This is a genomic window from Flavobacterium xueshanense, from assembly GCF_900112975.1.
GTDB classification, from domain to species: domain Bacteria; phylum Bacteroidota; class Bacteroidia; order Flavobacteriales; family Flavobacteriaceae; genus Flavobacterium; species Flavobacterium xueshanense.
Genome location: NZ_FONQ01000010.1, coordinates 1 through 57,671, shown reverse-complemented (window position 1 = coordinate 57,671; position 57,671 = coordinate 1). Strand labels below are relative to the sequence as shown.

Sequence of the window (57,671 nt, the reverse complement as noted above, 5' to 3'; positions counted from 1 at the left end):
ACTTTGACCAATTTTCGAATTAGACTTTGTAAATTTGCACTCTAAAACAGGTAAACAATTAAAACGTTAACCAATTAATCTTAGAAAAAAATGTCTAGAAAAATAAAACTGATTTGGGATTTTCGCGGTCCGGCTTCCGCAAAAACAGCGGAACACCACGAAATTCATTTAAAAGAATACATCGCTATTGAAAAATTACCGCTAAATATCACAGGATTCGAGATTCAAAACGAGATGCAAGCCATTGCTTTTATGGTAGTAACGGATGAAAACATGATTCAGGTTCGAGATGTTTTGAAACCGCATCGAGGAGAATTGTTTGAATAGAGTTCACAGTTTTCATTCGCAGCTGACAGTACGAAACCTAAAAACTGCGAATGAAAACTGAAAACTTTAATTTGCCACTTCGCTGATAAATTTGATACGCATCAAACGCAATTCATCAATATCATAATCCCCTTCAAATTCCTTGAGTGCATTTTCTATATTATCGGATTCAGATTCCATAAAATAATCATGGATTTCTTCTTGCTGATCATCGTCAAGCATATCATCAATCCAATATTTGATATTCAGTTTGGTTCCGGAATAAACAATCTGTTCCATTTCTTTAATTAGAGCATCCATGTTAATCCCTTTGGCGGAAGCAATGTCATCGAGCGATAATTTTCTGTCAATATTTTGAATAATATAAAGTTTATTCACTGAATTGACACCGGTAGATTTTACCACCAAATCATCCGGACGAATGATGTCATTTTCGGCAACATAGCGGCTGATTAATTCTAAAAATTCCTTGCCGTATTTTTTAGCTTTTCCTTCACCAACCCCATGAATATTGATTAATTCTTGTTGAGAAACAGGATATTTCAAAGCCATATCTTCCAGCGATGGATCTTGAAAAACCACAAACGGAGGAACGCCCACTTTTTTGGCTACTTTTTTACGTAAATCCCGCAGCATGTCCATCAGCACTTCGTCTGCAACTCCTGTAGATTTAGAAGCAGTTACAATAGCTTCATCTACCGCTTCGTTGTATTCATGATCCTCTGACATCATAAAAGATTCAGGTTTCTTTATAAAATCTAATCCTTTATCGGTAATTTTTACGATGCCATACGTCTCAATATCTTTCGATAAATATCCCGCCACCAGCACTTGTCGCAATAAAGCCATCCAGTATTTTTCATCATGAGCTGATCCACATCCAAAGAAAGACTGCGTATCCGTTCGATGTGCTTTGATAACCGCATTGACACGACCAATTAATGTAAAAACAACCTCTTTTGATTTGTATAAATGTTTGGTATCTCGTACTACTTGCAACAATTGCACTACTTGATCTTTAGCCTCAATTTTTGTTTTCGGATTTCTGACGTTATCGTCCATATCAGCTCCTTCGCCGGTAACATCGTCAAATTCTTCTCCAAAATAATGCAATAGAAATTTTCTTCTGGACATCGAAGTCTCGGCATAAGCCACTACTTCCTGCAACAAAGCAAATCCAATTTCCTGCTCGGCAACGGGTTTTCCCGACATGAATTTTTCTAATTTTTCGACATCTTTATAAGAGTAATAAGCTAAACAGTGTCCTTCGCCGCCATCACGACCGGCACGACCCGTTTCCTGATAGTAACTTTCCAGTGATTTAGGAATATCATGATGAATTACAAAACGTACATCCGGCTTGTCAATTCCCATCCCAAAGGCGATCGTTGCCACCACTACATCTACATCTTCCATTAGGAACATGTCCTGATGTCTGGCACGGGTTTTAGCGTCCAATCCCGCATGATACGGCACTGCACTTATTCCGTTTACTTGCAAAACTTCGGCAATAGCCTCCACTTTTTTACGGCTCAAGCAATAAATTATGCCTGATTTTCCTTTATGTTGTTTTATAAACCGAATAATATCCGATTCTATGTTCTTCGTTTTAGTACGTACTTCGTAATATAAATTGGGTCTGTTGAATGATGCTTTAAAAGTTTTAGCATCGGTCATATCTAGGTTCTTCAGAATATCTTCCTGTACTTTTGGTGTCGCCGTAGCAGTCAAACCGATAATAGGTACATCGCCCAATTGCTTGATGATGTGCTTTAAGTTTCTGTATTCAGGTCTGAAATCATGTCCCCATTCTGAAATACAATGAGCTTCATCAATAGCCACAAAAGATATGGTAACGTTTTTCAGAAAATTTACATACTCCTCTTTGGTCAAAGACTCAGGCGCTACATAAAGCAACTTGGTGAGTCCGGAAGTAATGTCTTTTTTTACTTGGGCAATTTCAGTTTTAGTCAATGAGGAATTTAAAACATGAGCCACACCATTTTCAGAAGACAAACTTCTGATGGCATCCACCTGATTTTTCATTAAAGCAATAAGGGGCGAAACTACGATGGCGGTTCCTTCCTGAATTAGAGCAGGCAGCTGATAACAAAGTGATTTCCCTCCGCCTGTGGGCATGATCACAAATGTATTTTCTTGATTTAGGACACATTTTATGACTTGTTCCTGTAACCCTTTGAATTGGCTAAAGCCAAAATATTTCTTTAATTCTTTGTGTATGTCAATTTCGTTTGGATTCATTCTTTATTATGTGGTATTTTGTATAAATTTGCAACACCTAAAGGTACAAATTTCTTTTACACATACAAATTTTAATCATTCTGTTTTGATCACTAAAGAAAATATATTGGCCAGTGCCAAAAAAACCATCTTATCGGAAAGTCAATCGATAGCTAAACTCATTGATTTTCTGGATGAAAACTTTATTGAAGCGACACAAAAAATTTATAATTCTACCGGAAGATTAGTCGTAACCGGGATAGGAAAAAGTGCTATTATCGCTCAAAAAATGGTAGCTTCTTTTAATTCTACCGGAACGCCTTCGCTTTTTTTACATGCCTCTGAAGCCATTCACGGTGATTTAGGCATGATTCAAAACGAGGATGTGATTATTTGCATTTCAAAAAGTGGCAACAGTCCGGAAATAAAAGTCCTAGTCCCGCTCTTAAAACGTTTTGGAAACACTTTGATTGCAATAACCGGAAACATGAGCTCCTTTTTGGCAAAAGGCTCTGATTTTGTTCTCAACACCGCAGTCGATGCTGAAGCTTGTCCTAATAATTTGGCTCCAACAAACAGCACCACCGCACAACTAGTAATGGGTGATGCTCTTGCCGTTTGCCTGATGGAAATGCGCGATTTCAAACCCGAAGATTTTGCTGTTTACCACCCCGGAGGCGCATTGGGGAAAAAATTATTGTTGCGTGTCAAAGACATGTTGGAACACAGCCTAAAACCTATGGTTACTCCAGATGCATCCATCAAGCAAGTTATTTTTGAAATTTCCGAAAAACGTCTTGGTGTAACTGCAGTAGTTGAAAATGACCAAGTGATTGGAATTATTACTGATGGTGACATTCGAAGAATGTTGAGCGATAAAGACACTTTTGCCGATTTGACCGCAAAGGACATTATGACAAAAAACCCAAAAATGACGACTTCCAGCGCTATGGTTGTGGAAGCATTGAACATAATGGAAGATTTTTCCATCACACAATTAGTTGTTGTAGACGACAGCGAATACAAAGGCGTATTGCATTTACATGATATTTTAAAAGAAGGAATAATATAATGACAAAAAAAAACTTAAACGAAATGTCGTTTTTAGATCATCTTGAAGAATTAAGATGGTTATTGGTTCGAAGCACGATGGCAATATTAATCTTGGCCACCATCACTTTTTTCGTAAGTGATTATATTTTTGACGTGATTATTTTTGGTCCGACAAATGCTAATTTCATCACCTATCGCTTCTTTTGTGATTTATCTAATCAATTGGGCTTTGCCGAAAGCATTTGTGTAACCGAAATGCCTTTTATTATCCAAAACACGAATATGGAAGGCCAGATTAATGTTTTGATTTGGACTTGTATAACCGCCGGATTTATTCTTGGATTCCCATTCATACTGTGGGAAGTTTGGAAATTCATCAGTCCTGCTTTGTACGAAACGGAAAAAAAACATGCAAAACTTTTTATCTTTTCGTCATCATTACTGTTCTTTATGGGCGTATTGTTTGGCTATTATGTAATTGTACCTATGTCTGTTAACTTTTTCGCTACATTCACCATCAGTGCTGTTGTAAAAAATCAGTTTAGCATTGATTCCTATATTGGCCTGGTAAAAACAAGTGTAATTGCTTGCGGATTGTTTTTTGAATTACCAATAATTATCTATTTCCTAACAAAATTAGGATTAGTAACTCCGGATTTCTTAAGGAAATACTGGAAATATGCCGTAATTATCATCTTGATTGTGGCAGCAATTGTAACACCTCCTGATGTGGTAAGTCAAATCATTGTAACGATTCCGATGTTGTTAATCTATGAAGCGAGTATCTTAATTTCAAAAATAGTAGTAAAAAATCAAAAAAAAGTAAATGGCTGATATAATAGAAGAATTCAACGAGTACCGTTCTAAAATGAACGAAAAATTATTGGCAGACAATAATAAAATTGTAAAACGTATTTTTAATTTAGACACCAATGCATACGCAGCTGGAGCTTTGGACGTAAAAACCAAAGAATTACTGGGATTAGTCGCTTCAGCAGTTTTACGTTGTGATGACTGTGTAAAATACCATTTGGAAACCAGCCACAAAGAAGGTGTTACCAAAGAGGAAATGATGGAAGCTATGGGAATCGCAACACTTGTTGGCGGAACTATTGTTGTACCTCATTTACGCAGAGCTTATGAATTCTGGGAAGCTTTGGAAGAAGCCGCGACTAAATAATTTGTTAAGAAGTTTAATTGTTTATTCGTTTATTTGACACGAATAAACAGTGAAACGAATAAACAATCAACCCGTTTAAACGATTAAACCAAAGAATATGAAATTAAGAGCCGAAAATCTAATCAAAACCTATAAAGGACGCAGTGTTGTAAAAGGCATTTCGGTAGAAGTGAATCAAGGTGAAATCGTGGGACTTTTAGGTCCAAACGGTGCCGGAAAAACAACTTCTTTTTATATGATTGTGGGATTGGTAAAACCCAATTCAGGCAATATATTTTTGGACGATTTAAACATCACTGATTACCCGATGTACAGAAGAGCACAGCAGGGAATTGGGTATTTGGCACAAGAAGCTTCAGTTTTTAGAAAATTAAGCATTGAAGACAATATATTAAGCGTTTTACAATTGACTAAACTATCCAAAGCGGAACAAGAAGCGAAAATGGAAAGCTTAATTACCGAATTTAGCTTAGAACACATTCGTACCAACAGAGGCGATTTACTTTCCGGTGGAGAACGTCGTCGTACTGAAATTGCACGTTGTTTGGCCACCGACCCAAAATTTATCTTGTTAGACGAACCTTTCGCAGGTGTCGACCCTGTTGCCGTAGAAGACATTCAGAGAATTGTAGCACAGCTAAAAAATAAAAACATCGGTATTCTGATTACGGATCACAACGTACAGGAAACGCTCGCTATTACGGACAAAACCTACCTGATGTTTGAAGGTGGAATCCTGAAAGCAGGTATTCCGGAAGAATTAGTCGAAGATGAAATGGTGCGTCGCGTCTATCTTGGACAAAATTTCGAATTGAGAAAGAAGAAATTGGAGTTTTAGAAAAAGTGGTCAGTTTTTAAAAAAGTGGTCAGTGGTCAGTCTTAAATACATTGGTCAGTAATCAGCGTTTATTTTTAAAAACAGTAACTATAAAATTCCAAAACTTATTAGCGCACCAGAAATCATTTTCATTAGCCATGAAAATCTTTAATATAACAAAATCTTTCCCAAAAGAAGAAATGTATTCTTTAACCGACCAAATCAGACGTTCCTCTAGAATTGTCCCCGTTAATATTGCAGAAGCATATAGAAAAAGAGATTATCCTAAACATTTTTATAGCAAATTAACTGATTCCGATGCAGAAAACTCAGAAACACAAGTATGGCTGGAATTTGCACTGAAGTGTAATTATATAAATGAAAACACTCATAATGAGTTATTAAATGAAAGCAACGAAGTTGGTAAACTAATCAATTACATGATTTTAAATGCTCAAAAATTCGGCGTAAGTATTTAGAAGTCTAGCCTTACTGCTAAATCACCATTCACTTTATTCTGGCAACTGAATACTGAGCACTGAATACTGAACACTAAAGAATTACTCCACCGTAATATACTGCAATTGCTGCAAATCGCCATTGTAAATATTGACATCTACTTTCCCTTTAATTCCGGGAACCGATGCTTTTTCTGTAAATTGCCAAAACAACCAATCCTCGGCTATTTCCTCCCGGTAAAAATTATAATTAGCAATCCAAAAAAGATAATCGCTGAACTCTTCTTTCAAAAAATCATCATAATACCGCTCACCGGTATATATAATTGGCTTAACACCATAATGGGATTCTACAGCATGCAACCAGCGCTTCAAGCCTAATTTAAGATTGACAATCGACTGATTTTTAGGCAATTTTTCAATGTCTAAAACAGGAGGTAAATCTCCTTTGTGAAGGATAACCGTTTTTATAAAAAGCGCAGCTTGCTCCAGTGAATTTTCATTTGGGCGATAGTAATGATAGGCGCCGCGAATCATTTTATTTTCTTTGGCGCCAAGCCAATTCCTATTAAACTGACGGTCTTTTCTGTCTTTCCCAACCGTGGCTCGGATGAAAACATAATGCAATGGATATTTCTTTTCTAAAGTATCAACGTAAGACCATCGGATTTTCCCTTGATATTCTGAAACATCGATACCAATACTTTTCCCTTCGTGTTTTTCTAAAACCTGAAAATTTCGAACATCCGAAATGCGTTGGGCTTCTCTCTCAGCCCTTATAATTTTATCTGATTTAAAACTAAAATAATAGGCTAAACCATTTCGATAATGAAAACCAACTCCAGCGAGTAATACCACAAAAAAAGTAACAATAGCATAGCGTAGCAACTTTCTCGAGAAAACAGCTGCTTTCTTTTTTGGTTTACGAACTACATTAGTTTTTCTTCGTACGGTTTGTTTTCTCATTCAAAAACTATTTTTTGAGCACTTTGTTATTCACAACCGATAACAATACATAAAATAGTATTAACAATGGAATTCCTAAATAGCGAAAGAAAACTAACAATAAAAGAGAACAAGTTAAAAAGACGATTTGAAGTGCGTTTTCTTTGAAACTGAACTTCTTGATTTTCAAAGAGAATAACGGAATTTCTGCATTCAGCATGTAAGCACTTAATAGCGTTACCACCAATAGAAACCATGGATTGGTCAATAGCTCAACGATGAATATAGAATCCGTATATTGTAAAACCAAAGGAAGACTTAGAATAAACAGTGCATTGGCAGGTGTTGGCAAACCAATAAAAGAATCCGTTTGACGGGTATCAATATTAAAATTAGCCAAACGATAGCAAGATCCCAAGGCAATGATAAAACCTAAATACGGGAAAAACTGCAAATGACCAGTCGCTGCGGTAGACGAATGACTAATCATCATTTGAAACATTACCAAACCCGGAACCACACCGCTGGTTACCATATCAGCCAAAGAATCCAATTGCAATCCCAACGGACTGGAAACGTTAAACAATCGCGCAAAAAAACCATCAAAAAAATCCAAAAATATACCCAGACACACAAAATAAAAAGCCATTTCAAAATCTTGGTTGAAAGCGAATACCAATGCGATACAACCGCAAAAAAGATTCAGAAGCGTAATTAAATTCGGGATATGTTTTTTAATAGTCATCATAATAAAGTTTAAGGAATCAAAGTCGCAAATTTAGCATAATAAGTCAATGAAAAGTACGTTTTTTAGTAGAGATTTTTTAACAGCAAAAGACAACATCAGCCGTTTTGATGGTAATTATTCTGTTCTCAAATTTATTATGTTGAATAAGCAACCACAGGAAAAAATTCTATTTTAAAAAAATCAGCGAAAACCAGCTTCATCTCTGTCATCCGAGTACCATTTTAATCTGTAGCAACACTACTTTAAAACTAAACCGTGCGGCCAACACAGTAAATTAAACAGCAAAATGAAATAACCTCAGTAAAAAATTATATTTTTGATAAAAATTAAACAGACATTTCGTTTGTAAAAATGACACCCTTGAAAAAAAGCTTTTTAGCAGCAACCCTTCTGATAAGTACGCTGATGCACAGTCAGGTCGTTAGGAAATACTCGAATGAGTTCATGAATATCGGCGTGGATGCGGCAGCATTAGGTATGTCAAATACTGTCGTGGCTTCAACCAATGATGTTAATTCAGGATATTGGAATCCTGCCGGTCTCATCCGTCTGGAAGACCATCAGGTATCGTTAATGCACGCAAATTATTTTGCGAATATTGCCCAATACGATTACTTGGCCTATGCCAGTCCTATAGATGATCGCAGCGCTTGGGGAATTTCATTAATCCGTTTTGGGGTAGATGACATTTTGAATACTACAGAACTAATCGACAGCCAAGGCAATATTGACTACAACCGAATCAGTTTGTTTTCAACTGCTGATTACGGCTTCACTTTTTCTTATGCGCGAAAATTACCGGTTCCCGGATTTCAATATGGCGTGAATGCGAAAATCATCCGACGCATTATCGGGAAATTTGCCAGTTCTTGGGGATTTGGTTTTGACGTTGGATTACAATTCGAAAAAAACGACTGGCAATTTGGACTGATGCTTCGCGATATTACTACTACTTATAATGTTTGGAATATTGACGAGGACGAGTATCAGAAAATTGCAAATGCGATTCCCGGAGAAAATCAGGAATTACCGGAAAGTACCGAGATTACGGCTCCAAAAGCACAACTGGGAATTGCTAAAAAATTTATTATCCGGTATGATTACAGCATTCAGGCTGCAGCCAATGTGAACATGCGTTTTGCCAGAACCAATGATGTAATTGCAACTGATTTTGTGAGTATCGACCCGGCTGTGGGGTTGGAATTTGGATATACTGATTTAGTTTTTGTTCGTGCCGGAGTAGGGAATTTTCAGAATGTACAGCAATTGGACAGTACAGAAAAAGTAGGTTTCCAACCCAATATCGGTTTGGGATTTAAATACAAAGGCATCCAGATAGATTATGCGCTGACTGATTTAGGCAATCAAAGTGCCACCTTATATTCAAATATTTTTTCGGTAAAAGTAGATTTGGGACTGTTTAGAAATTAATTTAGAAGAACACTTAAAATTAGATAGCAACGTTGAATCTGAAATAGTTTTTTCGAAGTTGATACCAAGTTGCAATAACCCGTTTCAATTACAACAGTTTCTGGTTTGACAAAAAACCTTACACGTGTTTTTTCTTCCTGTAAACCCGTTGGGTGTAATTCAAGTTTTTTTTAACGCATAGAAACATAGTTTTTACGTATTTCTATTAAGACGTTTCACTCTTTTATCTTAAAACATAGCTTTGTTAGCCTAAAATTGGGCTATCCTGCTCTTTTTTTCTATGAATCTATGTGTTTATTTTTAAATTCTTTTCGGGGTTCTTAATTTTAAATAATTGCACCCAACGGGTTTTCTTTAAGTATCTTTGAAAGACAAATTAATTCAATGGAATAGGAAATCACTTCAATCTGTGCCACCCGTAATCCATATTTTAACATTTCCTTAAATGCATACATCTTCTTTCAAAAAAATAGTATTACTTCTATTCTTATTTCTAACGGTACATTTTAGTTTCGGACAAAACATTCAATTATCAAAAAACACCCACGTCAGCGTAATCACTTGTGGAACAGGTAATGAATCCTATTCGCTTTTTGGACACACGGCAATTCGAGTACAGGATACAACCAACGCCATTGATATAGTGTATAATTATGGCGCTTTTGACTTCAACACGCCAAATTTCGTGATGAAATTCATAAAAGGAAACTTGCAATATTTTGCTGTAGCACACTCCTATCCTAATTTTATCAATCAATATCAGTATGAAAAAAGATCCGTTTATGAGCAAGAACTGAATATCCCTCTCAATTTAAAACAAAAACTATTTGACAACCTGAATACCTCTTTGGCTTCCGGTGAAAGTCATTATACCTATAAATTTATCGACAAAAATTGCACCTCGATGGTGGTTGACATCATCAATAAAACATTGGATACTGTTGCCATTGTAAAAAATACCGATACTGATATCACCTACAGAACTATATTATACCCGTATTTTGACGGTCATTTTTATGAAAAATTAGGAACCAGTATTATTTTTGGTAAAAAAGTAGATCAATTAGGAAGCAAAATATTTCTCCCGTTTGAATTGCAGAAAAGCCTGAAAAAAGTTTCTTTTCAAAACCAACCATTGGCAAAGCAAAACAAAACCATAATCGAATTCAAAAATGATGTTCCTATGTCTAGTTGGAATAATCCCTACACGTATTTTATACTGCTTAGTTTTATCGTTTTTATAAACAAGAAAAGCATCGATTTGTTCTACCTCAGCATCATGGCTATACTTGGAATATTCTTTGCGTTTGTTGGGTTTTATTCGTTACATCCGGAATTAGGATACAACTACAATATTCTACTTTTCAACCCATCATTATTAGGATTACTTTATTTTTATTGGACAAAAAACAAAAAGGTAATTTATAATTTGGCGCTGTTCAATATACTATTATTAGTAGTTTATTTCTTTTTTATAATCAACAAAGCACATTTGGTGCTAGTATTGCCATTGGTAGTTTGCAGCGGAGTTGTTTTAGTGAGAATGGCTATTCAAAATAAGAAACGCATTCCTATCATTATCTAAGCAACCGTTCTAATACTTTTAGTAGAATTCCTTTTAAAAATCAGTATTCAACCGCTAATTCGCTAATTTTTTTTAATGTATGAATTCGTGTATTTCGTGTAATTTATGGCTTAAATAATTATTTTGTAGTCGGTACAGTTAGTCCTAAAATAAATCACCATTTTGAATTTAATTAGTTTAAATCCGTGGTAAAAAACCAACAACACTGAACTCCAAAATAAATAATAATAATAATAATAATAATAATAGCTACTGGCCCCTATAAAACAATACGGTAGTTATCGTTTTAAAAGCAATGTTTAAATCCAGATAAATACTGCGGTGCTTGATGTAATACAAGTCATATTGCAGTTTAATTAAACTATCATCAATCGTTTCCCCGTACGAATAATTGACTTGCGCCCAACCGGTAAGACCCGGTTTAATGATATGTCTGGTCTCATAAAAAGGCATTATTTCAGCAATTTCTTTTACAAAAACAGGACGTTCCGGACGCGGACCAATAACAGCCATATCACCTTTTAAAATATTAATAAACTGAGGAAATTCATCCATTCTGGTTTTGCGTAAAAATTTTCCAAACACAGTCACTCTTGAATCATTCGTAGCGGTAAAAACAGCACCATTCGATTCGGCATTTTTCACCATGGTACGGAATTTCAAAATTTTAAAAACAGCCCCGTCTTTGCCTACACGCTCTTGTGAATAAAATAAATGTCCCCTATTCCCAATAGCATTTCCCACCAGTATCAATGGAAACAAAAACGCACCTATAATAAGACCGGACAAAGAAACGGTAATCTCAAAAATACGCACGGCCAATCGGTATAATTTATTTTGATTGCTTCGACTAAAGGGGAAAAAGCGATAAAAATCGCGAGACATATACTGCACTGGAATACGTTGCGTTTTACTTTCGTATACCTGCGTATATTCTCGGATAATATTTCCAGACTCTAATAAATGCAGCAATTGTTGGTACAACTCAACAGTAATTCCTTCCGTTTTTTGGGAAGCAATGACAATTTCAGAAATCCCATTTTCTTTAACAAAAGAAAACAAATGATCTCTTTTGATGTGTTGTACATAATGGTATTCCTCCATTTCCTCCTCATTGGCATCCGTATTAACAAAACCAATTATTTTATAATGCGGATCAATATTTTCTAGCCCTAAAATGAGTTCTTGAACCTGTTCCTGATCACAAATTAAAATGGCTTTTTGAAAAAATCGATTGGAGGCTAAAAAAGCAACATATATCATGCGCCAAGTAAACAATGCCAGAAAAATGACCATAAAAAACAATAGAATTTGGAGTCGGTTGGAAGGCAGTTGCGGGGAAAAAAATGGGGTCAGCAAATAGACTAATACAGTTGTAGAAACGGTAATGAGGGTACTTTTCAACACTTGATATTGGTTGCTGGCCACCTGAAGATTGTACATTTCGAAAATAGTACCAAATACATTGATGTAAATTGCCAAAACGATAACCCAATAATAATTTGTGGCAGATACCGTAAAATAATCAAAAGCAAATACGTTTCCGGTAACGTACAAAGCCGCCAAAACGAACACAACATCAAAAAGCCGAAGAATCATCTTTCGCTCTGATATTTCAAAATGCATTTTATCAAATGAAAACATTTGTGTATTGGGGTTTTGACGCAATTTAGTGCTTTTGTATCAAATTAAAATTATGATATATTAATTTTTTTAACAAAACTTACTTTTTAACCTAATAAATTTTTTAATTGCAGAAAATTGACAATGAAATGCTACAAAAAATCAGTCAAAATGCATAAAAATAAGGTTTACAAACATTAACCGGTCTAATCTTTTATCCAAAAAAATAATTTAAAATTTATAACGTATCATTTAAAAAGTTAGTTATGAATTTTCGACGACCTTTAGGGATGGGGTAAAACGAAAATATCAGCAATCACACTAATTATAGGCTCCATTTAGGACTAGGATAAAATGAAAACATTTAGCAAGTATTTCTTAATTCTGTATTTACTTTTATCTATACTCTCTACTCTCCTTCTACAATACTCTTTTTCTTGGGAAATCCTAACTGCACATTCAACAGAGATAAAGAGTATACAAAAGCAGGTGCGGCGGTACGCATGGCAGCGTGATTAATCGTCAAAAACCAAAAAGCAATAAAACACAACAAAAACATATTGAACTTATTTTCTAAATACAAAAATAGCGGCGTAAAAAACAAAAGCAACAATGCTACAATACCCAAGGAACCATGTTCCGCTAACATCCGCGTAATTTCGTCATGCGATAACACTTTAACTCCAGTTTCCTGCTCACGAACTTCAGCCCCCTTTCCAACTCCTACCCCAAAAATAGGATTCTTTAAAAACGTATCAATCTCGTTTTGGGCAACTTCTTCTCTACCAGTAAATTGACTTTTTTTAACCCTTCCAGCAGCATCTTGATTAGCATACCGTTTGTCAATAAGACCGCCTGTTTGAAATGAAGTATAGGACCATGTTGCGATCATGGCTCCCATTAATAAAAAAATAATATAATTTAACTTAACCCTTCCGCCAAAATTAGATTTAAAATACAAGAATACCAGTAACAGAACGATCATTAGGAAACCCGTGATCATTCCTCCTCTGGAAAATGTCAGCATTCCACGGTAGGTAATATTTGAGGCAATAATCAAATTAAGTATCACTTGGAATTTTGTTTTAGAATCCAGTATTAATCTGGAAAAGAAAATAAACATACCCAAACCTAGAATGGTGGCCACCTGATTGGGACCATAACCTCCAGAAGTTTGAAAATTAGATTGCGTTCCGGTTACAACATCCTGAACATTGGGAGTATAAAAAGTGAGGTATACCATACAAGTGATAATAGGCAATCCCATACTCAACAAGACACTGTTGATTTCTGCTAAAGCAATTTTACGCCGGAACGTATACAAGGAAGCGAGCCCCAAACAAACGGGACCGGAAATATTAAACGCAATGGCCTTCCGAATATTAGTGTCAAAATTCAATGTGAAAGTCGAAATAATGACACTTGGAACCAACAACAACAGAAAAATCCAATAGGGCAATGCACCTTTAGAAAAACCACTGTAATACATCCCAATCAAAATAAAGACCATCACCCCATACTTAGAAATCTCATAAAGTGGATTACCACCGGTCATCCTCAAAAAAACTTCACTTCCTACAACATACGCCGCGGCAATCAACGCTTCGTTATTTCTATTCTGTTTTTTTATTATGTAATAAACCCCGTAAATAAAAATAGAATACCCATAAATCTTTGCTGTAAAAGGCAACAAAAAGCCCAATGCACCAACCACTACGTGGAATAGAACTAAATAGAGATAAGGTTGATCTTCTTTTTTCATTTGTAACTATTTTCAAAGCAATTATTATTTTTTTTAAATTAGTTTCTTAAGCTGCTTAAAGCCATTAATCTTGCTCGTTAAATCAAAATATCTTTCAATAAAAATACCCGAACCATAATTTTTAATTATATTTTTTTTCAATCCAATTGCCTTTTTATTAGCTAATTCTCTGTTAAAAAGAGCCTCTTTAATAGCAGATGCTAACGCTTCAGGTGATTTCGGAGGAACAATCCATCCATAACCTCCATTTCCTAAAACTTCCTTACATTGACCAACATCGGTACAAACAACAGGCAAACCAGCCAAACCATATTCCAAAAGTGCAACTGGCAATCCTTCACTAACAGAACTTAAAATGCCAACATCAGCTTTACTTAGAAGTTCAGAAATATTTATGACAGAACCCAAAAAAAACACCTCTTCACTAAGATTTGAAGAAGCGACCTTTTTTTTAACTTTTTCTACCCAATTTTTATCTTCTAAAGAGCCGGCTAAAAATAATTTAAAAGTAACTTTTTGACTTTTCAATAAAGCGCAAGCCTCAACTAAATTTAAATGATCTTTCTGGTTTCTAATATTTGCTAAGCATAACAATATTGGAATATCGTTTTGAATCCTTTGATTTACCTGAACCAATGGAAAATTAGGGATGTAAATAATCTGTGATTGGTTAACTTTTAAATTTCGGATATTCCATTCTCTTATTTTATCATTCACACAGACTACACCATCTATTAAAAAAGAAAAAAACTTAATTGTTTTTCGGTCAGAATCCTTTAATAAATCGCTAAATCCCCAATGATCATGCCAGATCAAAATAATTCTTGGAGATAGTAATTTTAAAATAAACGCCCAATAGATGGACGTTTGATGCACATGAATTATTGAAGGCTTGATTGCTCTAATTAATTTGAAGAGCCTGTAAAAGGCAAAAAAATCTATAGTGTTTTTTTTGTGCAAGAATAACACATTACTTTTTTCAGTGATAAAATTATAAATAGGGCCTACTTTTCTTGAAACGACCAAATAATTTTCAATCTCACTTGCAGTCAGTGTATTATAAATATTAGCACTCATGCGCTCGGTACCGCCAATCTCAAGTGAATCTACAATTTGAAGTATTATTAAATTATTTCTCATGGCCATAATCAATTCCTTCTGCTATAATTATTAAGCTGATTCCGAAAATTCTGGAATACAAATACGGATTAGCTTTTAATAAAAGGTATTTAAAAGGATATGCCACTTTTTGTAAGATTGTTAATTTATTAGACGGTGCATTAATTGATTCAATAGAATAATCATAATCCACAATTTTTAATCCAGAATAGGTGATTAAGTTTACAGCAGAATTAATATTTAAAAAAATTAAATGCCCTGGGTCTACAATTTTTCTTTTTTGCAAATTTCTAATATTGACGGACAAACAGTCTTCTAATGGAATATGCATAACGACATATTTTGCCCTCTTACCAACTTCTGTCAAAAAAGATATTGGATTAACAACATGTTCAAAGACATCATTTAAGGTAACTAGATCAAAATTTTCATTTGATTTAGTAAAGTCTTGCAATAAGAAATCTACATGATCGTCTTCTAATTTTTCGACATGGGGTGAAACATCAAATCCTTTTAAGACTTGGAGTGTATGAAAATTTAGTTTTAATTCTTTCCCTAATAATTTAATTATTTCTCCTGAACCACAGCCAACATCTGCATAAGAGGAAATCTGTATACTATTTTCTTTTAAATATCTAAATAATATTTTTTTGATAGCTTCGACCTTATAGGTAGCATCTTCACTGTGGCGATTTGGATCTTGAAAATAAACACCTTCTTTATACATTGAAATTAATTTTGTTAAACAAAAAAAGCAATATACACTAATTTGCCATTAAACGATTAATTTTTTGTTCAAACAAATTCAAAGTAAATTGTTGAGACCATTTTTCTGCTGCGATTGACATCGTCGAATAAATAGTTTCATCGAATATACAGTCCGAAATTTGTCTTATATCATTGCCTAAATCCAAAGTTACTAAAATTCCTCTTTTCCCATAATCCAACATAAAAGGCACACAGGAAACAGCCGTAGCTAATGGAACACAACCCCAAAACATGCCTTCTGCAATAGCTTTTGGCCAACCTTCACTGTCAGAGGGCAAAATCACAAAATGACTTTCTTGATAGGCCTTTTTAACGGTTTCTTGACTATGATTCCCTTCTAAAGAAATATTTTTTTCTAACTTATTTTTTAAAATATAAGATTCTAATAATTTGCGTTCAGCTCCTTCACCATATAAACTTAGATGAACATTATTTCCTTTTTTAGCTAGTGCCTCTATTAATTGAATAGCATACATCGGATTTTTCCCTTTTACTAAAGCACCCACAAAAATAAAATTAATTCGTTCTGGTATCACTTTTTTAGAAAAAGGTAATTTATCTGCTTCGGTATAAGTTGCCGTAAAAAAAGATTTAATATTTATGGAACTCCCTTTCCATTCTCCATACACCAAAACCTGCATCTTCCGCGTCAGAAAAGTATTACTCAAAATATACTGCTGTAATTTGTACGTCTTAGGTTGCTTTGATTTGGGATCCCAATTGCCGGCATATTTAGCTGTTTTTATTTTCTTAGGAAATGCTATTTGAATAATAGTACCTAAAAGACCCGCATTACCAGGACATCGCAAATGAATGTGATCTGCCTCTTGCATGGCCTTAAAAATAGACCAACTAACTTTAGGTATTTTAAAAATAGTTTTTACAGTAGATTTTAAATTTAGAATATCAAAATTTTCAATAGCTACAAATTTAATGGTATGATGGTCATACGCAACATCTATAACTGTTCTTTCTGTATATGTTTTAGGAGCTACAATAATTATACAATCGGCATATTTCGTCCAAATATTCATTTCTCTAACATAAGGACCATAAGCAAAATACTGATTTTGCGATAGGATATGGGGCACATGAGTAATTATAACGAAAGTCATTACTTATTGATTTTTGGCTTATTAAATAATAAACTCCACCATCCCACTGTTCTCCCTAGCGCTTCGCTAAAGGCTGCCGCCCTTCCCATCGTCGTGAAAGCATTGCTATAGCGTATTAGAGTTAAAAGGATAGTAATGGAATGCCATTTCAGTTTCGCGTCGAAAAGTGGTTTTGGATTCTTTGTTCGCCATACATACCATCCATTACGCACCACCATTTTACCGTATTGATATTGATTCGGTCTTCCCAAGTCATCATGAAAATGATTTAATTGGGCTGAAGTATTTAAATATAGCTTTCCTATCTTCGCTACGCGCAACGTAAAATCAGCATCTTCATACAATCCATAGCCCTCAAAATAGGTAGAAAATTGCAAAGTTTCAAATACTTTTTTTCTAAAGGAAGAAACACCTCCCATCAGCATTTCTACTTGATATATTTTACCACTGGGCGGCAAAAAGCCAACGCTCCGTCCATGCGAAAATAAGGTCGAAAAACCAGGTAGACAATCACTATCCAACCCTAGCTTCTTTCTAAGTACAAATCGACTGCCATCAACACGTTTCCAGCCGTCATAATAATATTCATCTATTTTTGGAGAATAATTCTCCCCTACAAACTCGCATTCTGACTCATTTATGATATAACCGCCAGCTCCTAAAGCTCCGGGATAAATTTGATAGGTTTGTAAGAGTTGCTCAAAATAATCATTTTTTAATACAGTATCATCATCGAGAAAACAAACTGTTTCCATCTCATTTCCTACTCGCTCTATTCCATAATTCCTTTGTTTGGTTAGCCCACGGTGTTCCAGTGGAACCAAAAAATACTTTAAATTTTCAAATTGATTTTTTTTTAAAACTATACCCGTTTCCTCGTTTGTTGAGCCATCTATGATTAAAATTTCATTTGGATATAGGGTTTGTTCCCGAACGGATTGCAACAATTTCAACAATGGTTGCGGACGCATGTAAGTACAGATTATTAAGGAAAATTTCATTTATACTTTTTCTTTAAAAACGGAATAGATGGTTGTGAAGTATGCTTCTCTATTTAAATGATTTAACCATAAATTTCGGTTATTAGTTTGCATTTCCTCAAAATCTTCATGGCTTATTTTTTGATGAAATTCAATCAATGCGTCCCTTACATTTTTACCTGAAACAATAATACAATGTTTTTTCCAATTAACAATTCCTTCCAAAGGTAACCTAAAATCAGTGTCAACTACGAAAGGAATCCTTCCCATAGCTAAAGTCTCATAAAACCGTACTGAATAATTTCCGGCACCTCTAAGGCAAAACGTGTAAGGATTTGCTTTTATATTTTCGAAAAAGGCAAGAGTTGTCTTGTTTTTATCTATTTCAGTTTTGACACCAGCTCTATATTGATTCCTGAAAATAAAATGAGTTCCTATTTGGTCACTTTTTTGCAATAAAGATAAGAATTGATACCTTTTTATACTTGAAGGATAAAACGGTTGATAATCCGTATAGCGCTGTTTTGTCACCCGTTTATAATTATGAAATAAATACAATAATGCTTCTTTTATCCATTTTGAAGCCGAAGGGCTTGCATGACCTACAAAACCAACTTTAGGCAATAACGTTTTGACAATAGGTCTGAATTCTTTTTGAACTAAAGTATAAGGATCAGAAATAAAAGAAGGGAGTATAAAAGTTCGCGCATTTAACTGAGAATTAAACCCACTCATTCTAAAAGTAAATACTGATTTATTGATACTATATCCAAAATCTCCTGCGGTATATACCCAAACTTTTTTTTGCAGTCCAAGAGCTGTGTCTATAAACGCATAAAGCCATTCTTTCTTGTTGCTTTCAATAAAATGTGTAACATCTACAGGAACAACTACTATATCGCAATCGTTAATATGAGATACCATTTGATACTTTTCTAAAAGTTTCAAATTATTGGTGTAACACAAATCAAAAAGTAGAGGAAAAACAATCCGCCGGTTCGCTGGAGTAATGTATTGACTATCTGTATATAATTTAAGCATGTAATACCATTTTATTTTTGTCTCAAATTTTTATAGGTAATTAAGCCTCTTTTAGCTTTGTTATATAAAAAACATTCTAAATACAATCGTAAAGCACGCCCTACTTTCAAATATGATTTATTTATTGTAAAAATTTTGTTATCCCGATCAGATTCATGTGCCAGTACCGATACACTTCCCTCAATTAATGATGCTAAGTTTTTTTTTGTTATAGCAATTTTAGCATCCGATTTTAAAATTCTTATAGCATATTCTGTTTCTCCATATCTACCTGAAGTATTTTCAAGATAAGTCCCATATCTAAGATAAAAACTCTTTTTAGTAATGAAAGGATGATCGCTGTATTGATAATAATTCAATAAAAAATTTCGGAACGAAAATTTTGGAATTAAAGAAACTGCAGCGGTTAAAGGAATTAATTTATTGAAAGGTGAATTAGATGTAAATCGAATCATATCCACTTTCCGTGAATCTAATAGCTCTAAAAATTCTTGCAAAAGATTACTAATCTGAACATTTAAAACAAAATCTTCCTGACAATAAATAATATACTCCCCTTGGCAAGCTTCAATGCCCTTGTTAATATTAGCAGCAAGTCCTTGATTCGTTTTAGCAACAATCAACTGATCAATTTCGTAGTCTTTTATTGTTTCTAAATGTTTGTCCTGACTTGCATCGTCACATACCACAATTTCAGAATCTGAAATATTAAGGCTTTTTATTGCTTTTAAACATTTCAATAAATCTAAGGGTCTGTTGTAATGTGTGATTAGAAAACTGATTTTCTTTTTACTTATTTTCATTAATTATAATTTACTGGCCCAATATTGACTCTTCTCCCATTTTTTTTGATATTCTTTTAGAAAGACGAAATAATTATAAATTGATTTTTTTTTTAATAATTTAAAAAATAAAACTAGTTTATAACCTAAAAGTTGTTGTTGTGTGTAATGTTTAAAAAAAACATACATGATGGTAGCAGATGGTTTAGGCTGAACAGTTTCAGCATCCCACAACTGTTTTACTTTAATTCTAAACCCTCCCATAGGCGCTTTAAGGTGCAAAATACGTATTTCTGGGAAATAAATAATATCAAACCCTTTGTTTCTCAATTGCATCCCAAAATCAATATCTTCACCATAACCAAACTCTAATGCCATATCAAAAGAGACAGTAGTCAGACAACAGGCTTTTACAAAACTATTACCGGAACCAAAAATCCCCGATTGATTGATAATGCCGTAGCGTTGGGGTTCATTTTTCTGTAGATAAGCAGTTGTAAGTACTGAAATCCCAAACTGCTGTATTTTACTCAAAACGGTTTCCAACAACCTTTCGCCGAAACGATTATCATCATCATTCAAGAATACCCATTCACTTTCTACCTGGCTTAAAGCCAAATTACGGGCATTACAAGCACCAGCCTGATGGGTAAAAGTATGTTTAATGATAAAAGGCCAAGTTTCATTTGTCAAAAAATCCAATTCTGAAATACTGCCAGGCTGTGGATTTTGCTCTATAATAATCACATGAACTGGCAAATGAGTTTGTTGCGCCAAATCCCGTAAAACGTCATGTAAATAGGGTTTCCGACCAATGGTGGGAATGATGACATCAATCGTTTTTTTATCAACAACTGTCAAAGTGGACTGTACTGGAATAATCCCTAGGTTGAGTGCTGTTTTTTTTCGGCTTTTAAAAAACAACGAATATAGCAATGGTAAAAGAGGAAATCGTTTTTCGAAAACAAGCAAATTCAAAAATAACAACACTATCCAACGCTTTTTATAGTGTTGTTTCACAAAACGAAATAAAACAAATAAATTGGCTTTTTGAAGAATAGGATGTGGTGCGTTTTTCAATAGCAGTTGAGGCTCAGAATAACATAACAAACCCAAAATCATCCCAACTTTTGCCACTGAGTTTAAAAAATAATCAAAATTAGCGTCGGCTTTTATAGTACCTCCAATCAATTTTAACACTGAAGCATGAATCACTCCAACCTCACTGCTCATTAACCAAGTAGGATAAGTACACTTTTTATTGACTTTAATAAAAGGGGATTCTTCCACAAAACCTATTCCATTTCCTAAGAAACGAGTATTAGTTTCAGTATAAGAAAGCATCATTTTATTATGATGAAAAAGCGTTGCAATCTGTTCAATATTCAAGCTATTTTCCAGCAATTGATGACACCACACAATAAGCTCCTCAGGAAACTGATGGGCTAATTTCATAAGCACGGCAGCAATGCTAGAATCCATATCAACAGGAATCAATTCATTGTGAGTAGATACAACTTTAGCTACACGGTCATTTTGATGATAAACAACAATCACGATTGGCCTATTATAGATTGATAAAAAAGGATATTTTGCTGTGCAATTTTTTCTATGTCAAAAATTGCTTCCACACGTTTTCTGGCGTTTCCTCCCATTGTCAGACAAAGGTTGGAATCCGCTAACAACTCTAATATTTTATCAGCATAAAGAGTATGATTTTTCGGATGAACCAAAAAACCAGTTTCGCCATCTGCAATTAATTCTTGTGCCCATCCCATATTGGTATTAACCACTGGTTTTTGTAGCGCCATTGATTCTATAGTCACCATCCCCAAGGTTTCTGCGAAGCTGGGAAATATGCAAACGTGTGCTTGCTTTATGTAGTTTTGAATATCCTTATAGGGTATTTTCCCAAGGTAAGTTACTTTTTCTAAATCATTAGTATCAAATTCTTTTTGAAGCATTTGCCAGGTCGAATGACTGCCTGTTTGTACATCCGACGAATCTCCACCAATCAAAACCAGTTTCGCCTCCGGAAATAGCAATCTAACTTTTTTAAAAATTTCAGGCAGTTCAAACACGCCTTTCTTACGTATTACCGTACCTATATACAATAACAGTCCCTTTTCAAAAAGCGCAGGATTTGGATTTTCAAAACGGTTCAATTCAAGTCCGTAATGGATAGTTTGTACCAGTTTATTTTTTATCCCGAATAATTTCTTAGAGATATTTCCCGCATAAGTAGTAGGCGCAATAAAAGCTTCGGCATTCTGAACAGCCAGCTTTTCGAACCAATAGTTTTTCAATTTTTGATGACGCTTTTCAATATGACAAAAATAAGTATCACTGCCATGAAACCGAATTACCAATGGCACTTTCAAACGCATAAAAGCAGTAATTCCAGTCCAGTCCGGTGCTTCTACAGCATCAATTTTTTGAGAAAGTATATGTTTATTCAAGTAGTTTTGAAGGTATTTTCGATGCCAATACCAACCCATGAATTTATACTTTCTGTATTTGATCAAATGAATTGTAATTCCATCCTCTACAAGCAACGCATCTTCTTGCTGACCATACACAAATACCGAAACTTTTACTTTTTTGTATGCCAAAGCAACTACTAAATTCTTGATGCTGGTACCTATACCGGCTGCGTGAGCTACTCTTTCGTGGGGAAATTCAGGAGTTAGAAAGGCAATGTGCATAGTTTATTTATTACAATTATTAATTGAATTTTACATAAACATCTCCAAATTGAGTATTTAAAAATGCATCAGTAGAAACCAACATAATTATTTCATTAAAATCAACCCATTGTGGCAAAGAAAATTCTGTATTTTCTGTTATACAGTAATTGAACAAAATATTTGAATTTGACAAGTTATTTAAATAAGATAAACAATCTATTAATGCCTCTTTACGCTCAGGAACGGTATATTCTAATGATAATACATTTACATTTTGAGTAAGTCCTTTGAGCACTTCCAACTCAAAACCCTCAACATCAATTTTTATAAAATCCGGATTCCCGTATGTTGCGATTAATGAATCTAAGGTAATCATATCTATTGTTCGAGTTTTATCCCAGTCAATCTTTTTAAATCTTCCACTATTTTTAGTTGAATCAATCCATTCTCTTGAGAAGGAAGATAAAATATTCGCATTAGTGGATATATACATTAATTTGGTTTCAATCTCTTTACCAACACCATTTTGAAGTATTGTTATTTTTTTTCCATATTTTTTTCTTAGATATCTAACGCATTCTATTTGTGGTTCAATCGCAATAATTTTTATGTTATCATTTATTAAAGGCTCAATTCTGTTGCCATAATTTGCGCCAATATCAAAAAAAATGCTGTCTGATTTAAGAAATTGAGCATAAAATTTACGTCTTTGGTCTATAAGCATCTTCTCATTTGAACTTCTATACCAAGATTTAATAAATTTTATATTAGTTATACCAAATGCATTTTTAATTAAATTCTTTATATTCATAGCTTCATTATTTACTAATTATCATTATATATTTTTTAAAATATTCTCAGAGGATTTACTGGTTCTTCTCCAAGTTTTCCCTTTAAGAAAATCCGTAATAGGCTTCCTTTATGTTTTATACATCCTCAGGTTTATTTAAAAAAATCATTTAAAATTATTGTAGTAAACTTTCGGGCCCCTACATCATTCATATGTCCACAAGAAGAAAAATATTGATCCCCTTCTACCGCATTTTCATAATTGTGAATTTCAGGATAGATTGCCTTTACTTTCTCAAAATAATTTAATCCTTTAGTATTGGAACACATAGGCGTCATAACAGCTATCAGGTTAATATGATTCGTTTTACAAAGATGCTTTATTTCTTCGTAATATCTATTGTGTAACGGTTTTAGATTCGTTAAATCATTTTTCATATTCGCATTCGGATTTTTGCCTAAAGGATAATACCCTAGATGATCCAACAGTTTTGTTGGTTTTTGCATTACCATATTATACATTTCCCGAAAACCAATTTGTGGGCCAAAAACAATATACCTGTAAAAAGGAATATAATAGTTAGCCCAAAAATGAGGCTGTTGGGCAAAGTGTGCTTCAATCACTTTAGAACGGTGTATATAAGGTAAAAATTTAGAAGCTACACTCTCAGACTCCTGTTCATTAGCTAAATTCAAATCAGCTTCCAGTACCACATTTTTTATTTTATAATGACGCTCAGTCATTAATTTCAATAATAAAGAAGCTTCAAACAAATGCCCCCCACTCATGCCGTAATTAAAGGTTTTCAATCCTTTTTGTTCAAATAGTGGTGCTACAAAATGATTATTCGCCCTCGAAGATCCTAAAATCACCACGTCATAATTTCGAGCCTTTGAGTTGTAAACATAATCTATTTTCCCTCTATTCGAAGACTGTAAATAAACAGTGGTGTACAAAAAATCCAATACCACCAACAGTAAAAGTAGTAACACGAGGGTTTTGACTGTGAAAATTAAAAACTGCTTCATTGTTGTTTTATTCTGTATTATTATTCTAGTATTTTAATGTATAGTATTTGACACCTCGATTTGACAAACCAATCTTTTGTCACGTCGAGCGTAGACGAAGGACTCGATTTGACAATTAAACTACTCACTATGTCACGTCGAGTGCAGTCGAGACGCTTTTATGTCTTAATGAATCTCGACTGCGCTCGATTTGACAATTAAACTACTCTCTTTGTCACGTCGAGCGTAGACGAAGGACTCGATTTGATAATTAAACTACTCACTGTGTCACGTCGAGCGTAGACGAAGGACTCGATTTGATAATTAAACTTCTCACTATGTCACGTCGAGTGCAGTCGAGACGCTTTTATGTCTTAATGAATCTCGACTGCGCTCGATTTGACAATTAAACTACTCTCTTTGTCACGTCGAGCGCAGTCGAGACGCTTAGTCAAACTATTCTTCTATATCTTCAAAATCCGATTTGTATTTATGATGCGTTGCATTTCTACATTCTGATAAATCTTGTAATTTGTCAAAATTTTCATCAATTAGCGCTTGTTTTTTCATCCTACTCCATTTTTTTATTTTTTTTTCAAATTCGATAGCCTGATTAGGATCGGTAAAATCCTGATAAAAAACTAATAAAATCGGTCTTCTACTGTACGTATAGGCTTCTGGATATTTACCCATATTATGTTCCATAACTCTTCTCTCAATATCAGAAGTCAAACCTACGTATAGTGAATCGTCAATACAACGAAGAATATATACATAGTAGAATTTCATATACTGTTTTATTTTAAATTAAACGAATCTCGACTATAGCTTGTCCTGAGCGTAGACGAAGGACTCGATTTGACAACTCGACTATTGCTTGTCATGAGTGTAGACGAAGGACTCGATCTGAAATCGTACTCATTCTTGTCACGTCGAAAGTTTATACTGAGCGAAGTCGAAGTACAGTCGAGACGCTTTATCACTTCGAAAGTTTATACTAAGCAGAAACAAATTACAATCAATTTCCTTATTTATATCAAAACTGAAAATAAATAAATTCTTTATAATCGGAATACGTTCCCAACGCTACAATTGCTGCAAAGCATAACGTTAATTTCAAATAACTGTATTTCCCGGAAATGGGTTCTATTTGCGTACGGCTCTTCCATTCCACAATAATAAAAGCTAGTATTAAAATAATGATTTCATAATTGTAACGCTCGTTTTCCAAATACTGTGATTCAAAAATTCCATTGGTAAAAATACGACCAATATATTCAAAAGCATCTCCTATCGATTTTACCCGGAAGAAAATCCACGCCAAGCAGGTTAATGCAAACGTACTGACAATACTAAAGAAAACTTTAACGGAGTTCAAATCCCAATACAAGGATACTGTTTCCATATTAGACCGATTCCGTTTCAAAAGCAATAGCGGTAAAAAATACAAAGCGTTAATAAAACCCCAGGCAATAAAAGTCCAATTGGCGCCATGCCAAAAACCACTCACTAGAAATATGATAAACGTATTGCGGACTTTCATCGCCGTACCACCACTGCTACCGCCCAAAGGAATGTATAAATAGTCTCGAAACCAAGACGAAAGCGAAATATGCCAACGCCGCCAAAACTCGGCAATATCTCTGGAAAAATACGGATAATTAAAATTACGCAATAAGTCGATGCCAAACAATTTAGACATTCCCAATGCCATATCCGAATAACCTGAAAAATCACCATAAATCTGGAAGGCGAAATAAACGGATCCAAGAATCAGTGACAAAGAGTTCATCGATTCGTAATTATCAAAAATCGCATTGGCATAGGTCGCACAGGTATCCGCGATAACCACTTTTTTGAACAATCCCCAAACAAACTGAAAGATTCCTTCTTTGGCTTTTTGATAGTCAAAAATGCGTTTTACTTTCACTTGAGGCAATAAATGCGTCGCTCTTTCAATAGGCCCCGCCACGAGTAATGGAAAATAACTGACAAATAAAGAGTAATCTACAAAATTATATTCTGCCTTAATTCTTTTTAAATAAATATCAATTACATACGATAATCCGTGAAACGTATAAAAGGAAATACCAACCGGCAGAATAACGTTCAGTAATAAGGGACTTGTTTGCAGCCCGAATCCATTTAACAATTGGGAGAAAGAATCTGCAAAAAAATTATAATATTTAAATACTCCCAAGAAACCCAAATTTACACTGATACTCAACCAAAACCAAAATTTTCGTCCAAGTTCTGTCTTGGCTTTTTCTATCCGAATACCAGTATAATAATCTAAAAAAGTAGAGAAAACCAGCAAGAACAAAAAACGCCAATCCCAACAGGAATAAAAATAATAGCTCGCTATAATGAGTACTGCATTTTGAGTGCTTTTGTTTTTATTAAAAACGAACCAATACAACACAAATACAATAGGCAGGAAAATGGCAAAGGTTAAAGAGTTAAAGAACATGTTGTTTTTATTATTTTTTATTATTTTTTAAATAGTTCCTCTGCAAAGATTTCAGTGAATTCAGTTGCACCTAACTTATTCAAATGAAAACAATTTACAAACAGCGAATCCTCTTGTATGACAGTAGAAAAATCATATAGATCTGGAATTTTAGTTTTTAGTTTTTTGACATAATCCAGATTTTTGACATGCCTGCAAAAAGGAGCACAAAAGAAGACAATTTTTATATTATTTTCGGCGCCAAATTTTTTTATTTTTTCATAGTAGAGACTATGCGATGCAATAGAGGCTGGTAAAGAAGAATGGTTTTTATTAATACTTTCATTAGCTTGCCCTGCTAAAGGACTATATCCCTTTTGTTCTGCTACTGCGGTTTTACTGCCAACCAAATTTGCTAAAAATTCTCTAAAACCAATCTTTTGATCACTCCTTAAATACCTTGTGAAGGGAACATAATATACACTTGGATCTTTTCCTACATAATCAAGCAAATAGTCCTTGGTTACTTTATTGTCTCTGATAAACGGAGTCATTTCGTATGGTAAATTAATCGATTTTCCTTTAATATCAAAAATATAATCGACTTGAATAAACACAGTATCTGTGGCAATAGAATAGGATTTCAACAATTGCAAAACCGTATAAATATCACCCAGTTTGGCTGCCTCATATCCTAAATTGATACACTTTTTTTGAGTTTTACTTATTATGATGAATGGATCAATTCCATTTTCAACTCTGGAAGAACCTAAGAAAATATAATCCACTTTAGTATTTTTCAAACTTCTTAAATACTGAAATTTAGTTCTTGGGATAGAATTTTCATAAACAGTTGTATAAGTAAAATCTAAGAGTGTAGATACAATTAAAAAAGTAATTAAAATCCCAATGGTATGAATTATAAATTTTTTCATGTTAGACTACAATTTTCAATTACTTAAAATCGCATCTATACTTTTCCATATTTTCTCTGAAGCTTGAGTTGGGGTTACACCAGCCACAATTTCATACCATTTTTTCCCCTCTGAAACATTGGATAATTCACCTTTTAGGATTTGGTTTACCAAATGTTCCAACTCTTTTTTATCCGTACAAAAAACAGCTGCTGCTGGACTGGGCATACTTCTAAAATGAACATACTTGTAATTTTGACCGATGTCTCGAATTCCTTTTCTTAATTGAGGTTGCTCGTAATTGAAGTAAATACACGATTTTTCATGAGCCACAAAATCAAAAACTGTTGAGGAACATACATTGGTCACAAATTCAGAATGGGCACAAACATTATATAATAGTCCTAAATCTTTTTTCGTAGGCAAAATTTCATTCCATTGTTTCCCCATCGGTTTCCAGACTGGGTCTATAACAGCAATAATATCGGTATTCGCCTGCAAAACAGCATCATATCGATTAGTGGTATCAACGGGACATTTTCGGTAAATAATGCCCAAGTTTTTCCCTTTGCTGTTTAAGCTGCGCACTGCTTGAGCCAAATCCTGTAAATAATACTGATCCAAAGGCGAAGTGGTTTCATCATCACCAGAATAACAAATGTATTTTTTATCAATATCTAAGTTATGCTCAGCAAAAAAAACGGCTCTTTCTTGCAGCAAATGGCTATCATAATGAGGTTCAAACTGAGGTGTTCCAGTAACTATAACTTGAGATTCCTGTACAAAAGGATAATATTTCAAAACTTCGTCTTTCATTAGATCACTCCAGACAAAGTAGTAATCCGTTTCCACAACCTGCATGGCCTTAGGCACATTATCCCAGGAATAGACGAAAGCCACAGTAGGAATTCCTAAATCTTTGGCCGCCAATAAAGCACTTATAGATTGCGTGGCGCGTTGTGTGGTGCAAAACACCAAATCCGGTTGATGCTCTTGTAACTGTGCTCTACAATACTGGTATTTTTCAGTCGACCTTTCTAAACTACAGATTCTTTTTCGGATGCGGACAATCCCTTTTTCTGAAGAATTAAATCCTATTAACAACCTCGTATAAAGTGTAATTAATGTATTTTTTATGCCGTTGTAATTAAAAGGGAATTTATAGGTAAGGTACACGTCATCCTTAAACTTCTTTTGAGAAACATTCAACTCAATGTGTTTTCGAATGCGAGAATAGATTGGCGTTAACCGATTTATTTTATGGTTTTCTATTGTAACCTCATCGTAACCCAACTCCTCTTGAAGAGAGAAAACGGTATTGTTCCAATAGACAATTTGGTGTCCTTTTTGCACTCCTAATTCTTTAAACTGCGTAAACGCAAAATTACGCAACCCCACTCCATCGGGAAAAAAAACAAATATTTTTTTACTCATAAATTAATGCCCAAACTATTTTGGTATTCTTCAAGATTTTTAAACGAAGTCTACTTTGTAATATTTTTCTTTATAAATTCATATTCTATTCTAATAGCAAAATTGAGAAAAAAAAGAAGTTTAAACTCAATTATAGCAATTGTTCTTGTGAAAATTTAATTCTATAATTACAGATACTTTAAAACGAAATAAAGAATAAATCACACAAGACTTAATCTATTGTAATTTCTGCATAAGATAAATCGTACAATAAGAAGAACAATAGTTACTTCTAATCGTTGACGCAAAATAGGTATTACCTAGAAAGAGTAACAACAAAAAACTACAATTTCCTATTTTTCAACTTATCCCTTTGCACTTGCTCAATAGGCAAAATATCCGTTGATTTAAAGGATAAAGCACTATAAACTGCATTCAAGTCTCGTGATAATTTTCGCAATCCCATAGGCTCTAATGACGCAGCATGATCGGTCCCTTTCCACGTGCGATCGATCGTATAGTGTCTTTCAATAATGTTAGCACCCAGTGTGTAGGCCGCTATATCTACCGCTATTCCTAAATGATGTCCCGAAAAACCAATGTGTTTTACGGTATCACCATATTTTTGATTCAGCAAAGTAATATCTAACAAGCACACATCCTCAAATGGCACTGGATAGCCTGAAGTACAATTATATAAAACTAAGTCTTTATTCCTGCCTTTTTCAACAAAATAATTAACTAAAGTATCTGTTTCATTTTTAGTGGTCATTCCTGTAGAAATATGAATTTCCCCTCGGTAATGATCACAAAGCCAACCTAACATATCAAAATTATTATTACAGGCTGAAGGGATTTTAATAAATTCTGGCTTAAGCGATGCAATTTCTTTGGCTGATGTCGTATCCCAAACAGAAGTCGAATACGTAATACCTATTGATTCACAATAATCCTTTAACTCTTGGTGTTCATTCGCATCAAATTCTAAAAATTCCCTATGCGCACCATACGTATCCCCGTAAGAGTTGCTGGCATTAGGATGTGGTGCATTGTATTGCGCTTCGGTCAATAATTCGGTATTGTTCCTCTTTTGAAACTTAACCGCATCAACATTACAAAATATCTTAGCAATCTTTATCAATTCTTTTGCAATTTCTATATCTCCTTTATGATTACATCCAATTTCAGCAATTACATAAGGTTTTTTAAACTCAGTCATATCTTTTATTATACTTTAATAACGTTTCACAAACTTCTCTGATAGCTCCGGCTCCCGAAGCACTACCAAGCACAAAATCAGCATTTAATTTCACAATGGATGTAGCATTTGCCGGAGCAAAAGACCAACCTGAACTGCACATATTCGTCAAATCATTCACATCATCACCTACATAAGCAACAGCACCAAAACTACTATTTTTAGTGGCAAGAAATTGTTTTAAAAAAGAATATTTATCTTTAATGCCAAAAAAAGCCTCTTTAATTTGAAGTTTTTCCATACGCTGTGCCACCAGTTTAGAATTTTCAGAAGTCAATGTGATCACTTCAACATTATTTTCTCTTAAAATCTCTAATCCCATACCATCGCGCATGTCAAATTTTTTTGCCATTTCTCCATCTTTATTATAATATACTCCTCCATCTGTAAAAACACCATCTACATCCAGCACTAAATATTGAATCCTTTGGTTTGTTTTCATTGCTTTTTGCCGCCCCATTAATAGATTTTCAACAATATTCCAGTCAGCCAGACTATCAATCTCCATCAAAGTTTCTTCTGACATGGTCACCAAGCCAATGTTCCCGCTCACTCTGTTTTTAGAATCTAAAAAAAGTTCTTTTTTAGTAGCGTAAACTGCCCCATTTTCTATTAACAATCCCTCAAAATCTTGTCTTCTGGGCCTGTTGAAAACATCATAATTTTGCGGGGTTCCATCACTGTTCCAGGTAAATCGATGCGTATTGACCACAGTGAGGGCACTATCGTATTTTTCGGTGGTGATTTTGTCCAAAACGGTATTAATATCCGCTGCCAAAGTCAAGGGAGAAGTCGCTTGTAATAAACATAAAACATCGTAATCGTGATTGATTTCCTCAGAAAACTCTAGCATAGTGCTTTCTGTAGAAGCGGTATCATCTGCATTTTCTTCACTACGCAACAAGGCAAAAACCTTATCGGTCCAATAGTATTCCCGTTCTACATAACTAATTATTTCCGTATCGTTTGTAAATACATAAACGGCATCCAAATCAGAAAAAATAGCTTCAGTAAGGACCCATGAAAACAAGGGACGACCCAGCATTTTCTTTTTATTTTTCCCTGGAATTCCTTTAGAATCTTTACGTAGTGGAATGACACCTATTTTTTTCATAATTATATACTATTTATTTTATTGAAAAAATCTAAAAAAAACAATACCCAATTTAACTAAAACAATACTTATATTTTAGAAATGGACTCATATAATTTTATTATTTCAATTTTATTTTTGTCTCTATCGTACCGTTCTTTTATAACCTTTGTATTGTGTTCAAAAGCTTTTTCAATCATTGCTGGATCCAACAATGCTTTTTTAATCAATCTTTCAATATCTTTATAATTTAATGCATCTTGAATCAGAAGTCCATTATATCCATCAATTATAAGTTCCTCAGTTACATTACCCGGATTAGATTGAATTGGAAAAGCTCCCATGCCCATTGCCTCTATCATTGAGTTGGGCAAACCATCTGACATGCTATTTCCAATATAAATATAGCTTTCTCCCATCATTTTTAACAGCGCATTATTTTCAATAAAATCTGATCTTAAATTGATTCTTATATTCGCTTCTTTAAATCGATCTTGATTATTTATATAATCTTGAATTTCATGATCAGCTCCAAACACAATAATTTCATGATTTTTCATCAAAACTAACAATTCTTTTGTCAAAGCTTTAATAATATTAATACCTTTCCCAATACAATTATTATAACCTTTAATTAAAATTATTTTTCTCAGCGAAACTGGAAGCATTATTCTATCTTCAAAATAAATTCCACCATTACCTGGAAAAACACCTAAAAACTGATTCGTAAATCCATTTTTTTTAGCAATTTCAAAATCTCTGAAGCAATCGGTAATCAAATAATTAATTCTTTTTAATGTTCTATTCCTTAAAAAATCAGAAATTTGTAACTGTTGTGTAAAAAACATATCACTTCCCCAAGATGAAAAAACCCAGTTAACGGAGTTATATTTCTCCATCACAGAAAGAATTGGTAAACACGAAATTTGCATTTCAAAGCTGTGTACCACATCAGGCTCAATTTCTAATAATTTATGTTCGAAAATTATTGCTGTATTTCGTTCATTGAACTTTTGTACAAAATCATAAAGCCTCGGAAATTTGTTTTTCATAAAATAGCGTCCTGGATAATTCCATCTTAATCTCCAGTCAACAATTTGATTTATCCAACTAATCTTTGACACTTTTTGTTTACTGTCAATCACATCAAACCAATATACTTCATGTCCAGCGTTTTCCAATTGCTCTGCCCATTTAAAAAAATGAAGCGAAGCCATAGAGACCATTAGAATTTTCATAATTAGAATTTTATTTTAAGTACAATAATTCCTTTATCTTGTTCATAAACATATTGATAGGGATGGTTTCGAAAATTAACAATCAATGTTTCTAAAAGTTCATTATTAACTTCATCAATTTGATAATACTCAAAAAACTTTTTTCCGATCAGCTTCCTTATATAATTTCTAAAATTCTTTTGAAATGGGCTTTCTGTAACTGTAAATTGTAAAACCATATCCTTACTATTAAACAAACTCCCTTTTAAAAAAGCATCAATTTCATCTTTTTCATTCGTTAAAGTAAAAAAATGGGTGGGAATTGCTAAAGTTTTATAACTATTTTCCTCTGGAGAAATCCCCCAACCAAAATTATTATTTACTTTTGATATTCCTAGATTTCGAGTTTGCTTCAAATAGCATTGATTTATTTTCTCCAGACTATTATGAAATGGGGCCATACTATTTTTTGTTCGATAGGCTTTTTGATGCCATTGGTGCAGCATTAGGACTTCTAATTCATAAAATCGCACTTTAAATCCTGAATTTATCAAGCGTACATGAACATCCGTATCTTCAGCTCCCCAACCGTGATAAAACTCATCATATCCGTTAATTCTCTTTAAAATATCAGTGGGATATAAGGTCATTCCTGTCGCCTCTTCAGTAGAATAATGTTTCACTTTATATGTTTCAAAAACACACACTTTTGCAGACTCTTTTTTACTTAAAAAACCAACTTTAAAATAGATTACTTCATCCGGAGATTTCAATTGAGACAATTGCGCGATAAAATCTTTTCTAAAAAGCATATCGATATCTGCAACAAAAAAATAAGGAGAATTACATTGCTGCAAAGCAATATTAATAGCTCTAGACTTGTTCCAAAGTTGCCCTTCAACTGGACATGATATCAATTGTATAAAATCATAGCCTTTTACTAATTCCTTTAAATTATTAGCAAAAACAGCTTCACTACCATAATCTACCAGAACAACATGAAACAAATGAAGCGATTGTTGATTCAAAGAATCCAAGCACTTTTTTACAATTCGCAAATCTCGGTTACGGTAAGTTAATACTAATGTTATCATTTTTTAATACAATTAAACCCATAGCATATATTAGGCTGTACATTTTTCAAATTAAAAGCATTTTTTATTATTTCAACTATTTTAAAAAGCTTAATTTCTCTTTTCAAATGTTCGATATATAGAATACAAATATAACTTTGCAACTTGATTCTTTTGTTTGTAATTCAGCATAATATGGAATAACATTTTAAGCGAAGCTAGATATTTTTTTTCCCTATTTAAACTTGCCATTACATTTTTTTTAGCTCTAAAGATACTTTCATTTATCGCAGCCCTTTTATGTTCAAAACCATTATCGTTGGCAATACATTTTAAAATATTCAAATTAACTTTTACCACATCACTATTCACTTTTCTGATCCTCGAAGAAACACCTGTATCTATTCTATAAATAGCTGTTACCTCATCTAAAAAATAGATTTTACCTTCGTCTTTAATAGTCCAAAGATAAGTAGGCCAATCACCGTAAGGAAAATGAATCAACCAAGAGGGAATTTTTTCGTTTTTTTGATTGTTTTTAAATAATACGGTAACCGAAGGTATAAAATTATTAAAAATTAAATCTTCAAAAGTTGTGCAACTTTTTTGATTTTCCATAATCATCTCTTTGAATTCGCCATTAGAAAAAAGTCTCTTTATTTTTGTGAATACTATTGAAAAATCTGGGTGAGCTTCTAAATAATCAACTTGTTTTTGTAATTTTAATTCATCAATCCAGTAATCGTCTCCATCACAAATAGCGATGTATTTCCCATCACATGCTGCTATGGTTCTCATATAGTTGGCAATCAAACCAATATTTTTTTCTAATGACGGTAACAATTTTATTTTTTGAGGATAGTGAGTAACATATTTTTCGCAGATAATTCTGGTTGTATCTGTACTACAATCTTCTCCTATTACCAATTGATAGGTGAAATTTGTTTTTTGCATCAAAATACTCTCAATAGTTTGTGCTATAAATTGCTCTTGATTGTATGTAAGCATAAAAATACTGACCGTAATATTATTCATTTAAAAACTAATTAAAAAGAATTAATATCATCCGTAATGATCTCTTTGGTCGCTTCTAAATATCCTTTCCCCCATTTCTGGCAGGGTTCCAGATGATTGCCTTCAGCCCATTCATTCCAAGCATTAATAAATAAAAATCGTTCCGGCATTTTATCCCAAGGATAGTTGTCTTTGATATGCTTCAGCCAAACTTTATACTTATCGGGTGAAGCATTATGCAGGATAAAAAAGTTGACTTTCCTTCTTGATGAATTATCCCACATAGGAGTAATTGCGGGATAACAATCCCGTTTAAAACCAGAATCCATTTGCATTTTGGCATATTGTTCGTAATCATAAACGGCTTCAAACTTATTTTTTATTAAAATCTTCACTTTTTTCAATAACCTTTTTATTGTCTTTTTAAAAAAAGTATTATTTATGATACTGGGTCTTACGCTGAAATTAGGTTGAAATTCAAACATAAAATCAAATCCTTTGCTTTTGGGTTCATGATCGTATTCAGATGTCTGTGCAAATCCAATGTATATGTCCGGAAAACCTGCTTTTTTTACTTCTTCACGCCATATTCCAATTGTTTTTTCAACATTTGGAAACAGTTTGGGTCTGTAAATAATAAACATTGGTTTTCCTTCTACTTTAATATAATTATCATCTTTAAAATAGTCTATTAAAACCTTAATATGATTGTAATCGTCTTCCTCTGAATATTCCTGTTTCAACAATACATCCGATTCTCCTCCATTCCAAATTCTTGTCCAATTTTCATTAGCCCAACACATCATAAACGGGAAATCTTCTTTAGGATTTTTTAGTTTTCTGTTTAATGGTTCCTCAAGCACTCGTTTTCCGTTGAACCAATAATGGTAATAGCAAAAACCATGTATCCCATGTGATTTTGCTAATTCTTCCTGAGCGAGTCGTGTTTCATGTAAACGCAAATCATAAAAACCTAAATCTGCCGGTAAATGAGGTTGAAAATGCCCCTCAAATCTAGGAGTGGCTTTAGTTACATTAGTCCATTCTGTAAACCCTTTACCCCACCATTGATCGTTTTCAGGTATGGGATGAAACTGTGGAAGGTATATTGCTATTGGCTTTATTACTTTTGACATATTCTATAGAAATAAATTAATTTACCGATTAGTCGCGCTTCAATTTTTTTTAAAAAGGGTTTTTTATTTTTATTTTTTATTTCGTTTTGTTTTATGCGAACCGCATTAACCAAATCTTTTTCTTTTTTTTCTTTAAAATAATACAAAAGAATTTTAGCTCCTTCATTAAAACCATGCCTCATTAAAGCGTAATTTGCTGTCATCGAATCATCTCTTATTCGATAAAGAGCCAAAACATTAGTATTATTTTTAATCTTTTTTGAAACATAAAACAACTGCGACCAGAAAACCCAATCCTCATGATTTGGCAGCGTTTCGTTAAATAAAATTTCATTATCTACTATTAATTTTTTTTGAAACAAAACGGAATGACATGGAATGGACATTCTATATTCCCAATCTAAAATAATTTCTTTTCTAAAATTTGTCTCAGAAACAAATGGTGTTAAATACCGGTAAGGTGCTGCTAATTCAATATTCCCATCTACAAACGAAAAGTAATTTGAAATAGAAACTTGAGCGTCTTGCAAATCTATTAGCTGCTGTTCAAATTTAGTTGGTTTAATTAAATCATCCCCATCCAAGAATTGTACATAATCTCCTTCTGCAAGCTTTAATCCTGCATTTCTTGCACTACTCAAACCACCATTAAACTTGAAAAAATATAAAAACCGTTCATCAAAATCACACCATTTTAAAGCAATTTTTTTTGAACCATCTGTACTACCATCATCAATTATAATACATTCCCAATTTTTATGTGTTTGTTTTAAAACAGATTGTAATGTTTCTTCTAAAAAAAGGGCTTGATTATAGCACGGTATGATTACAGATATCTTATTATTCATTTTGATTTCTTTAAAATAATACTATTAGGCCTTATTTCAACTTGTTAACATTCATTATTTTGATTAAAACAATAGTGTAAATCATAGATTATTCCGCACAGCAAAAATACTTGACCAATGCTTGGAATCCTTCCAAACAGTAAATCCTCTATTTTCAATAATGGCTAGAAATTCGCTGAGATCATTATTTCGATCCAAATGCATTTCAATATTCATCGCACCCACTTTGTCCATCCAGCTTAAATCCTCAGATTCGAGAATCGCTTTCTCGGCACCTTCAATATCCATTTTTAAATAATCAATATGCGTAAGATCATGATTTTTTATGATACTTGACAGTTTGAGTGACGGCACCTCTATTAACTCATCTGCATCTTTTTTTTCTGTGTCATTTAAAATGGCATACGAATCGTAATTCGCAGTATTTCTATACGTTACTGTCGCATCTTCTATCCACACAGCTGTATTAACTACCATCACATTATCATAAAACTTGGTGTTTCGTTTAGCAAGAAGATAATTTTCTTTATTCATTTCGTATCCAATAATTTTTGAAGTAGGATAGATTTGTTTCATATGTGCTATTGTAAGACCAATATTACTACCTAAATCAAGAATTACAGGATTAGCTGAAATTTTTGACAGTGTGGGAGGCAAATGATATTGATCTTGTAACACATAGTGCACAACTTCTTTGTCAATAAAATTTTTACGAATTTTAATCGTATGCAACCAACCTTTGGGCTTTAAATAAATGAATCCTTGTTTATTACTATCTCTTTTGATCTTTGATAATTTAAATTTATCAATGCTAGAAAATAAGGGATGTGGCGCTACTAAATTTTTTATCCTACGATATTCTTTTTTTAGGGCTTGGAGTGCTTTTATAAACATTGTTTGTGTTTTTATATATTCATATCATACCAGTGTTAATCATAACCCAAAAGAAGAGACTACTACTTAAATTAATATTTCATTTTTAAATAGTAAAGCTTTCTTTAATATTAAATGCTCGCAAACAAAGTTGATTTTCATCACTTTCCAATAATGGTTCTACAAGAAAACTTACCTCCAATAAGACAACGAAAAAGCGTAAAAAATCGAAATTGTTTATTATAATTGTTGATACGGATATCAAAACCGCTTTGGTTTATTATTAATAAATTGAATTAAAAATAAAAACCTTTTTAAATTGTAATACAATTCAATTCCAAAATTTTTGATGGAATTGTAAAAAGAACCCAAAAGCGATTTTAGGGCATCTCTAAAGGATACATCATGATGCCACAACTGATAGTTCCCCACAACATCACTTTTAAATCTAAAAAAAAGTTGCTGTGAACTTCTTTTGATTTCATAACTAAATATAGCCGGCACAAAATCAATGGCATACCCTTCTTTTAAAACTCTAGTGGTCCATTCTTTATCTTCAAAGGTAGCCACATCCTCTCTAAAAGAATGTTTCTCCCAGACATCTCTGCTAAAAGCCGAACCTGAAAAAATCAATCCCGACTTATTGGGATCAATTGTAGCTGGAATATTATTGATGAAATTTTTATAATCGTTTGAACTATGTAAACATCTTAATCCTGCTAAATTAGGATTATTTTCAAATTTCTGTTGTATTAACTTAAAAAAGTCATGGCTCACAGGATACGAATGTGAACTAAAAATAACCACTATAGGAAATCGGGCTTCTCTTGCACATACATTAGCACTTCCGCCAAAACTAAAATTCTTGATAGTAACGAAACGCGCTCCAAACTGTACTGCAACTTCCTTACTAGAATCAGTTGAAAGATTATCGACAACAATAATCTCCGAAATGTCATACCAATATCTTTCCGTCAAATTTTTTAACAAAAAGGTGAGGGCACCGGATTGATTTTTATTTCTGATAACAACTGAAATCATTGAGAATTTATTTTTTTATCATTAGCTTTTGGAATATCCTAAAGGGCTTAGCAATTATTTTTGCGATTTTATATTCCACTGATTTTTTTATTTTATGTTCACTTGCATGATGCCTTTTTATAAGAGAAAACAAGTACTCCATTGTTGTTCCAAACTGTGCAATATAAATTTCATTATGCTTTTTAAAGACATACTCCATATTTGACTCTAAATGATGAGCTAATGTATCAATAAACATTGATTTCTTTGATTTTCTGTAATAGAATAAAAATGCTTCTACAAATTTATATTCCCGACCTTTTTTGGTAATTGCAATCCAAAATTCCCAATCTTCAAAACCATCTTTCATATTTTCATCATATCCGCCTACTTCTTCCCAATATTTTTTATGATATAATGAGCTCGCCATCATATTATTTTCATATAATAATGCGTGATAGGTAGTACCGATGGGCTTTTGCTGATGAATTATATTTGAGCGATTGTTTATAAAAAAATTGCTATAACAGGAAACAATAGCAAGTGAAGAATTTTGCTGCAATTCGGGAACTAAAAATGTTAAATAATCCTCATGCAGTATATCATCTGCATCTAAAGGTAAAATATATTCTCCTTTACTACTCGCAATGCCGGCATTACGGGCTGAGGATAATCCTCCATTTTCTTTTTTAAGATATTTAAAGCGATTGTCTCTTGCACTCCATTGTTCAGCAATACGTTCTGTATCATCCGGACTTCCGTCATTCACAATAATACATTCCCAATTCGTATAGGTCTGAGCCAAGACAGAGAGCAACGACTCATTCAAAAAATGCGCTTGTTTATAACATGGAACAATTATAGAGACTTGTATGCTCATCATTAAAACTTATTTAATAATCTTAATTTCACCAACAATCTAATAATTCGGGATTTTCTAAAAGTAGAGACAATATCTTTATAAATGATAACATCATCTAAATCTTGTAAATAAGCAGAGTATTCTTCTTGAAGGACTTGTTGTTTTTCGTCCAGCTTTATAACTCTGTTAGCTGGATTTGAACTCATTCCGCCAATATAAAAAGTAGATAAAGTCGTGTCTATTTTTTTATAGGTTAAATTATATTTACAAATACTGTCTAAAAAAAACTTCCAATCTGATAGTATCTTAAAATCTTCTTTATAAAAATTTGTTTTATCAAAAGCCGTTTTTGCTATAAAAGTGGCTGGATGTGGCAACGTATCATTTACAAAATAAGAAAAAGACAGTACCTCAGGATATTCTTTAATAAAAATCTTATGTCCTTCGACCACTTGCAAATTAAAATAAATAATTGCCGCATTTTTAATTTCTTGATGATTTTGTTCCAATACTTTAGAAGAAAAAAAATGATCCCCACTGTTCAAAAAAAGCAAATACTCCCCGGACGCTTTTGCGATGCCCTTGTTCATTGCATGATAAACGCCAGAATCAGGTTCGCTTACCCAATACTCAAATAATTGTACATTACTTTCAATATATCCCACACTTCCATCTGTGGAACCGCCATCAATAATGATATGCTCAAACGCTTGCCAAGTCTGACTGGAAATGCTGTCAACCGTTTTTTGCAATCCTTCAAGATTGTTATAATTGACGGTGATGATGGAAATTTTTGGTTTCAATTTATACTTTATTAATTTTAAAAAAATCTATAAATAATTATAATTATTGCCAATCATTAGATTGCCTTAAAAATCCATCTTTTTTGACAAAACAAATATCACATTGTCCTAAGGCGCCATCCAATGGTCTTCTTAAAAATCCAGCAAAATCATAAACAACATAGCCATAATCTAACATAAAGTTAATAACATCTCCAAATATTGGCATCCCCGGACCATCTGAAAAAGGAAAAAGTGAAACTTCTAAGATGTATACTTCTGTATAACCAAATGTTTTAGTAGCGCCTTTGAGCGCCTCCAATTCAAAACCCTGAATATCAAGTTTAATCAGTTCAGGCATCATAATTTCATTGCTTTCTATGAGATGATCAATTGTGACAATCTCTATTTTTCTCTGTTTGCCATTTTTTAACAATTTTTCATCCTCTTTTGGTAATAATGAAGAACCTGCTAAATCGTCCCAAATTGTTAATGTCAAAATTTCGTTTGCGGAACCTACACCATTAAGAAAGTAAGCCGAATTACTAAATTCATTGGTAAACGCAATCAATTTATCCTCCATTTCAATTTGTGGCTCTATTAAATAAAAATGCGCCTCGTGAAATATTTTTTTTGCCAATCTACTCCAAGATGAACTGTTTGCACCAACGTCTAGAATGGACTTGCACTCTAATCCACATAACCTTAAATCTTCAAGAATCGTGACCATTGACCCTACAGGTCTATTGCATAAAGCCCCAATTGTTGTAGGTGATTTAATATTTCTTAATTCATATCCTAAAAAATTAACAAACCTTTTAATTTTTTTTTTCATGTTATATTTTTTACTGGTTTTAGATTTCAAAAAGACACGATATTAATTCTGGCGGTACAAAAATGGAAAAAGGATTTGTCTTTGTCTAATTATTGGAAAATATTTGATGCTTAAATAGGAAAATAAAATTTTTGGGTTTTTAATAAATAGTAAAAACCAATACGAACAATTGTGCAACATTCCTTTATTCTGCTTGAATTTTAAAATCCATAACCACTTCATAAATATGTCTATGCTTATTAATGCTATATTATTCCTACTACTCCAAGCTATCAATGATTCATACATTTTGATTACAAATACAGCATACAAATCGGTTCTATCAAAAACATTAGCATCATGAATCCCTCTTTTTGCTATAGGTTCGTCGAGTACACCGCCATATAATCTGGTTTTTAAGGCCATTTTCCAAAATAAATCTGAATCCTCTGAAACCAATAATGACTCATTGAATAATCCTGTGGCTTGAAACACTGATTTTTTTACTGTCAAACCGTCAATATGAAAAAAACCATATTTCCCTGAAATCAGGGCGTCAAAAAGAAATTCAGGTGCAATACCTTTTGTCATCGTGTTCAACTCTAATTGATGCCTGGTGGATTCTTCCTGTGTTACTTCCCTGTAAAAATGAGAAGCCACTGCATTGTACACCCCATCACAACTAGGGCTTTCTCGAAATACCTTATAGTCGTTTGCAAAACGGTTCTCGAGATAGTAATCATCCGCATCCAGAAAAGCAATATAATTCCCTGTTGCTTTTTGTATCCCAAGATTTCTGCTGGCAGAACGTCCTTTATTTGATTTATTTTGATGATGATATATTTTAAGAATCGAATTTTGTTTTTGCAACTGATCTAAAAGTAACCCAGTAGCATCAGTGCTGCCATCATTTATGACTACTATTTCAGTCACTTCGGGTTGCGCAATTACTGAGGCTATCGATTTCTCAATAAAGCGCTCACAATTGTAAACCGGAATAATAACCGAAAGAGTAAAATGATTATCCATAGCAATCTTAAAATTTATCCAACAAACCTAACTTAATTAACCAATTAATTTTTCGTGATTTTCTTATATTCCGAATGATTCTTTCCAAAACAAAATATTCGTTCAAATCATTCATCAGTACCGGAAATTCCTCTTGTAAGACCCGAGCTCTTTCAGCTTCTATAATGGATTGATTTTCTGGTAACGAACTTATTCCATCTTTGTAAAAAGTTGAAAAAACAGCATCTACCTTTCGGTAAGCGACGTTGTGTTTTAGTATCGCCTGTATCAACAATTTCCAATCAGCCACTATTTTCAAACTTTCATCATAATACCCTACTCTTTTAAATACGGATTGATGTATAAATGTACATTGATGGCAAGGTAAATTGTTATGCAAATAAGAAAACGACATTACTGTAGGATTCTCTAATACATAAGAACTTCCATTATCTATAACATCAATATTAAAATAAATAACACCATCATTAATGAGATGCTTTTGGACTTTTTGTAACGACAAAGAATTAATAAAATGATCTCCACTATTCAAAAAAAGTAAATATTCTCCGCTAGCCTTTGCAATCCCTTTGTTCATTGCATTGTAAATCCCTTTATCAGGTTCACTAACCCAATGCGTAATTTTATCAGTTTGACTTTCTAAATAAGTAGCGCTTCCATCCGTTGAACCACCATCAATAACAATGTATTCAAACTCTTGCCAAATCTGGCACGTGACACTCTCTACGGTTTTTTGCAAACCAAGAAGGTTGTTATAATTGATGGTTATTATGGAGAGTTTCTTGTTCATTTTAATTAAAGGCTAAGTATTATTTGACAACATCTTTAACTTTAAAGCAAACTGTTTTATATTTTCTGTATATTCTACATCATAAATTAATTTACATATTGGATTGTTTATTACTTCAACCATTTTTTGAACTAATTCATCATAATTATTTGGAGAAAAAAAATAGCCTTTATCTCCTAACTGTTCTTGATGGACAGCAATATTTGAAACGATTAAAGTTTGATTTAGTGCTTTTGCATCTTCAACGACAGTGCTCCAACCTTCAAACAAAGAAGGCTGAATAACTGCTTGCGCATTTTTCATCAATACAAGTTGGTCTATCCTATCTATAAAACCTAAAAACAGTATTTCATTTTCTAATTGATAATCTATAACTTTTTGCTTCAAATTAGCAGTATATTCAGGATTCCTGTAATCATACTCTTTACCTGTAAAAACAACTTTTACAGTAACCCCTTTATCCTTTAAAATCTTAACCGCTTCAATTATGGAAATATGATTTTTATGTTGCCAAAACTGATTCGGCGAGAAAAAATAATCTCCTGTAATTCCGTATTTTTCTTTAATAATTTTTAGATCTCCCTTTATTAAATCAGGATGCACAACTGCAAACTGCAGCACTTTTTTTTCGTTTTTTGAACTGGGATAAAAGGTATTAAAATCATTTAAAGCTGATTGGCTACTAAAAACAATTTTTTGGTTTAACTGAATCATATTAAGATACCTGTCATGACGCATTTTTACATCTTCTTCTGAAAAAAAATTAGGAAGAAATTTTTCTTGTAAATCAGGTATCCAAAACACTAAGTCATTTATATGTTTCAACTGATTTGGAACATCAAAAAGTGGGAATAACCATTCTAATTCTATTTTTTTTGAAATTAGTTTCTTTTTCATAATTCTAAAAGAAACCCTGTTAATAAATGTTTCTATTTTATTGTAGTGAATGCTATCGCTTATAAATTTCATTTTAGGATATCCCGTAACTTTCTTTAATTCTTCGAAAGCTTGTTTATCACTAGCTAAAATATGCAATTGAATTTGTTCTATTTTGGGAAGGTAGTTTAGCGAACGAATCAAATTCTGGATATAGTAGGCACCACCAATCCAATCTTCATTATAACTGTAAATAATTCCTACTCGTTTTCCCTGAGCCATGCTGAATATTTTTTTAATCCCAAATGTAAATTAAATTGAGGTTGAAATCCTTTTTCTTTTAGGATTTCCATATCAGCAAGCCAATTATTTGGGTCGCCTACTTTGACTTTTTTATTAAATACTACTTTCTTTTCGGGAGAAAATACTTTGAAAAAAACTTTTGCCGCCTCCGCAATTGTCGTTTCAACATTAGTGGCAACATTATAAATGGAACCTTGAAAAACAGAATGCTGAATTACTAAATCAATAATTTGTAGTAAATCATCAATGTAAATAAAATCCCTAGTTTCATTTCCTGTTCCAAAAAGTGAAATTGCATCACTCTGAAGTGATTTTTGATATAAATCCCAAAACAATTGCTTTTTTAACCCAGGTCCATAAGCAGAAAAAACACGCAAACTACAGGTTTTTAAACCAAAGAATTTATGATACTCCGTAAGCAGCAACTCACTTTGAAGTTTATGAAAACCATACGGTGACAATGGTTTGCAAGGTACATTTTCACTAATAGGTAGTGTTTTTGGATTGCCATATACTGCTGCGCTCGAAAAATTGATAAACTTACATTCCGGATTATAATCCCGAATAGCTACTAATATTTTTTGAACATTAACCACATTGAGTTCAAAGTCTTTGGAAGGATTCTCAAACGAAAAACCGACATGGGCAGAACCTGAAGCATTAATACAAACATCAAATCGATGTTCTTTGAATAGTATGGAATAATCAGAATTCTGACGATTAATATTATAAAAATTCTCATCCGATGATTCGTTGACATCTGCTTTCCATACTTCGAACTTTTTAGACTCAAAATATGCTACACAATGATTTCCTATAAATCCTCTAGAACCTATGATTAAGATTTTCATTTTGTTTTAATAAATTTCATACAGCAAATTGCTCTACTATGAGCTGCAAAATCATCTTTCTTCCCAATTTGAGTATGAGGATTAAATGATTCCGAATCATTACAATCCTCTTGTGATGTTATAACCCAGCCTTCTGACAAATATTTAAAAAAAGTTAATTCATATTCCCCTAAACAGTCCATTTTTATAATAATTTTTTTTACCATTTCATTATCAAACTGTTGAAAAAAACCATGATTTTCAAACTTACCGTAAGGGAATGTCAATAATAACTGTCCATTAGTTTTTAATACTCTCAATAATTCATCAATTACTTTTAGATATTCATAGCTTTTCTTTGTAACTAAATCCAAAGTTGATTTTAAATCATATCCGTACATTGAATTATCCATATCAATATGCTCAATCGTAGATTGACAAACAATTTCTTCAAAAAAATCATTCTTAAAAGGTAATTCTCTTAAATCACCGTAGACATAAGATATTTTTTTTTCGTTAAAGCTCTTTCCTTCTGGATAAAAGGTATAAATATACTTTTCTTTGTTCTCGATTAATTCATTACTCAATAAATAATCAAAATTGAATGTTGAACCCGCATCTAAAAAAATAGTTTTATTTTTTTGAATATTAGCAAAAATCCAAGGATACTCTACAATTCTTTCATCTAAGCGGAAACCATAATTTACAGGAACTCTTTTATTAGAAAATTCATCTAAAATAAAAGCATCCGAAATATTTTTAATAATTGATTCTTTTTTATGAGCTATATAACCTTCCGACCAAGGAATTTGTCCATTATGAAAGAAATTAATTTCAATTTCTTTTTTTTTTAGTGCTATTTTTTTAGCGTTTCTTTTTAAAAAGTAATTATATCCTTTTTTAATGATTTTTTTAAGCATTATTTTACATTTATAAAGTTATCTCACAAAGTAAGAATACTATTTTTTTGAACAAATAAACCATTTTCCAATTGAAGCATCATCTTTCCATCCAGAATTAATGCTTTGCACACTTTTAAATTTTGATTTAAACTTCTCTAACCACCATTCTTCAGAATTATTAAAATAACTTTGATAAGGTGAAATCCATCCATTATCTATTCCATTTCGTGAAATTGGAACCATATGAAATGAAAAATTATTAGTAATTCTATATGTTTCTTCAACAAATTTAACAATGCCTTTTTCGGTAAAATGTTCTAATGAGCCAATGGAATAAGAAGTATCAAAAGAATTATCATCATAACAAATCATATTAGTAGCATCACAAACTTCTAGTAACTCTTTATTAATTCCTTTCTTAATTGCTTTTTGAATCAAAAAATCAGAAATATCACATCCATAAACTTTTAAATCTTTGTTTTTTGAAACAATATCAATTGTTATACCTGTCCCACAAGCTATATCTAGAACTTTACCTTTCTTTCCTACTAATAACATTTGAATTTCATTCCATGCGTGATCCTCGCCCCAAGTCTCCAATAACTCTGCCATAACGGGGTCCCAATATAAATCTAAATCTTGTTTATCAGGATTTAAAACAGGCTTTTCTTTTTGACTAACAGGCCTAGCAGAAATTCTTCTTTTTAATTTATAGAAGCCTTTCAAAAATAATGGAGGACATATTGCAATTATAATTCGCTTAATTTTATTCATTTTTAGTGTTTTATTATTTTATTATATCATCTGATTAAATAAAAACCTATCTCAATACCCAATTACAATGTACAAAAACACAACCATAATCGTTCCCGTTATACATGTAAAACTCCGAACCAGTTTCTACAATCTCAAAAGACAAACACTCTTCTAAATAATCAATTAACTCTTGATTTGGAATATGCAATCCAAATGTTAGCCTGAAAGCATTGGGAGCTAAAAATTTAGTAGGTAGTTGCACTTCAAAATCATTAATTCCATTATTAACATTTTTTTCAGCAAATTTAATTTCTGAAGTAAAAATTACTCTCTCATTTCTATCCACCACTCTAAAACCCAAGTGGGCATTCAAATGTTTCTCACTTACTTTTATTTTTATCTTGATGACAACGGTCTCATCAAAACCAAACTCCGTTCTGATTACATTATTATTATCTACAAGAGCTAGACTTACAATTCCAGATTCTTGAATAGCTTCATTTACATAGTGTCCTATGTATCCCTCGTATTGGTTGGATTGTAAATAATAGTCAATGCCATCATCTGTTTTACCTTCAAAAACAATCATTCCGTTTTCCATTATTATAGTCTTGGTACACAACTGTTTAATAGCCGCCATATTATGACTCACAAACAAAACCGTTCTTCCTCCATATTGCGAAATATCCTGCATCTTCCCAATCGCTTTTTTCTGGAACTCGGCATCTCCCACAGCCAAAACCTCATCAACAATCAAAATTTCAGGCTCTAAGAATGCGGCAACGGCAAAAGCCAATCGCACGTACATTCCGCTGCTATAGCGTTTCACAGGAGTATCAATATAACGTTCACAACCGGAAAACTCAATGATCTCATCAATTTTAGAAGTGATTTCTTTTTTGGTCATCCCTAAAATGGCACCATTCAGGTAAATATTTTCCCTGCCAGTCATTTCTCCATTAAATCCGGTACCCACTTCGAGCAAAGAAGCCACACGACCTCCAAACTTAATACTGCCGGTAGTGGGAGCAGTTACTCGGGACAATATCTTGAGCAAAGTAGATTTCCCCGCTCCATTTTTTCCAATAATTCCAAGAATCTCACCACGTTCCACCTCAAAATTAATATCCTGCAGCGCCCACACATAATCACTTTCTCCCTTTGTACTGCGGTCATTGATATCGCCTATTTTTAAATATGGATTCTCCTTACCGCGTATTTGATGCCACCAACGGTTCAAGTCATGCGCCATAGTACCCGTCCCAACTTGCCCCAGTCGGTATTGCTTAGAAATATTTTCGGCTTTTAATATAATGTCTTTCATAATTCGTGAGAAGTGAAAAGTGAATGGTGAATAGAAAACAACTTCCTACTATTCACAATTCCGTTTCATTTTACTCGTTTTTAGCTATATAATATTTTCTTTTTTTAATTTTTACGTAAGATTCTTTATCACATTCCACGATTCTCTTCTCACCTTTCACCATTCACAATTCACTTCTCACTTCTCACTTCTGACAACTCACAACTCACCCCTCACCACTCACTTCTTATTTATATAATTCTTAAATCCCATCAAAAGCTTTTTAACCTCAATGAGTTGTTGTCCAAAAGCATCCTCATTTGTAACAAATCCTAATCGTATCGCAATTAAATATTGAGTTTCTAATTCTGAGAGTGACCCTATGGAAATATACAAAAACTGTATTAATTCTTTATCTCCTTTTCGTGCAGTTCCTTCATCAATATTTAGATGGAATCGAAACAGCTGCTCTTCTCATTTGACTCGTTAAACCATACTTCTCGGTATCTGGAAATAACTGTGTAATCTGATAGACTTTAACTACCAAATCCATACTCTTCTTCCAAACGTCTAAATCTTTATGATCCATCTCAATTTCTTTTTACCATTATCTACTCACCATTCACTTCTCACTTCTCACTATTCACGATTCACCACTCACTTCTCACCAACCTAAACCGTATCTATAAAACTCTTCTCCGTCCTGTTAAAAATCAAAACTCCCACTAAAAACACGACAATGGTTACTAAAAACGTGTAACCCAATCCGTATAAAGAGATTTGTCCAACATCTAGCAACATGTATCGCGTTGTTTCTATCACATAGGCTAAAGGATTGTATTCCACTAACCAGCCGTACGTGGGTAATTTTTCTTTTATTAAAGCCATCGGGTACATTACTGCCGACAAATACATCAATAGTTGTACACCAAAACCAATCAAGTTACTGAAATCTCGGTATTTGGTAACTAACGAAGAGATAAACATTCCCAATCCCAATCCTAAAACACCCATCATAACAATCAATAATGGAAAGAATAAAGTCGTTACATTCATCCCTATTGCAGCACCTTGAAAATAATAGTAGCCATAAAAACAAATGAATATAAAAAACTGGATTCCAAACTTCAATAAGTTAGAAACCACAATAGACAGTGGTACGATAATACGTGGAAAGTAGACTTTGCCAAAAATCCCGGCATTAGCACCAAAAGTATTTGAAGTACCATTGAGACAAGCGGTAAAATAATTCCAAACCGTGATTCCAGCCAAATTAAACAAAAAAGGAGGTACTGTTCCGGTATTAATACCTGCAACGTTGTTAAAAATAATAGTAAATGTAATCGAAGTGAATAACGGCTGAATCAAGTACCAGAGCGGTCCCAAAACGGTTTGTTTATATACAGTCACGACATCTCTTTTGACAAACAGCAGCAGCAAATCCCTGTATTGCCAAACTTCCTTTAGGTTCAGCGAGAAGAATTTATTTTTTGGTGTTATTTCAAACAGCCACGTGGTATTGGTTTGTTCGGGTTGGTTCATTGGTTTCTGTAAAATCTTGCAGGCAAATATAAATAATTTGCACTAAGTATTTCATTTAAAAGCATTCAGTATATTAATTCTTTTAAATAGGATAAATTATTCCTTTTAAAAAAGTACGTAAACTATGACTTCCGACTTCCTTCAGTAATAGGGTTCTTTAGACTGACTTAAATAAAAGCAAAAAAAAATATAAATTTATTTGAAAATAAATTCAAAATCTACGTGACTTAAAAAGGAAACTTAGATTATACCCAATGGGTTATTATTGATATTTATCCATTACCTGTAATTATTCAAAATGCCAGTTCGGCCCGAAGCATTGGGATTTTGTAAAGCAAAGCAGAACAAAAATTTATAGAAAACCGTTTTTAATGATAATTTTCTAATTCTCGATACTATTTTATTCACGATTTGTCGGGAGAAAATTACTCGAAATGACGAAAATTATCATCAAAAATTAATAACACCTATTGAATTGTGCGAATCAAGGGTTGGAAGAGCAGTTATTAACTTTTATCTAGTATTCCCACCTGCGGGTTTTATTTAGTTCTTCTTGTTCTTTTATAATTTCAGCGGGTATTACTTTCAGGTACGAGCAATGCTGCTCAATAGCATACTCGACTTTTTCAACAATTTCTTCAATGGTGTCATTATCGTAATCGATATTGAGTGGTTCTTTGACAATGAAAGATTGCAGAATTCCTTTTTTCTTTATGCGCAATCCTTTTTTATCAAATGAACGACGAAAACCATCTATAACGATAGGTACAACAATAGGCCTGTGTTGTTTTATAATGTGAGCAGTTCCTTTTCGAACGGGTTTAAAGGACTTTGTTGTTCCTTGTGGGAATGTAATTACCCAACCGTCTTTTAAAGCTATTTTTATATTTTCAGTGTCATCCGGATTAAAATCTTTTTTCTCCTGTACATCTACTCCTTTGGCACGCCAAGTGCGCTCTACTGAAATCGCTCCTGCATACGCCATAATTCTTGGCAATAATCCCGCCTGCATGGTTTCTTTGGCTGCCACATAATAGATATTCATTTTAGGTTGCCACAGATAACACACATTCTTGATGGTATCATCGCGCCCGCTCAAGCTTGCATTAAATACGTGAAACATTGCAACGACATCAGCAAAATAGGTTTGGTGATTGGAAATAAAAAGCACATTGGTATCCGGTAAATTCCTGATAATTTCTGAACCTTCGATTTGCAGTTCATTAAACCCTCTATATCTTCTATGTGTGATGGCACCGAAAATTCGAATTAACCATTTCTTTATAAATAGTATGTGACCAAAAGGATTTCTCTTAAACAATCCCATAAAATTATGTGTTTTTAATGTTGAATCAGCAAACTTACGAAATTAATATTTGATGTTATTTACAATTCTGACACCTTCATTTAGCGTCAAATTGAAGTGTTAAAGACTTCTTTCAAGACTTCTTTCAGTTCACTTAACATCATCGCTGTTGCGCCCCATACGATATGGTTTTCAATTTTGAAAGCCGGAATACTGATGTTGTCCGCGTAGGAAGTGGACAAATTAGTATCAACTACAATAGCATCACTCAGAAAAACAGATAATGGCAATTCTATTATCTCCGCAACTTCAGAGGGTTCCGGTACAAATACAAGCTCTTCTTTACTCAAACCCAAAAAAGGATGCACCATAAAATTACTTGGTGGAATATATAATTCTGTAAATGGTTTAAGAATTTCAATTTTATCCGGATGAATCCCCACTTCCTCATGGGTTTCACGAAGGGCAGTGTAGGCGAAATTATCATCATCTTGTTCATATTTTCCTCCTGGAAAAGCAATTTGTGCCGAATGAACGCCTTCATACGAATTACGGACAATCAGTACCAAGTGCGTTGTATCATTTTTAGGATAAAAAAGCATCAATACAGCTGCTATCCTTGGATTGTTATCTCCAAAATCTATTTTTTTCAAACTTTCCAACCGTTCTAAAGGTGCCATTTTGATGTGCGCCTCAAAAGCTGGAAGTTTAGCATCAATTAATTTGGGAACAAATTGTAAAAATTCTTGAAAATCCATAATCAAAGTCTATTTTTGCACATTGAAATTAAATATAAATATAGTTTAGAAAATAGAGTTGCACAAATTTTCTAGCCCCTAAAGTCGCAACAATTATGTACAGCAAAGTAGAAACCCAAAAATTGAAGCGCGAATTCTGGATTGCATTTGCAGAAAAATATCCACGAAAATGGTTGTTGTATGATACTAAAATTAAAGATTTCTCTTTTAAATTTTACGTAGATAATAAAAAAGCCCAAGTTTTAATAGACATAGAACATCGAAGTGATGAAAAAAGAATTGCTTATTTTGAAAAACTCGAAGCTTTAAAAAACATTCTCGAAGAGGAATTTGTCAAAGATTTGATTTTTGTAAAAGAATACACCTTAGAAAGCGGTAAAACAATAAGCCGTATTTGGGTTGAAAAATTAAATGTCGGCGTTAGCAACCAAAAATACTGGAACGAAATTTTTGATTTTTACAATGAAAAAATGACTGCTTTGGAAGTGTTTTATTCAGAGTATGATGATTTCATCAAGGATATCGAAATACTTTAAATGAACAAAACCCAAAAAGGATAAAACGACCTTATTTACATATTGAAAATATTATAAACAATAATCCGGTTGTCATAATTGATATAGAGCTGTTTCCTGTTTTCTTGTTTTTTTCTGGTGATTATAGAAACCGTACAATCAACACCTTCATTGTCCTTGCACGTAAATGAATACACGATATCAGTATCATTTTCCTCAGTGGTTTGATACTCGATGATTTCAAAAAGCTGAATAATTTGAGAATAAACTACTATTCTACTTTTGTTAGTATCCAACGTTACCAGCACATTCACCAGATTTAAATCAGACCATTTGCCCCATTTTCCTTTTTCATTTTTTTCTAAAACACTAAATCCCGATGTTTTAAACTTGTAGCTTTGTCCATAAGAAGTGTGCAATCCTAGTACCAAAAACAGCAGTATGCTGTATATTTTTATCTTAGCCATAGTTTAAAAATTGAAATTTAACACTTCTTTTTTAGCCAATTGAAAATCGGTTATCATTTCCTTAACAATTTCTCCCGCTGGCTTTATGAAGTGGATTATTCCTGCTACTTGTCCTATTTCCAGTTCTCCTTCAATTAAATCACCTTCAAACATACCTCGTTTTGCTCTTGCTCTTCCTACTAACGCAACTATTTCCTCTTTTGTTGGACTGGTTTGATATAAATCCTGCACATCTTGATAAAATTTATTTTTAATCAACCGAACAGGAGCAAGTTCTTTCAAAGTCAATTGCGTATCCCCTTCCTTCACATTGATTACGGTTTCCTTAAAATTATCATGAGCCGATGATTCCAATGAAGCAACAAATCTGCTTCCAACCTGAACACCATCTGCACCAAGAACCATTACGGCCATCATTCCCCGCCCAGTGGCAATTCCTCCCGCGGCAATCAATGGAATTTTTATTTTCTCTTTCACCATAGGAATTAGCGTAAGTGTGGTGGTTTCCTCTCTTCCATTATGTCCTCCGGCTTCAAAACCTTCAGCAACTACAGCATCAACGCCCGCATCTTGTGCTTTCAACGCAAATACAGAACTACTAACCACATGTACAACAGTAATGCCATTTTCTTTTAGATATGAAGTCCACGTTTTAGGGTTTCCTGCCGAAGTAAAAACGATTTTCACGCCTTCTTCAACAATAATTTTCATGATTTCTTCGATATTGGGATACAACATGGGAACATTTACTCCAAATGGTTTTGAAGTCGCTTGTTTACATTTTTGAATATGCTCCCGCAAAACTTCAGGATACATAGAGCCAGCTCCTATTAATCCTAAACCTCCTGCATTACTGACAGCACTTGCTAATTTATATCCACTGTTCCAAATCATTCCGCCTTGAATGATTGGATATTTTATTTTGAATAGTGCTATAATTTTATTCATGTAAACGTAATAGTATTATTGTTTTAAAATTTTTCCCGTTTTAGTTAAACCAACGGATTCCATTTTATAAAAGTACATTCCTTTTTCCAGTGTTTTCAATGAAATGATCGAAGATTGAGGAGTCACTTTTTGTTCTAAAATTTTCTGTCCCAGCAAAGTGTACAGAACAACAGTTCCCATTTCAAATTTTGAAGGTAAAGAAACCGTTACAAAATCACTTGCAGGATTGGGATAAATGATAAAATCATCTTTCGAAAAAGAATTTACATCTAAAGGACTGCTTACCGCCAAATTAAAATCAGGAATTCCATATCCGTATTGATTATTTGGCACTGAAAATTTATCAGATGATTGCAGAATTAAATCTCTAATTTCCCGATTCGTTTTTTCAGGAAATGCCTGCCACAAACAAGCCACCATTCCTGCCATGATTGGGCCAGAAAAAGAAGTCCCGCTTGCCGTTACAATATTCCCTGCGGCATCAGAAACTACTGCTGCTTGCCCTTGTGCCATTACTTCCGGTTTTATTCTTCCGTCAAAAGATGGACCTATTGAACTAAAAGAAGCTTTTGTTTCAGATGAATTTACGGCACCTACGGCAATTACTGAAACGGCATCAGCTGGAACGGCAATATGAGGATTTGAGGAACTTCCTGAATTACCGGCAGAAGTAACTAAAATCATTCCTCTGCTGAATGCAATTTCAGCTCCGCGGGACATAAATGCAGTGGTGCCATTCATTTCACTATATGTATGATTGTAAGCTTGATTATCAAAATCGAAATAACCCAAAGACGTGTTTATAATATCGACACCTAAACTATCCGCTTTTTCTGCAGCTTCAACCCAAAGGGATTCTTCTACAGGATTTTCAGAAGTATCGTCTTCCGTGATGAACAAATAATAAGAGGCGTCGGGAGCCGTTCCCACTAACGAATTTTCTTTATAACCTCCCATTGAAGAAAGCACAGATGTTCCGTGTGACACTCCAGTATAAAATTCCGGGTTTCTCGACACGTAATTGTAACCGCCCAAAATTTGTTTATTATCTCTTAATCTTTGAAACGGCTGTGTCGTATTAACACCCGGAAAACCGGCATCCATTACGGCAATTATTTTTCCGGAACCTGTATAATTACGCTGGTGCAAAAAATGCCCATTAAGCATTTGGATTTGATTTGAAGACGATCCATAAGCATAATCAATTTTAGTTTTCTTAGTCTTATCTGCTTTTTTTACTGTAGCAGATTTTGCTATTTTACCCGTTTGATTCATCGATTTATCAGCAAAATCAACTTTATTGACAAAAGATAACAGCGATAAAGAATTTACAGCCGCTTGCTGTCCTCGAACATGAATCGCGTTCATCCATTTGGATTTTGCCAATACCATAATTCCCGGACTTGCTTTTATTTGATTAATATAAGTTTGCTCTACCGGAATATCTTTAAAATCTAAGGCAATATTTTGATTGGTTCTTCGGTCCAATGCCCTTTGAGAAAGCATTTTCAACGGTGAATCGGAATAGAATTGAGAATTGGGTTTCGCATTGAAATACACCCACGCATCTTGCTGTGAAAAGCTGGCGGTACTGATGATTAAAAAAAGGAATAAATAGAATTTTCTCATAGGTAACTTTATTAATTGAGCTATAAAGATTCTAACTACCAATGGGATTGAATCACGCTTACAGCTATTTTAACATTCTTAATTTGTATTTAAAGCAAATATTTTTCCTGTAATATTAGTAAACAAAGTACTAAACTAAGAAATTACACCCGAACCAACTAATTCATCCCCTAAATACCAAGCTGCAAATTGCCCTTCGGTAATTGCGGACTGCGGTTCGTCAAAGTAAAGATACATTTCGTTCTCAAACTGATGCAAAGTGGCTTTTTGTAATGGCTGTCTGTAACGAATTCTTGCCATTACCTCCATCGTTTCTCCATTGGCTAAAACCAAATCCTCCCGAATCCAATGCACTTCCTCTTTTTCAATACGCAAAGCTTTCTTGAATAATCCAGGATGTTGACTGGTTAATCCTGTATAAATAGTATTGGTTTCGACATTTGTAGCGATAATAAACAAAGGGTCCGTTGTACCTCCTACATTTAATCCTTTTCGTTGTCCGGTAGTAAAATAATGGGCACCTTGATGTTTTCCCACAACTTTTCCCATTTCCGGTGTGTACGGAATTTTTTTCGCGGCCGCTTTCAACTCTTCTTCCAGACTTATCCCTTCTTGTAATTCAGAACTGTATACAGCATCGTTTTTATCAATTTGGATAATAATTCCGTCTTTGGGTTGTAATTTTTGTTGTAAAAATTCAGGCAAACGTACTTTTCCAATAAAACACAAACCCTGTGAATCTTTTTTCTCAGCAGTGATCAACTCCATTTGAGTGGCAATTTTACGCACTTCCGGTTTTGTTAATTCGCCAATTGGAAATAATGATTTTGATAATTGTTCTTGGGATAATTGACACAAGAAATAGGATTGATCTTTATTGGTATCGGTACCGGATTTAAGTTGATAAACCGTTTCACCATTCACTTCAATTTCGCTTTTTCGGCAATAATGTCCGGTTGCAACATAATCAGCACCAAGACTCAAAGCGATTTTCATAAAAACATCAAATTTTATCTCACGGTTGCAAAGCACATCCGGGTTTGGAGTGCGTCCTTTTTCATATTCGCTGAACATGTAGTCCACGATTTTTTCTTGGTATTCTTCGCTTAAATCCACCGTTTGAAATGGAATCCCTAATTTTTCAGCAACTAATAAAGCATCGTTACTGTCTTCCAGCCATGGACATTCATTTGAAATGGTAACCGAATCATCGTGCCAATTCTTCATAAAAAGGCCAATAACTTCATACCCCTGTTCTTGCAACAAATAAGCAGCAACACTTGAATCTACACCTCCCGAAAGTCCTACAACAACACGCTTCATCTACAAAAAATTATAATTTTACAAGGGTGCAAAGTTACAAAAGATTTGCAACAGTAGCTGTTAACGATACCGTTAATTATTTTTGGATTTTGTTGCATTTTCCGGAAAGCTCATATTCATTTCTTTGACTAATTTTCCTTTTTCAAAAAACTGCCAAATACCTGATTTTTTTCCATTTACAAATTGTCCCTTCGAAACCGTACTTCCATAAGAATCTCTAAAAATGGCTAAACCGCTGTACAAATCACCCTTAAAAGAAGACTCTTCCAATAGAATTCCTTTCTCTGTGTATTTTTTATAAAAACCATTTTTCAGGTTATTTTTATAATTAATTTCTTCTGCGATTTTGCCGCTGGCATAAAAAACGGTACGCAATCCTTCTACCTTTCCTTTGATGTAGTTCTCTGTTGTCATTATATTTTTCGAGGCTTGATGGTAATATTTCCATTGTCCTTCAAATAATTTATTGACTACTTTTCCTTCACTTACTTTATTGCTTTTCTGGTCATAAAAAATAGTGTACGTCGCATTATTTTTCGGATTAAATTCTCTCGTGGCAATAACAGACTTGGCTTTGGTATCATCATAAAAATTAAAAATTCCTATTTCTTTTCCATGGTCAAAAGTTCCTTCGTATCTGGGTCTTTTTGATTCTTCATAAAACCCTTTCCACACTCCGTGCTTTTTCCCTTTTGCATCTAATTTATTAAAATCGGTTTGTGCATAAAGACAAAACACATTGAAAAAAATCAAAACTAATATTCCTTTTTTATAAAATGTTTTCATAATTACTTTTTTATAGTAACGAATTCAAGTCGCTTAAATTATATGTGTCTAGTCCTGAAAAAAGTTGACACGAATTAGATTTTAAAATTACACTAATTATTAACCTCGGAAGTAAAAACTTTCGAGGTTTTTTTCTTCCATTTTTTTGATTTGATTACTTGTTGTAAATGCGTCTGATTTGGCGTTAACATTTGACAACTTAAGTGAGGCCTATTTTGGTTATAAATATCAATAGATTCCCTTATTGCTTTTAATGCCTGTACATGATTTATAAATCCATCTATTAGTAAAAATTCATATTTTAAAATACCATTTATTCTCTCTGCTATTGCATTTTCGTAAGGATCACCATTTTCAGTCATACTAATTTTGATGTTGTTTTC

Annotated in this window: 58 protein-coding genes; 9 read left to right on the top strand and 49 right to left on the bottom strand. The window is 33.3% G+C overall.

Annotated features, from left to right (window positions below; translation table 11 throughout):
• Window positions 1-90: 90 nt before the first annotated feature.
• Window positions 91-327, top strand: a complete 237-nt coding sequence (locus BMZ76_RS10485; RefSeq protein ID WP_091205826.1) for a hypothetical protein — start codon at window positions 91-93, stop codon at window positions 325-327.
• A 66-nt stretch (window positions 328-393) separates the two neighbouring features.
• Here the strand turns inward: BMZ76_RS10485 and recQ are convergent, their stop codons facing one another.
• On the bottom strand, window positions 394-2,589 hold the full coding sequence (gene recQ / locus BMZ76_RS10480) for a DNA helicase RecQ (protein WP_091205823.1): 2,196 nt from the start codon (window positions 2,587-2,589) through the stop codon (window positions 394-396).
• An 85-nt stretch (window positions 2,590-2,674) separates the two neighbouring features.
• On the opposite strand from recQ, the gene BMZ76_RS10475 reads away from it, so the two are divergent.
• The 5 genes from BMZ76_RS10475 (at window position 2,675) to BMZ76_RS10455 (ending at window position 6,097) form a co-directional block, all read left to right on the top strand.
• Entirely contained in the window at window positions 2,675-3,640 is a 966-nt protein-coding gene (locus BMZ76_RS10475; RefSeq protein WP_167547453.1) for a KpsF/GutQ family sugar-phosphate isomerase, read from the top strand.
• Window positions 3,640-4,455, top strand: a complete 816-nt coding sequence (gene tatC, locus BMZ76_RS10470; protein WP_091205820.1) for a twin-arginine translocase subunit TatC — start codon at window positions 3,640-3,642, stop codon at window positions 4,453-4,455. The genes BMZ76_RS10475 and tatC overlap by 1 nt, the downstream gene beginning before the upstream one ends.
• Window positions 4,448-4,801, top strand: a complete 354-nt coding sequence (locus tag BMZ76_RS10465; RefSeq protein WP_091205817.1) for a carboxymuconolactone decarboxylase family protein — start codon at window positions 4,448-4,450, stop codon at window positions 4,799-4,801. Before tatC ends, BMZ76_RS10465 begins: the two co-directional genes overlap by 8 nt.
• A gap of 97 nt (window positions 4,802-4,898) precedes the next feature.
• The gene (lptB, locus tag BMZ76_RS10460; protein ID WP_091205815.1) at window positions 4,899-5,639 is read left to right on the top strand and encodes an LPS export ABC transporter ATP-binding protein; all 741 of its coding nucleotides are present in this window, start codon (window positions 4,899-4,901) and stop codon (window positions 5,637-5,639) included.
• A gap of 89 nt (window positions 5,640-5,728) precedes the next feature.
• Window positions 5,729-6,097, top strand: a complete 369-nt coding sequence (locus BMZ76_RS10455) for a four helix bundle protein (RefSeq protein WP_091205979.1) — start codon at window positions 5,729-5,731, stop codon at window positions 6,095-6,097.
• Window positions 6,098-6,178: 81 nt separating this feature from the next.
• Here BMZ76_RS10455 and BMZ76_RS10450 read toward each other — a convergent pair whose 3' ends face one another.
• Window positions 6,179-7,042 carry a glycoside hydrolase family 25 protein gene (locus BMZ76_RS10450; RefSeq protein ID WP_091205812.1) on the bottom strand — a complete coding sequence of 288 codons (864 nt, stop codon included), beginning with the start codon at window positions 7,040-7,042 and terminating at the stop codon, window positions 6,179-6,181.
• Between the two features lie 7 nt (window positions 7,043-7,049).
• The gene (locus tag BMZ76_RS10445; RefSeq protein WP_091205974.1) at window positions 7,050-7,766 is read right to left on the bottom strand and encodes a CDP-alcohol phosphatidyltransferase family protein; all 717 of its coding nucleotides are present in this window, start codon (window positions 7,764-7,766) and stop codon (window positions 7,050-7,052) included.
• A gap of 363 nt (window positions 7,767-8,129) precedes the next feature.
• Here BMZ76_RS10445 and BMZ76_RS10440 point away from each other — a divergent pair, with 363 nt between their 5' ends.
• Both BMZ76_RS10440 and BMZ76_RS10435 read left to right on the top strand, forming a co-directional pair.
• A complete protein-coding gene (locus BMZ76_RS10440) occupies window positions 8,130-9,200 on the top strand; it encodes a putative type IX sorting system protein PorV2 (RefSeq protein WP_449756722.1) in 1,071 nt (356 codons plus the stop codon).
• A gap of 445 nt (window positions 9,201-9,645) precedes the next feature.
• Window positions 9,646-10,785: a lipoprotein N-acyltransferase Lnb domain-containing protein gene (locus tag BMZ76_RS10435; RefSeq protein ID WP_091205810.1), complete on the top strand. Its 1,140-nt coding sequence runs from the start codon at window positions 9,646-9,648 to the stop codon at window positions 10,783-10,785.
• A 249-nt stretch (window positions 10,786-11,034) separates the two neighbouring features.
• Here BMZ76_RS10435 and BMZ76_RS10430 read toward each other — a convergent pair whose 3' ends face one another.
• The 40 genes from BMZ76_RS10430 to BMZ76_RS10240 all read right to left on the bottom strand — a co-directional run bounded on the left by BMZ76_RS10430 (window position 11,035) and on the right by BMZ76_RS10240 (window position 51,620).
• The gene (locus tag BMZ76_RS10430) at window positions 11,035-12,429 is read right to left on the bottom strand and encodes a sugar transferase (protein WP_091205807.1); all 1,395 of its coding nucleotides are present in this window, start codon (window positions 12,427-12,429) and stop codon (window positions 11,035-11,037) included.
• A 388-nt stretch (window positions 12,430-12,817) separates the two neighbouring features.
• Window positions 12,818-14,170 (bottom strand): O-antigen ligase family protein, encoded by a 1,353-nt coding sequence (locus BMZ76_RS10425; RefSeq protein WP_091205805.1) that lies wholly within the window; start codon window positions 14,168-14,170, stop codon window positions 12,818-12,820.
• A 33-nt stretch (window positions 14,171-14,203) separates the two neighbouring features.
• On the bottom strand, window positions 14,204-15,310 hold the full coding sequence (locus tag BMZ76_RS10420) for a glycosyltransferase family 4 protein (RefSeq protein WP_167547452.1): 1,107 nt from the start codon (window positions 15,308-15,310) through the stop codon (window positions 14,204-14,206).
• The gene (locus BMZ76_RS10415; RefSeq protein WP_091205800.1) at window positions 15,300-16,016 is read right to left on the bottom strand and encodes a class I SAM-dependent methyltransferase; all 717 of its coding nucleotides are present in this window, start codon (window positions 16,014-16,016) and stop codon (window positions 15,300-15,302) included. Before BMZ76_RS10415 ends, BMZ76_RS10420 begins: the two co-directional genes overlap by 11 nt.
• A gap of 37 nt (window positions 16,017-16,053) precedes the next feature.
• Window positions 16,054-17,172, bottom strand: a complete 1,119-nt coding sequence (locus BMZ76_RS10410) for a glycosyltransferase family 4 protein (RefSeq protein ID WP_091205798.1) — start codon at window positions 17,170-17,172, stop codon at window positions 16,054-16,056.
• Window positions 17,172-18,173 carry a glycosyltransferase family 2 protein gene (locus BMZ76_RS10405; protein ID WP_091205796.1) on the bottom strand — a complete coding sequence of 334 codons (1,002 nt, stop codon included), beginning with the start codon at window positions 18,171-18,173 and terminating at the stop codon, window positions 17,172-17,174. Before BMZ76_RS10405 ends, BMZ76_RS10410 begins: the two co-directional genes overlap by 1 nt.
• Window positions 18,174-19,193: a hypothetical protein gene (locus BMZ76_RS10400; RefSeq protein ID WP_091205793.1), complete on the bottom strand. Its 1,020-nt coding sequence runs from the start codon at window positions 19,191-19,193 to the stop codon at window positions 18,174-18,176.
• Between the two features lie 11 nt (window positions 19,194-19,204).
• Window positions 19,205-19,996, bottom strand: coding sequence for a glycosyltransferase family 2 protein (locus BMZ76_RS10395; protein ID WP_091205790.1), 792 nt, complete (start codon window positions 19,994-19,996; stop codon window positions 19,205-19,207).
• A 3-nt stretch (window positions 19,997-19,999) separates the two neighbouring features.
• Window positions 20,000-21,532: a glycosyltransferase family 2 protein gene (locus BMZ76_RS10390; protein ID WP_091205788.1), complete on the bottom strand. Its 1,533-nt coding sequence runs from the start codon at window positions 21,530-21,532 to the stop codon at window positions 20,000-20,002.
• Complete coding sequence (locus BMZ76_RS10385; RefSeq protein ID WP_091205783.1) at window positions 21,529-22,680, bottom strand: glycosyltransferase family 4 protein; 1,152 nt, start codon at window positions 22,678-22,680, stop codon at window positions 21,529-21,531. The genes BMZ76_RS10390 and BMZ76_RS10385 overlap by 4 nt, the downstream gene beginning before the upstream one ends.
• Before the next feature lie 19 nt (window positions 22,681-22,699).
• Complete coding sequence (locus BMZ76_RS10380; protein ID WP_091205781.1) at window positions 22,700-23,473, bottom strand: FkbM family methyltransferase; 774 nt, start codon at window positions 23,471-23,473, stop codon at window positions 22,700-22,702.
• Between the two features lie 131 nt (window positions 23,474-23,604).
• Complete coding sequence (locus BMZ76_RS10375) at window positions 23,605-24,444, bottom strand: hypothetical protein (RefSeq protein WP_317615066.1); 840 nt, start codon at window positions 24,442-24,444, stop codon at window positions 23,605-23,607.
• A 471-nt stretch (window positions 24,445-24,915) separates the two neighbouring features.
• The gene (locus tag BMZ76_RS10370; protein ID WP_091205776.1) at window positions 24,916-25,248 is read right to left on the bottom strand and encodes a GIY-YIG nuclease family protein; all 333 of its coding nucleotides are present in this window, start codon (window positions 25,246-25,248) and stop codon (window positions 24,916-24,918) included.
• A gap of 247 nt (window positions 25,249-25,495) precedes the next feature.
• On the bottom strand, window positions 25,496-26,929 hold the full coding sequence (locus BMZ76_RS10365) for an MBOAT family O-acyltransferase (RefSeq protein WP_091205774.1): 1,434 nt from the start codon (window positions 26,927-26,929) through the stop codon (window positions 25,496-25,498).
• A gap of 20 nt (window positions 26,930-26,949) precedes the next feature.
• Complete coding sequence (locus BMZ76_RS10360) at window positions 26,950-27,843, bottom strand: hypothetical protein (RefSeq protein WP_091205772.1); 894 nt, start codon at window positions 27,841-27,843, stop codon at window positions 26,950-26,952.
• A 15-nt stretch (window positions 27,844-27,858) separates the two neighbouring features.
• The gene (locus tag BMZ76_RS10355; RefSeq protein ID WP_091205769.1) at window positions 27,859-29,256 is read right to left on the bottom strand and encodes a glycosyltransferase family protein; all 1,398 of its coding nucleotides are present in this window, start codon (window positions 29,254-29,256) and stop codon (window positions 27,859-27,861) included.
• A gap of 322 nt (window positions 29,257-29,578) precedes the next feature.
• On the bottom strand, window positions 29,579-30,454 hold the full coding sequence (locus BMZ76_RS10350; RefSeq protein WP_091205767.1) for an N-acetylneuraminate synthase family protein: 876 nt from the start codon (window positions 30,452-30,454) through the stop codon (window positions 29,579-29,581).
• A complete protein-coding gene (locus tag BMZ76_RS10345; protein ID WP_091205765.1) occupies window positions 30,447-31,607 on the bottom strand; it encodes an acylneuraminate cytidylyltransferase in 1,161 nt (386 codons plus the stop codon). The genes BMZ76_RS10350 and BMZ76_RS10345 overlap by 8 nt, the downstream gene beginning before the upstream one ends.
• A gap of 68 nt (window positions 31,608-31,675) precedes the next feature.
• Window positions 31,676-32,767 carry a glycosyltransferase gene (locus BMZ76_RS10340; protein WP_244281792.1) on the bottom strand — a complete coding sequence of 364 codons (1,092 nt, stop codon included), beginning with the start codon at window positions 32,765-32,767 and terminating at the stop codon, window positions 31,676-31,678.
• A gap of 59 nt (window positions 32,768-32,826) precedes the next feature.
• On the bottom strand, window positions 32,827-33,897 hold the full coding sequence (locus BMZ76_RS10335; protein ID WP_091205762.1) for a glycosyltransferase family 2 protein: 1,071 nt from the start codon (window positions 33,895-33,897) through the stop codon (window positions 32,827-32,829).
• Window positions 33,898-33,987: 90 nt separating this feature from the next.
• Window positions 33,988-34,911 carry a glycosyltransferase gene (locus BMZ76_RS10330; RefSeq protein WP_091205759.1) on the bottom strand — a complete coding sequence of 308 codons (924 nt, stop codon included), beginning with the start codon at window positions 34,909-34,911 and terminating at the stop codon, window positions 33,988-33,990.
• A gap of 11 nt (window positions 34,912-34,922) precedes the next feature.
• Entirely contained in the window at window positions 34,923-36,026 is a 1,104-nt protein-coding gene (locus BMZ76_RS10325; protein ID WP_091205756.1) for a glycosyltransferase WbsX family protein, read from the bottom strand.
• The gene (locus tag BMZ76_RS10320) at window positions 36,014-36,874 is read right to left on the bottom strand and encodes a glycosyltransferase family 2 protein (protein ID WP_091205753.1); all 861 of its coding nucleotides are present in this window, start codon (window positions 36,872-36,874) and stop codon (window positions 36,014-36,016) included. Before BMZ76_RS10320 ends, BMZ76_RS10325 begins: the two co-directional genes overlap by 13 nt.
• 81 nt (window positions 36,875-36,955) lie before the next feature.
• Complete coding sequence (locus tag BMZ76_RS10315) at window positions 36,956-37,768, bottom strand: FkbM family methyltransferase (RefSeq protein ID WP_091205751.1); 813 nt, start codon at window positions 37,766-37,768, stop codon at window positions 36,956-36,958.
• A 240-nt stretch (window positions 37,769-38,008) separates the two neighbouring features.
• Window positions 38,009-38,788 carry a glycosyltransferase family 2 protein gene (locus tag BMZ76_RS10310; RefSeq protein ID WP_091205749.1) on the bottom strand — a complete coding sequence of 260 codons (780 nt, stop codon included), beginning with the start codon at window positions 38,786-38,788 and terminating at the stop codon, window positions 38,009-38,011.
• Window positions 38,789-38,795: 7 nt separating this feature from the next.
• Complete coding sequence (locus BMZ76_RS10305) at window positions 38,796-39,650, bottom strand: glycosyltransferase family 2 protein (RefSeq protein WP_244281791.1); 855 nt, start codon at window positions 39,648-39,650, stop codon at window positions 38,796-38,798.
• The gene (locus tag BMZ76_RS10300; protein ID WP_167547451.1) at window positions 39,650-40,432 is read right to left on the bottom strand and encodes a glycosyltransferase family 2 protein; all 783 of its coding nucleotides are present in this window, start codon (window positions 40,430-40,432) and stop codon (window positions 39,650-39,652) included. Before BMZ76_RS10300 ends, BMZ76_RS10305 begins: the two co-directional genes overlap by 1 nt.
• 43 nt (window positions 40,433-40,475) lie before the next feature.
• The gene (locus tag BMZ76_RS10295) at window positions 40,476-41,246 is read right to left on the bottom strand and encodes an FkbM family methyltransferase (RefSeq protein WP_091205742.1); all 771 of its coding nucleotides are present in this window, start codon (window positions 41,244-41,246) and stop codon (window positions 40,476-40,478) included.
• Between the two features lie 42 nt (window positions 41,247-41,288).
• Window positions 41,289-42,254 (bottom strand): glycosyltransferase family 2 protein, encoded by a 966-nt coding sequence (locus tag BMZ76_RS10290; RefSeq protein ID WP_091205740.1) that lies wholly within the window; start codon window positions 42,252-42,254, stop codon window positions 41,289-41,291.
• Window positions 42,255-42,261: 7 nt separating this feature from the next.
• Window positions 42,262-43,044, bottom strand: coding sequence for a glycosyltransferase family 2 protein (locus tag BMZ76_RS10285; RefSeq protein ID WP_091205737.1), 783 nt, complete (start codon window positions 43,042-43,044; stop codon window positions 42,262-42,264).
• 12 nt (window positions 43,045-43,056) lie between these two features.
• Entirely contained in the window at window positions 43,057-44,202 is a 1,146-nt protein-coding gene (locus BMZ76_RS10280; RefSeq protein ID WP_091205735.1) for a glycosyltransferase family 4 protein, read from the bottom strand.
• Window positions 44,181-45,074, bottom strand: a complete 894-nt coding sequence (locus tag BMZ76_RS10275) for an NAD-dependent epimerase/dehydratase family protein (protein WP_091205733.1) — start codon at window positions 45,072-45,074, stop codon at window positions 44,181-44,183. Before BMZ76_RS10275 ends, BMZ76_RS10280 begins: the two co-directional genes overlap by 22 nt.
• The gene (locus BMZ76_RS10270; protein ID WP_091205731.1) at window positions 45,071-45,973 is read right to left on the bottom strand and encodes a class I SAM-dependent methyltransferase; all 903 of its coding nucleotides are present in this window, start codon (window positions 45,971-45,973) and stop codon (window positions 45,071-45,073) included. Before BMZ76_RS10270 ends, BMZ76_RS10275 begins: the two co-directional genes overlap by 4 nt.
• A 39-nt stretch (window positions 45,974-46,012) precedes the next feature.
• The gene (locus BMZ76_RS10265) at window positions 46,013-46,729 is read right to left on the bottom strand and encodes a class I SAM-dependent methyltransferase (RefSeq protein ID WP_091205729.1); all 717 of its coding nucleotides are present in this window, start codon (window positions 46,727-46,729) and stop codon (window positions 46,013-46,015) included.
• 46 nt (window positions 46,730-46,775) lie between these two features.
• Window positions 46,776-48,035 (bottom strand): ABC transporter ATP-binding protein, encoded by a 1,260-nt coding sequence (locus BMZ76_RS10260; protein ID WP_091205727.1) that lies wholly within the window; start codon window positions 48,033-48,035, stop codon window positions 46,776-46,778.
• 219 nt (window positions 48,036-48,254) lie between these two features.
• A complete protein-coding gene (locus BMZ76_RS16400) occupies window positions 48,255-48,410 on the bottom strand; it encodes a four helix bundle protein (RefSeq protein ID WP_317615065.1) in 156 nt (51 codons plus the stop codon).
• 43 nt (window positions 48,411-48,453) lie between these two features.
• Complete coding sequence (locus BMZ76_RS16395; protein WP_317615067.1) at window positions 48,454-48,567, bottom strand: four helix bundle protein; 114 nt, start codon at window positions 48,565-48,567, stop codon at window positions 48,454-48,456.
• A gap of 119 nt (window positions 48,568-48,686) precedes the next feature.
• Entirely contained in the window at window positions 48,687-49,556 is an 870-nt protein-coding gene (locus BMZ76_RS10250; RefSeq protein WP_091205725.1) for an ABC transporter permease, read from the bottom strand.
• 517 nt (window positions 49,557-50,073) lie between these two features.
• Window positions 50,074-50,883 (bottom strand): lysophospholipid acyltransferase family protein, encoded by an 810-nt coding sequence (locus BMZ76_RS10245; RefSeq protein WP_091205722.1) that lies wholly within the window; start codon window positions 50,881-50,883, stop codon window positions 50,074-50,076.
• A gap of 86 nt (window positions 50,884-50,969) precedes the next feature.
• Window positions 50,970-51,620, bottom strand: coding sequence for an NUDIX hydrolase (locus BMZ76_RS10240; RefSeq protein WP_091205719.1), 651 nt, complete (start codon window positions 51,618-51,620; stop codon window positions 50,970-50,972).
• A 95-nt stretch (window positions 51,621-51,715) separates the two neighbouring features.
• On the opposite strand from BMZ76_RS10240, the gene BMZ76_RS10235 reads away from it, so the two are divergent.
• On the top strand, window positions 51,716-52,156 hold the full coding sequence (locus tag BMZ76_RS10235) for a DUF4268 domain-containing protein (protein WP_091205717.1): 441 nt from the start codon (window positions 51,716-51,718) through the stop codon (window positions 52,154-52,156).
• Window positions 52,157-52,191: 35 nt separating this feature from the next.
• Here the strand turns inward: BMZ76_RS10235 and BMZ76_RS10230 are convergent, their stop codons facing one another.
• The 6 genes from BMZ76_RS10230 to BMZ76_RS10205 form a co-directional block, all read right to left on the bottom strand.
• Complete coding sequence (locus tag BMZ76_RS10230; protein ID WP_091205715.1) at window positions 52,192-52,602, bottom strand: hypothetical protein; 411 nt, start codon at window positions 52,600-52,602, stop codon at window positions 52,192-52,194.
• A gap of 3 nt (window positions 52,603-52,605) precedes the next feature.
• Window positions 52,606-53,550: an NAD(P)H-dependent flavin oxidoreductase gene (locus BMZ76_RS10225; protein ID WP_091205712.1), complete on the bottom strand. Its 945-nt coding sequence runs from the start codon at window positions 53,548-53,550 to the stop codon at window positions 52,606-52,608.
• A gap of 15 nt (window positions 53,551-53,565) precedes the next feature.
• The gene (locus BMZ76_RS10220) at window positions 53,566-55,179 is read right to left on the bottom strand and encodes a S8 family peptidase (protein WP_091205710.1); all 1,614 of its coding nucleotides are present in this window, start codon (window positions 55,177-55,179) and stop codon (window positions 53,566-53,568) included.
• A gap of 135 nt (window positions 55,180-55,314) precedes the next feature.
• Window positions 55,315-56,502 carry a tRNA 2-thiouridine(34) synthase MnmA gene (gene mnmA / locus BMZ76_RS10215; protein ID WP_091205707.1) on the bottom strand — a complete coding sequence of 396 codons (1,188 nt, stop codon included), beginning with the start codon at window positions 56,500-56,502 and terminating at the stop codon, window positions 55,315-55,317.
• Window positions 56,503-56,574: 72 nt separating this feature from the next.
• On the bottom strand, window positions 56,575-57,288 hold the full coding sequence (locus BMZ76_RS10210) for a toxin-antitoxin system YwqK family antitoxin (protein WP_091205705.1): 714 nt from the start codon (window positions 57,286-57,288) through the stop codon (window positions 56,575-56,577).
• Window positions 57,289-57,380: 92 nt separating this feature from the next.
• On the bottom strand, window positions 57,381-57,671 hold a 291-nt coding region (locus BMZ76_RS10205; protein ID WP_143071051.1), incomplete at its 5' end, for an integrase core domain-containing protein.

Coding starts and splice junctions, on each gene's coding strand:
- BMZ76_RS10275 (WP_091205733.1), bottom strand. CDS start 45,074: ATGAAAATCTTAATCATAGGTTCTAGAGGATTTATAGGAAATCATTGT.
- BMZ76_RS10335 (WP_091205762.1), bottom strand. CDS start 33,897: ATGATAACATTAGTATTAACTTACCGTAACCGAGATTTGCGAATTGTA.
- BMZ76_RS10245 (WP_091205722.1), bottom strand. CDS start 50,883: ATGGGATTGTTTAAGAGAAATCCTTTTGGTCACATACTATTTATAAAG.
- BMZ76_RS10420 (WP_167547452.1), bottom strand. CDS start 15,310: ATGAGAAATAATTTAATAATACTTCAAATTGTAGATTCACTTGAGATT.
- BMZ76_RS10260 (WP_091205727.1), bottom strand. CDS start 48,035: ATGAAAGACATTATATTAAAAGCCGAAAATATTTCTAAGCAATACCGA.
- lptB (WP_091205815.1), top strand. CDS start 4,899: ATGAAATTAAGAGCCGAAAATCTAATCAAAACCTATAAAGGACGCAGT.
- BMZ76_RS10310 (WP_091205749.1), bottom strand. CDS start 38,788: ATGATTTCAGTTGTTATCAGAAATAAAAATCAATCCGGTGCCCTCACC.
- BMZ76_RS10235 (WP_091205717.1), top strand. CDS start 51,716: ATGTACAGCAAAGTAGAAACCCAAAAATTGAAGCGCGAATTCTGGATT.
- BMZ76_RS10210 (WP_091205705.1), bottom strand. CDS start 57,288: ATGAAAACATTTTATAAAAAAGGAATATTAGTTTTGATTTTTTTCAAT.
- BMZ76_RS10345 (WP_091205765.1), bottom strand. CDS start 31,607: ATGAAAAAAATAGGTGTCATTCCACTACGTAAAGATTCTAAAGGAATT.
- BMZ76_RS10290 (WP_091205740.1), bottom strand. CDS start 42,254: ATGGATAATCATTTTACTCTTTCGGTTATTATTCCGGTTTACAATTGT.
- BMZ76_RS10395 (WP_091205790.1), bottom strand. CDS start 19,996: ATGAAAATAAGTAAAAAGAAAATCAGTTTTCTAATCACACATTACAAC.
- BMZ76_RS10445 (WP_091205974.1), bottom strand. CDS start 7,766: ATGACTATTAAAAAACATATCCCGAATTTAATTACGCTTCTGAATCTT.
- BMZ76_RS10285 (WP_091205737.1), bottom strand. CDS start 43,044: ATGAACAAGAAACTCTCCATAATAACCATCAATTATAACAACCTTCTT.
- mnmA (WP_091205707.1), bottom strand. CDS start 56,502: ATGAAGCGTGTTGTTGTAGGACTTTCGGGAGGTGTAGATTCAAGTGTT.
- BMZ76_RS10370 (WP_091205776.1), bottom strand. CDS start 25,248: ATGAAATTCTACTATGTATATATTCTTCGTTGTATTGACGATTCACTA.
- BMZ76_RS10280 (WP_091205735.1), bottom strand. CDS start 44,202: ATGGCTCAGGGAAAACGAGTAGGAATTATTTACAGTTATAATGAAGAT.
- BMZ76_RS16395 (WP_317615067.1), bottom strand. CDS start 48,567: ATGGATTTGGTAGTTAAAGTCTATCAGATTACACAGTTATTTCCAGAT.
- BMZ76_RS10400 (WP_091205793.1), bottom strand. CDS start 19,193: ATGCTTAAATTATATACAGATAGTCAATACATTACTCCAGCGAACCGG.
- BMZ76_RS10330 (WP_091205759.1), bottom strand. CDS start 34,911: ATGAATAATATTACGGTCAGTATTTTTATGCTTACATACAATCAAGAG.
- BMZ76_RS10485 (WP_091205826.1), top strand. CDS start 91: ATGTCTAGAAAAATAAAACTGATTTGGGATTTTCGCGGTCCGGCTTCC.
- BMZ76_RS10355 (WP_091205769.1), bottom strand. CDS start 29,256: ATGAGTAAAAAAATATTTGTTTTTTTTCCCGATGGAGTGGGGTTGCGT.
- BMZ76_RS10415 (WP_091205800.1), bottom strand. CDS start 16,016: ATGTATAAAGAAGGTGTTTATTTTCAAGATCCAAATCGCCACAGTGAA.
- BMZ76_RS10450 (WP_091205812.1), bottom strand. CDS start 7,042: ATGAGAAAACAAACCGTACGAAGAAAAACTAATGTAGTTCGTAAACCA.
- BMZ76_RS10315 (WP_091205751.1), bottom strand. CDS start 37,768: ATGTTTATAAAAGCACTCCAAGCCCTAAAAAAAGAATATCGTAGGATA.
- BMZ76_RS10405 (WP_091205796.1), bottom strand. CDS start 18,173: ATGAAATTTTCCTTAATAATCTGTACTTACATGCGTCCGCAACCATTG.
- tatC (WP_091205820.1), top strand. CDS start 3,640: ATGACAAAAAAAAACTTAAACGAAATGTCGTTTTTAGATCATCTTGAA.
- BMZ76_RS10320 (WP_091205753.1), bottom strand. CDS start 36,874: ATGAATAATAAGATATCTGTAATCATACCGTGCTATAATCAAGCCCTT.
- BMZ76_RS10385 (WP_091205783.1), bottom strand. CDS start 22,680: ATGCACATTGCCTTTCTAACTCCTGAATTTCCCCACGAAAGAGTAGCT.
- BMZ76_RS10305 (WP_244281791.1), bottom strand. CDS start 39,650: ATGATGAGCATACAAGTCTCTATAATTGTTCCATGTTATAAACAAGCG.
- BMZ76_RS10270 (WP_091205731.1), bottom strand. CDS start 45,973: ATGCTTAAAAAAATCATTAAAAAAGGATATAATTACTTTTTAAAAAGA.
- BMZ76_RS10220 (WP_091205710.1), bottom strand. CDS start 55,179: ATGAGAAAATTCTATTTATTCCTTTTTTTAATCATCAGTACCGCCAGC.
- BMZ76_RS10380 (WP_091205781.1), bottom strand. CDS start 23,473: ATGAATATAAAGAATTTAATTAAAAATGCATTTGGTATAACTAATATA.
- BMZ76_RS10265 (WP_091205729.1), bottom strand. CDS start 46,729: ATGAATAAAATTAAGCGAATTATAATTGCAATATGTCCTCCATTATTT.
- BMZ76_RS10425 (WP_091205805.1), bottom strand. CDS start 14,170: ATGAAAAAAGAAGATCAACCTTATCTCTATTTAGTTCTATTCCACGTA.
- BMZ76_RS10250 (WP_091205725.1), bottom strand. CDS start 49,556: ATGAACCAACCCGAACAAACCAATACCACGTGGCTGTTTGAAATAACA.
- BMZ76_RS10365 (WP_091205774.1), bottom strand. CDS start 26,929: ATGTTCTTTAACTCTTTAACCTTTGCCATTTTCCTGCCTATTGTATTT.
- BMZ76_RS10435 (WP_091205810.1), top strand. CDS start 9,646: ATGCATACATCTTCTTTCAAAAAAATAGTATTACTTCTATTCTTATTT.
- BMZ76_RS10230 (WP_091205715.1), bottom strand. CDS start 52,602: ATGGCTAAGATAAAAATATACAGCATACTGCTGTTTTTGGTACTAGGA.
- BMZ76_RS10430 (WP_091205807.1), bottom strand. CDS start 12,429: ATGTTTTCATTTGATAAAATGCATTTTGAAATATCAGAGCGAAAGATG.
- BMZ76_RS10225 (WP_091205712.1), bottom strand. CDS start 53,550: ATGAATAAAATTATAGCACTATTCAAAATAAAATATCCAATCATTCAA.
- BMZ76_RS10465 (WP_091205817.1), top strand. CDS start 4,448: ATGGCTGATATAATAGAAGAATTCAACGAGTACCGTTCTAAAATGAAC.
- BMZ76_RS10325 (WP_091205756.1), bottom strand. CDS start 36,026: ATGTCAAAAGTAATAAAGCCAATAGCAATATACCTTCCACAGTTTCAT.
- BMZ76_RS10410 (WP_091205798.1), bottom strand. CDS start 17,172: ATGACTTTCGTTATAATTACTCATGTGCCCCATATCCTATCGCAAAAT.
- recQ (WP_091205823.1), bottom strand. CDS start 2,589: ATGAATCCAAACGAAATTGACATACACAAAGAATTAAAGAAATATTTT.
- BMZ76_RS10360 (WP_091205772.1), bottom strand. CDS start 27,843: ATGAAAAAATTTATAATTCATACCATTGGGATTTTAATTACTTTTTTA.
- BMZ76_RS10240 (WP_091205719.1), bottom strand. CDS start 51,620: ATGGATTTTCAAGAATTTTTACAATTTGTTCCCAAATTAATTGATGCT.
- BMZ76_RS10350 (WP_091205767.1), bottom strand. CDS start 30,454: ATGACTGAGTTTAAAAAACCTTATGTAATTGCTGAAATTGGATGTAAT.
- BMZ76_RS10295 (WP_091205742.1), bottom strand. CDS start 41,246: ATGAAAAAAAAAATTAAAAGGTTTGTTAATTTTTTAGGATATGAATTA.